Origin of the sequence: Nocardia niwae NBRC 108934 = DSM 45340, from assembly GCF_001613465.1 — a bacterium.
GTDB classification, from domain to species: Bacteria; Actinomycetota; Actinomycetes; order Mycobacteriales; family Mycobacteriaceae; genus Nocardia; species Nocardia niwae.
In genome coordinates, this window is the sequence record NZ_BDCK01000026.1 from 1 (window position 1) to 57,003 (window position 57,003).

Below are 57,003 nucleotides of genomic sequence, written 5' to 3' on the forward strand. Positions count from 1 at the left end.
AACTGGTTGGTGTTCCGGCTGTGTAAGGGCCGGTGGTCGGCATTGCCGGGTCGCTGCCGGGTGGGGTGAATTGTGCGCCTATCGGCGCGGGTCCGTTTTGCCATGCCGCGTGGGCCGGACCGGATGGGGGAGTCGCGGGGTAAACGGACGCGTCGGCGCCGGTCGGACCTGCCGGGCGGTCGCCGGTGGACCAGGTTTGATTCGGGCCGGTGGGCGGCAGTCCCCGAGGCGCGCTACCCGGCTGACCTGTTTGGTCTGCGGCCGGGCCGGGAGCGGGCGGTGCAGCGGCCCGATTGGGCGCGGGCGAGGCCGGCCACTGGTTCGGGAGCACCGCGGACAGGGCGGCGTCGAGCCGAGGGTTACCGGTGGACGGCCAGCCGCCGTGCATCGGTCCGGCCGCGGGACGGCCGCCTGCGGCCGGGCCGGCAGCGTTCTCGCCGTGCGGTGGCCGCGCGCGCTCGTCGCTCGGCGCCGCAGCGGGCCGCTCGTCGGCCTGCTGCTGGGGCGGCGGTGGCGGGAGATCCGGCCTGTCGGCCTGTCCGTCGTTCGCCGCGGCCGAATTCGCGGCCCTACTGCCCAGCGGCTGGAAACCTGGGGAAGGCTGCGAGGGGTTGCGGGTGGGCAGGCCGTGCTGCGGAGTGCTGTTGCGCTGGGGCGGCGCTTGCCACGAGCTGTCCTGCGCCGGAGCGGTGCGGTCGTAGCCCGCTTGCTGCTGCCAGGACTCGCCGCCTGCGAACCCACCCGGTGCGGGCTCGCCCGGACCCGGCGCGGGCGCGTGGTCGGCCGCGCTGTGCCGCTGTTCCTCGTCGGAGGGCTTGTCGCGGCGCCAGCCCTTGCGGCGCTTCTCCGGGCGCGCGGCCTCCGGCCGGTCCGCCTCGGGCGCGCGGTTCTTGAAACGGCCGCGTCTGCGACCGGGTGTTTCCTCGATGAGTTCGTCGTGCGGAAGGTTCTGTACCGGCGCCTCGTAGCCGCTTTGATTGACGTCGCTCTCCGACAACCACGGCGGCAGCATGGGCAGGCCGTCATCGCTACGGCTCACGACTGCGCCTCGCTACCGCTCGGCGTACCCGCGATCCGCTCGCCGCGCTCAGTCACGACTGCCCTCGCTGCTGCTCGGCTCGGTCGTGACCAGGAGTGCTCTGCCGGTGACTCGCTCGCTACGCTTACTCACGGCCTCGCCTCCCTGCCGCTCGCTTCGACCCTGACCGAGAAGCGCCTCGGCCGGCGCCTCGCTCGCTGCGCCGGCTCACGCGTCCCCCTCGATCCGTTCGACCCAAATACCTGGACAGCGGCCAGTTTACGCGACAACCCGCCGCCTTCGTGGCACAGCGTCCGACGCCCGCCACGCGTGGGAAGTCGGCTGCGAAACCCCTGGCGACACGGGTATACAGGGAGGCATTTTTGCCCGATCCGGAACGGATCGGTAAGCTGGAGCGGCGGTGCACCTACGCGCCGCCTGTTTGTGTGCGAGCGGTCCGCTCCGGCGGCCGATCCATCCGAGCAGAACCAGGCAAACAAACCAGGTTGAGCGTAACCGGGATCGCGGAGGACATGGCGAAGAAAGACGGGGCCATCGAGGTCGAGGGTCGAGTTGTCGAACCGCTGCCCAATGCGATGTTCCGGATCGAGCTCGAGAACGGTCACAAGGTTCTCGCGCACATCAGCGGGAAGATGCGGCAGCACTACATTCGCATCCTCCCCGAGGACCGTGTGGTCGTCGAGCTCTCGCCCTACGACCTGTCGCGTGGCCGGATCGTATACCGCTACAAGTGATCGCGCCCGGCGCGATCGGGTCGGTGCGAACCGGCAGTCCCGGCGCGAGCCGGGGCCGAGTCGAAAGACTCATCTCAGAGCTTCCCCAGTCGCCGACTGGGGAAAAACTGTGTTCACACCCCTGTGAACCACAACAGATTGGACGGACGTGAAGGTTCAGCCGAGCGTCAAGAAGATCTGCGAGAAGTGCAAGGTGATCCGCCGTCACGGCCGGGTCATGGTGATCTGCGACAACCTGCGCCACAAGCAGCGCCAGGGCTGAGCGGAGGCGAGGGCGACCTCGTCCCACCCGCCCGAGGCTTGCCGAAGGCGCCGCTCGACGCGACACCAGCCAAGCACCGAACCGCAGTTCGGATTGGCATGAAGAACTCCCAGCACCAGCCGCACGCTGCGGAAAATCAGGGTTCGCCCTGGGGCGTGTGCGCCTACCACCGGTTCGGAGGCCGGTGCCCCACCAAGACGAGGGGACGGACAGGGAGCAGACCTCCGCAACGATTAAGGAAGCTGCCAGATGGCACGTCTCATGGGCGTCGACCTCCCGCGCGAGAAGCGCATGGAGATCGCACTGACCTACATTTTCGGCATTGGCCGTACCCGCTCCAAGGAGATCCTCGAGGCCACCGGCGTCAGCCCGGACCTGCGTTCGAAGGATCTCAGCGACGACGATCTGACGAAGCTGCGTGACTACATCGAGGCTTCGGAGTTCAAGGTCGAGGGTGACCTGCGCCGCGAGGTGCAGGCCGATATTCGCCGCAAGATCGAGATCGGCTGCTACCAGGGTCTGCGCCACCGTCGTGGCCTGCCCGTGCGTGGCCAGCGCACCAAGACCAACGCGCGCACCCGCAAGGGCCCGAAGCGCACCGTCGCCGGCAAGAAGAAGTAGGGATAACCGATGCCTCCGAAGAGTCGGGCCGCGGGCCCGAAGAAGACCCAGAAGTCGCGTCGCAGGGACAAGAAGAACGTCCCGCACGGCAACGCGCACATCAAGAGCACGTTCAACAACACGATCGTGTCGATCACCGACCCGAACGGCAACGTCATCTCCTGGGCGTCGTCGGGTCACGTCGGCTTCAAGGGCTCGCGCAAGTCGACCCCGTTCGCCGCGCAGCTCGCCGCCGAGAACGCCGCCCGCAAGGCGCAGGAGCACGGCGTCAAGAAGGTCGACGTGTTCGTGAAGGGCCCCGGTTCGGGCCGCGAGACCGCGATCCGCTCGCTGCAGGCCGCAGGCCTCGAGGTGGGCACGATCTCCGATGTCACCCCGCAGCCGCACAACGGCTGCCGTCCGCCCAAGCGGCGTCGCGTCTAGCGGGAAAGGAATAGCGAACAATGGCTCGTTACACAGGCCCTATCACCCGCAAGTCGCGTCGTCTGCGTGTCGACCTCGTCGGAGGCGACCAGGCGTTCGAGCGTCGCCCCTACCCGCCCGGCCAGCACGGCCGCGCGCGGATCAAGGAGAGCGAGTACCTGCTCCAGCTGCAGGAGAAGCAGAAGGCCCGCTTCTCCTACGGCGTCATGGAGAAGCAGTTCCGCCGGTACTACGAAGAGGCCAACCGCCTCAAGGGCAAGACCGGTGACAACCTGCTCCGTCTGCTCGAGACCCGCTTGGACAACGTCGTGTACCGCGCCGGTCTGGCGCGTACCCGCCGGCAGGCTCGCCAGCTGGTCAGCCACGGCCACTTCCTGGTGAACAACAAGAAGGTGGACGTTCCCAGCTTCCAGGTCACCCAGTACGACATCATCGATGTCAAGGAGAAGTCGCTGGGCACCCTGCCGTTCCAGGTGGCCCGCGAGACCCTCGGCGACCGCCCGGTCCCGGGCTGGCTGCAGGTGATCCCGGGCCGGCTGCGGATCCTGGTCCACCAGTTGCCGGAGCGCGCCCAGATCGATGTGCCGCTGCAGGAACAGCTGATCGTCGAGTACTACTCGAAGTAGGCACTCGGCGAGCCGTCCTTGGCACATCTCGGACGGCACGCGCGCACGGTTCGTGCCGCTGGTGCGTGGCCGCTTCGGATAAGCGGCCACGCACAACCCCTGAGACGAGGCGTCAAATAGCGGGCGCCCTAAAAGGAGGATGATCCAAATGCTGATTTCACAGCGTCCGACGTTGACCGAAGAGGTCGTCGCGGAGAACCGCTCGAAGTTCACCATCGAACCGCTCGAGCCGGGCTTCGGTTACACCCTCGGCAACTCGCTGCGGCGTACCCTGCTGTCCTCGATTCCGGGGGCGGCGGTCACCAGCATCCGCATCGACGGCGTTCTGCACGAGTTCACCACCGTCCCGGGCGTGAAGGAGGATGTCACCGACATCATCCTGAACCTCAAGGGCCTGGTCGTGTCCTCGGAGGAGGACGAGCCGGTCACGATGTACGTGCGCAAGCAGGGTCCGGGCACCGTCACCGCCGGTGACATCGTCCCGCCCAGCGGCGTCGTGGTGCACAACCCGGACATGCACATCGCGACCCTGAACGACAAGGGCAAGCTGGAGATCGAGCTCGTCGTCGAGCGCGGTCGCGGCTACGTCCCCGCCGTCCAGAACAAGGCGTCCGGCGCGGAAATCGGCCGGATCCCGGTGGATTCGATCTACTCGCCGGTGCTCAAGGTGACCTACAAGGTCGAGGCCACCCGTGTCGAGCAGCGCACCGACTTCGACCGGCTCATCCTGGACGTGGAGACCAAGAACTCCATCAGCGCGCGGGACGCGCTCGCCTCGGCGGGCAAGACCCTGGTCGAGCTCTTCGGCCTGGCCCGTGAGCTGAACGTCGAAGCCGAGGGCATCGAGATCGGCCCCTCGCCGGCCGAGGCGGATCACATCGCCTCGTTCGGCCTGCCGATCGAGGACCTGGACCTCACCGTCCGGTCCTACAACTGCCTCAAGCGCGAGGGTGTGCACACCGTCGGCGAGCTGGTCGCCCGCACCGAGTCGGATCTGCTGGACATTCGCAACTTCGGCCAGAAGTCCATCGACGAGGTCAAGGTCAAGCTGCACGCGCTGGGCCTCTCGCTGAAGGACAGCCCGGCGTCGTTCGATCCGTCCAGCGTGGTCGGCTACGACGCGAGCACCGGCACATGGAGTGACAGCGGCACGTTCAGCGACACCGATGGCGGCGAGCAGGACTACGCCGAGACCGAACAGCTCTAGGCCGCCGGGGTAGGCGCCCCGGCCCGGCCTCATACAAGGAGAACACCACAATGCCCAAGCCCAAGAAGGGTGCCCGCTTCGGCGGGTCGGCGTCGCACCAGAAGGCGATCTTCGCCAATCTGGCCACGGCGCTCTTCGAGCACGGCCGGATCACCACCACCGAGGCCAAGGCCAAGGCCGTGCGTCCCTACGCGGAGAAGCTGATCACCAAGGCGAAGGGCGGCACCCTGGCCGACCGTCGCGAGGTGCTGAAGGTGATCCGCAACAAGAACGTCGTGCACGAGCTGTTCGCTCAGATCGGCCCGTCGTTCGAGGGGCGCGAGGGTGGCTACACCCGTATCACCAAGACGCTGCCGCGTAAGGGTGACAACGCGCCGATGGCGATCATCGAGCTGGTCCGGGAGAAGACCGTGACCAACGAGGCCGATCGCGCCCGTCGCGTCGCCGCGTCGAAGAAGGCGGAGGAGGCTCCGGCCGCCGAGGCCGTCGAGGAGGAGGAGGCCACCGAGGCCACCGCCGAGACCGCCGAGGCCGAGGCTCCGGCTGCCGACGAGGCGGCCGAGGACAAGAAGGACGCCTGACGCTGAGCGTTGGAGTTCGCGCACGAGCCCGCCACCCGCACTGGGTCGGCGGGCTCGTTCGTTTCGATCAGAGGATCATGTGACCGTGGAGGAATCGATGCCCGACCGGCCGAGCGCGGACGTGCCGGGCGTACCCGAGGCGTCGCGGGTTCGGGTCCGGCTGGACATCGCCTACGACGGCACGGATTTCATCGGCTGGGCTCGTCAGCCCGGCCTGCGCACCGTGCAGGGTGTGCTGGAGGACGCGCTGAGCAAAGTGTTCCGCGAGCCGATCCAGCTGACCGTCGCGGGCCGGACGGACGCGGGCGTGCACGCCGAGGGCCAGGTCGCGCATTTCGACACGTCCGGTGAACTCGACTCGGGAAAACTGGTGCACCGGATGGCGCGCTTCCTGCCGAAGGACGTGCGGATCAAGCAGGCGACCCCGGCCGCACCGGAATTCGACGCGCGGTTCTCCGCCGTCCGTCGCCACTACGCCTATCGGTTGACCACCGCGCCGTACGGCGCCGAACCCCTGTACGCCCGCAGCGTGGTCGCCTGCCGCTCCGACGTCGATGTCCCAGCCATGCGGGTGGCTTCGCGCACGTTGCTGGGGCTGCACAATTTCGCCGCGTTCTGCCGGCGCAGGGAAGGCGCGACGACGGTCCGGGAGTTGCAGCGCTTCGATTGGGTGCGCGACGGCGATCTGCTGGTCGCCTACGTCAGTGCCGACGCGTTCTGCTGGTCGATGGTCCGCAGCCTGGTCGGCGCGGTGCTGGCCGTCGGCGAGGGACGGCGCACGCCGGAATGGGTCGGCGATTTGTTGCGGGAGACGGAGCGTTCCAGTTCGGTCACCGTCGCGCCCGCGCACGGTCTGAGCCTGATCGGCGTCGACTACCCCGCCGACGACGAACTCGCCGCCCGCAACGCGCAGACGCGGGAGATGCGGTCGGTTCCGGTGCCGGGTGGAGGTTGCTGCGGTTGAGAACACCGGGGGACTACCCGCACCCGTGCACGGGTGCGGGTAGTGGCACGGTCACTTCGATGAGCGCGGATACTCCTGCTGAGACTGACCCGGCTGTTGACTCTGTTCCTGCTGCGTCGGTGACATCGGTGCGGACCGGTTCGTTTGCGCTTCGATGGTCCTCGGTTCCTGGGATGCCCCGGAGATCCGGATGCGGCGCGGCTTCGCGCGCTCCGCGATGGGGATCGTCACCGACAGCACGCCGTTGTTGTAGGTCGCGCTGATGTTCTCGACGTCGACGTTCTCCCCGAGCGACATCTGACGCATGAAGGTGCCCGCGAAGCGTTCCGAGGCGATCCACTGGACGCCTTCCTCGCTCGGCACGGTGCGTTGCGCCCGCAGGGTGAGCGTGCCGTTGTCGACGCTGACGTCGATCGAGCCGGGGTCGACGCCGGGCAGGTCCGCGTTCAAGACGTAGTGATCTCCCGCTTTGAACAGATCCATCGGCATGAATCGCGGTGCGCGGCCGGTTCCGGCGCTCTCACCGAGCAATTGGCGGGCGACGGTATCGATGTCATGGAATGGATCGAATCGAAGCACAGCAATCACCTCCATCTCCTAGTGGTGACGCCTGCCACGGCGGCGGGCGCCGATAGCTGTGCAATAGCCACAGTAGCCCTCGGTAATCGGGCGAGCATCGATCCGACGGGGCGGGCAAGCGGAAGATCCGCGGAGCCGGAATAGCCGCCTGCGGGCACGTGTTGGCTCGGGACATGGCATTCGACAGTCTCGGACGGTTCGGCGTGTGGCGGGCGTTCAACGGGTTCAGCCCGGCGGACGCACGGGAATTGGAACAGCTGGGCTACGGCGCGCTGTGGTTGGGAGCCTCGCCCCCGGCGGACTTGGCAGTGGTGGAACCGCTGCTCGAGGCGACCGAAACGATCACCGTGGCGACCAGCATCGTCAACATCTGGGCGGCGCCCGCGAAGGAAGTGGCCGATTCGTTCCATCGGATCGAAGCGCGTTTCCCCGGCCGATTCCTGCTCGGCATCGGCGCGGGCCACCCGGAGCACACCGGCGAGTACCGCAAGCCCTACGACGCGCTGGTCGAGTACCTCGACGACCTCGACGCCGCGGGAGTACCCGCCGACCGTCGCGCGGTGGCCGCGCTCGGCCCACGCGTGCTGAAGCTGGCCGCCGAGCGGTCGCTGGGCGCGCTGCCCTACCTCGTGCCCGCGGCGCACACCGTGCAGGCTCGCGAGATCGTGGGCCCGGACGCGCTGGTGGCGACCGAGCACAAGGTGGTGCTGACCGACGACGCCCGCGCGGCGCACACCGTCGCCGATGAGACCGTCGCGTTCTACCTGGACTTGACCAACTACGTGTCGAACCTGCGCAGGTTCGGCTTCACCGACGCCGATCTCACCGTTCCGCCCGGTGATCGACTTTTCGACGCCGTCGTCGCGCACGGCACGCCGGAGCGGATCGCCGACCGGCTGACCGAACACCTGGACGCGGGCGCCGATCACGTCGCGGTGCAGATTCTCGGCGACAACTACCTCCCGGCGCTGCGCACCCTCGCCCCATTGCTGACCGAACGGTCCTGACCCATCCGGCGGAATCTTCTCCGGCCCCCGGCCAAGCGCCGGGGGCCGGACCTGTTTTCCGATCGTCCTAAGGGACTGTTAGGAAGCCTCCAGAGCCATTCCGCGCGCATGTGACTGCCGACACACTGATCTGCGACGACGTGATGAGGCGTCGGAGAAGGAGATCTTGTGACTACGACACAGCCACAGCCCGTGGCGGAGCGCCGGGTGGTCGCGAACGTTTTGCGCGGCTCCATCGGCAATCTGGTCGAGTGGTACGACTGGTATGTCTACACGGCGTTCGGCCTGTATTTCGCCCAAGTATTTTTTCCCAAGGGCGATCCGGTCGCGCAACTGCTGTCTACTGCGGCGGTGTTCTCGGTCGGCTTTCTCATGCGCCCACTCGGGGGTTGGGCGCTCGGATGGTATGCGGACCGATTCGGGCGGCGCTCGGCGCTGACGCTGTCGGTGACGGTGATGGCGGCTGGGTCGCTGCTGATCGCCGTGACACCCGGCTATCAGACCATCGGTCTCGCGGCGCCGCTGATCCTGTTGATCGCTCGGTTGCTACAGGGGCTTTCGGTGGGCGGCGAGTACGCGACGAGTGCCACCTACCTGTCCGAAGTGGCCTCGGCGGGACGGCGCGGGTTCTATTCCAGTTTCCAGTACGTGACATTGGTAGCCGGGCAGCTGACCGCTCTCGGCGTACAGATCATCTTGCAGCAGGCGCTGACATCGGATCAGATGCACGCGTGGGGATGGCGGATTCCGTTCTTGATCGGTGCGGGCGGCGCGATCGTGGTCATGGTGCTGCGGCGCGGAATGGACGAGTCGGAATCGTTCCGTGCGCAAGCAGCGCATGGCGAGAAGACCGGTGAGGCACGCGGCTCGTTCCGCGTGCTGCTGCAATATCCGCGCGAGTGCCTGTTGGTCGTCGGTTTGACGCTCGGGGGCACCGTCGCGTTCTACACCTTCACTACTTACATCCAGAAGTTCATGGTCTACACGAGTGGCATCGCCAAGCCGACGGTGGCCTGGATCAACTTCCTCGCGCTGCTGGTCTTCGTGGTGCTGCAGCCGCTGGCAGGCGCCTTGTCCGACCGCATCGGCCGCCGCAAGTTGTTGATCTTCTTCGGAGTGACAGGGACTTTGCTCACCGTTCCCATCATGGGGTTGCTCGCGCACACCACCAATCCGATCGCCGCGTGGGGCCTGATGATGGCGGCGTTGGTGATCGTGACCGGTTACACGTCGATCAACGCGATCGTGAAAGCCGAGTTGTTTCCGACGAAGATCCGTGCCCTGGGCGTCGGGCTCCCCTATGCGCTGACCGTCGCCGTTTTCGGCGGTACCGCCGAGTTGATCGCGCTGGCACTGAAGAAGGCGGACCTCGAGGCGGTGTTCTTCTTCTACGTCGCCGCGTGCATCGCCGTCTCGCTGGTCACCTACTACTTCATGCGGGAGACCTCGGCCTCGTCGGCGATCGACGCGGCCGAACCGGCCGCGAGCGCCGATACCGGGCCAGGCGGCGCGGCCGCCGAGCCGGGACGGCCGATGGTCACCGTGCGTGACTGACCGACCGGCACACGCGCCGATCCGCCCGCTGTGGGAGGATCGGCGCGTGCGGCTTGCGGTGGTCGAGGACGACGACGGCGTGGGAGACGCGCTGGTCGAAGCGCTCAACGCCCGTGGGTATCGCGCCGAACGCAAGCGCCGCGGCGCGGATCTGCTGATCGCCCATCGCGACTACGACGCGGTGATCCTCGACCTCGGACTGCCCGACGGCGACGGTCTGCACGTGCTGCGCCGGCTGCGTGAGGTGAGTTCGGTTCCGGTGCTGATCCTGACCGCCCGCAGCGACGAGCGCTCGATCGTGCGGGGCCTGCGCGGGGGCGCCGACGACTATCTGGTGAAGCCGCCGCGGATCGCCGAACTGGTCGCGCGGCTGGAGACGGTCGCCAGGCGAGCGGCCGCGGCGGCGCGGCAGGCGCAGTCGGTGATCGTCACCGGTGACGTGCGGGTCGATCTGGGCGCTCGCGTGGTGGAGGTGGCCGGGGAGCCGGTGTCGCTGACCCAGAAGGAGTTCGAGTTGGTCGAGGCGCTGGTGGAACGGCCGGGTGCGGCGGTGAGCCGCCAGCAGTTGATGGACCGCATCTGGGGTGACGCCTTCGTCGCGGTCTCGCGTTCGCTGGACGTGCACATGACCGGCTTGCGGGCGAAGCTCAACCGGCCCGGCCTGATCACCACCATCCGCGGATACGGATACCGGTGGGGTCAGTGAGCGCGGTCCGGCGGGCCGGAGGTAGGCCATGCGGCGTCGCCTGCTCGTCGCGCTGACGCTGTTCGCGGCCATCGCGGTGCTCGGCTTCGCGGTGCCGCTGTCGCTGACCGTCGCCACCAGCCGCACCCAGCAGCTGGTGCTGGCGCGCTCCGGGGACGCCGATCGCTTCGCCACCCTGGCGGACGACGCCGTCACCGCCGGGGACAGCCGAGCGCTGGCCGACGAGGTGCTTCGCTATCACGAGTTGTACGGCGACAACGTGCTCGTGGTCGACGCGACGGGCGCGACGACCGTGAACGCGGGGGCGGACGTGGACGATGCCGGCATCATCGCGGCGGTGGCGGCCGCGCGGCGCAACCAGCGCCCGCACGCGGCGGACCAACTGACGCCGTGGGGCGCGCGGAGCATGCTGGTGGCGCGGCCGGTCGGGACCGGCGTGCAGGTGAACGGAGCTGTGGTGATCGAGGCGTCCACCGCCGGCGCCCGCGGCGACATCGCGCGGACCTGGGCGGCGATCGTGCTCGGCGGCGTCGTCGCGATGGGTTTGTTCGTGCTGCTGGCGGTGACCATCGGCCGCTGGGTGCTGCGGCCGTTGGCAGCGCTGTCGCACGGTGTGGCCGAGTTGACCGCGACACTGCCCAAGCCGCGCGCCGACACTGTCGCACCCGTATCGATCGCGGGACGCTACGGAGGGCCGCCGGAGATGCGCGCGTTGGCGGAATCCTTCGACGCCATGGTCTTGGCCGTCGCCGATTCGGCGGACGCGCAACGCCAGCTGGTCGCCGACACCGCGCACGCGATGCGCAACCCGCTGGCGGCGCTGACCATCCGCCTGGATTCCCTGGAGCCTGCGATCCCGGCGAGCGCGGCGGGCACCTTCCGCGGCGCGGGCGCCGAGGTCGACCGGCTCACCGCACTGCTCGACGGCCTGCTCACTCTGGCCGTCGCCGAGACGCCCGCGGCATTCGACGTCGCTCGCACCACCGAGGGCGACGACCAGTGCGACGCCGTGCAGGTGGCGGCCGACCGCTTCGACGCCTGGTGCTCGGCTTTCGAGGCGGCCGGACAGGAACTGCGGGTGGCGCCCCCGACGGCTCGCGCGGCGACGCCGGGCGATGCGGTCGACACCGGTAGTGCCGCGGGCGCGGCCGAGCACGCCGAGGTCGCGGTTCCGGCTGACGTGCTCGCGCAGATGCTCGACGTACCGCTGAGCAACGCGACGCGCTACGCGGGCGCGGGTTCGCGCGTCGAGTTGAATGTCACGACCGAGCCGGACTGGGTCACGGTGACAGTCCACGACGACGGCGTCGGTGTTCTCCCCACCGAGATCGACAAGCTGACCACGCGTTTTTTCCGCGGATCGTCCGCCGGGACCGGTGGCTCCGGGCTGGGCCTGCCGATCGCCGCGGCGTTGGCGCAGGCACACGGCGGCGTGCTCACCGTGGCGGCGGTGCGTCCGCACGGTCTCGCGGTGACCGTGCGATTGCCCGCGGCGGAGGCACGATGACCGGCCGGGAACAGCTCGTCCGGCGCGGGATCGGTCGGCGCGGCCTTCTCGCGCTGGCCGTCGCGGCGGGTGTCGCCGGATGCGTGCCGGGCAACCGAGGCGCCCCGGTGCGATTGGCTTCCGGAGAGGTAGGCGGCTTCTATCACGCCTTCGCGGGATTACTGGGTCTGGCTGCCGCGCACATCGGAGACGTACGGATCGAGCGGGTCACCACCTCGGGCTCGCAAGCCAATCTGGCGTTGCTGGCGCGGGGTGAGGTCGATGCCGCGCTCACGCTCGCGGATTCGGTCCGCGACAGTGCCGGTCAGGTGTTCGCGCTGGGGCGGGTCTACGAAAACTACCTGCAGTTGGTCGTGCGCTCGGACAGCCCGATCGGTTCGGTGGCGGATCTGCGCGGGACGCGAGTGAGCCTGGGTGCGGAGGGATCGGGCGCCGCCCTGACCGGCGAACGGATCCTGCGCGTCGCTGGACTCGATCCGGGTACCGACGTGGCGATCGCCCATCGGCCCTTGGCAGCAGCGGTAGCCGCCCTCGACGCAGGCGAAGTCGATGCGCTGTTGTGGGCTGGTGGCGTGCCGACCGCCCTGCTCGCGGTGCCGAGCCGGATGCGGCTGGTAGACATGGGTGAATTGGCCACGCCGATGCGAGAGCTGTTCGGGCCGGTGTACGACCGGGTCGCGATCCCCGCGGACGCCTATCCCCGCGGTGTCGCGGTGCACACCATCGGGGTGGCGAATCTACTGCTCGCCGCGGTTGGCATGGCCGACGAGGTGGCCGCTTCGATAGTCGAACTACTGGTGTGGCACGCCGACGCACTCGTGCCCACCGAAGCGGCGGGCACCCAGTTCCTCGACGGCCGGTCCCTGATCAGCACCGGTCCCATTCCGCTGCACCCCGGCGCGGCGGCGGTCTACCGCCGCTGGCACGGGTGACCAAGGCCGGACACTCCGCCAGGAATGAGGCCAGTGCCATCTGTGCCGCGGCCGGATCGATGATTCGGCCGCGGCGAAGATGAACGCGTCAGCAGCCCTTCCGAATGAGGGTCAGCTTGGTGGCGCTGCCGAGCGGATTCTCATAGTCGAAACTGGCGACCCACTCGTCCTTGTGCGCGGGCACGCAATATGTTCCGTCCGGGGACGATGGGCGATGAATCTTTATCAGCTCGCCCTGGTCGCTGCAATTCTTCCACCAGAGTTCGGTTGGCAGGCCGGCTTCTTCTCGGAAGCCACACGGTGAAGACGTCGCCTGATAGCTCGTGGCAGGCGTGGCGTCAGCCGCTGCGATCGGAACAACCATTGCGCCCAGCGCGGTGCCGATGGCTACAACCAGTCGGTGATGTTTCATCATGATGAGCCCTCCCTAATGACGAACAATGTGCGAGCGCAGCTTGATGACGTGACAACCTCGACGGCTCACTGTGATGCCCCCCTGTTGCCGCATCTTGCGGCTCGACCCAACCTCCTCCACTGATTCGTGGAAGCTGTTGAGCGAGCTGATTATTGCAATCGATCGGGCGCGGGTCAACGCGGTTGCCCCCAGACCGGCCGCCGCCGCACGCGTACCGGGCGGGCCAGTGGCCGGACCTCGTCAGGGCCTCAGGACCGGACCAGGCGGGCGATGGCGTCGGTGGCCTCCTTGATCTTGGCTTCCGCCTCCGGGCCGCCCGCGACGGCCGCGTCCACCACGCAGTGGCTGATGTGGTCCTCCAGCAGGCCCATCGCCACCGCTTGCAGGGCTTTGGTCATGGCGGAGACCTGGGTGAGGATGTCGATGCAGTATTTCTCCTCCTCGACCATCCGCTGCAGACCGCGGGCCTGGCCCTCGATGCGCCGCAGCCGCTTGAGGTAGTCGTCCTTGGCGGTGATGTAGCCGTGCGCGGCGTGGTCGCCCGCTGTGTGGTCGTGGGGGGAATCTGCCACCGATGTCTCCTCGCTGCCTGCCGGTCGCCGGAACCGAATCATACCCCCCTAGGGTACACTATCGGGTCGGCTTGTCAGGTCCGGCGGCCTGACGACGGCAACAACCCGGTCCGTGAGCGGCCTCTGCGCGCCCGGAAGCAGGGTAACGCGGATCCCGCCGCGCGACCGACGTCGCGGGACGAGACAATTGGACCTATGAGTTCGCACCCCCGGCCCGCGCTCGCCGTCATCGGCGGCAGCGGCTTCTACGATTTCTTCGACAACGAGGCGACCATCGTCGAGGTCGAGACACCCTATGGCGCCCCGAGCGCCGGTATCGCCGTCGGAGAGGTCGAAGGCAGGCCGGTGGCGTTCTTGCCACGCCACGGCAAGAACCACGAGTTCGCCCCGCACACCCTGCCCTACCGGGCCAACCTGTGGGCTCTGCGCTCGCTGGGCGTGCGCCGGATCTTCGCGCCCTGCGCGGTGGGCAGTCTGCGGGCGGACTGGGGCCCGGGCACGGTCGCGGTGCCGGATCAGCTGGTCGATCGGACTTCCGGGCGCCCGCAGACCTACTTCGACGGCGGCGGCATCCACGTGTCCTTCGCCGACCCGTACTGCGAGGAGCTGCGCGCGTCCGCCATCAAGGCCCAATCCGACGCGCTGCACATGATGCACGCGGCGACGATGGTCGTGGTCGAGGGGCCGCGCTTCTCCACCCGCGCCGAGAGCCGGTGGTTCGCCGCGCAGGGCTGGGAACTGGTGAACATGACCGGACATCCGGAGGCGGTGCTCGCCCGCGAACTCGAAATGTGCTACGCCGCCGTCGCTCTCGTGACCGATCTGGACGCCGGTCTGGAAGAGGGCGAGGGAGTGCACGCCGTGGATGTGTTCGCCGAGTTCAAGCGCAACCTCACGCCGTTCAAGGACCTCATCCGCCGCGCGGTGGCCGCGGTGGACGGCACCGACACGTGCGACCGGTGCCGCGTCCACGCGGGCGTGTCGCTGCCGTTCGAGCTGCCCTGAGCCCGCGGCGGGTGCGGAGAAGCGGCTGAGCGCGCCGGTGCGCGAGAACGGAGGAACCCCGCGTTAGGCTCGCGCGGTGGATTCCCCGTTGCGGCTCGAGGTCATCGTCGCGAGTGTGCGTCCGGAGCGGTTCGCGCCGGTGGTCGCGGACTGGTTTCTGCGTACCCTGCGGGAACATCCCGAATTCGACACGGGCGTCATCGATCTCGCGCACACGCCGTTGCCGGTGGAACTCACCGAGACCGAGGAGACGGCGGCTTATCGGGCGCGTCTTCGAGATGCCGACGCGTTCGTCGTCGTCACATCGGAGTACAACCATGGCTATCCCGCGTCGCTGAAGACGGCGTTCGACACCGCGAAACACGAGTGGCGCGCAAAACCCATCGCCTTCGTCTCCTACGGGGGCCTTTCCGGTGGTCTGCGTGCGGTGGAGCAGCTGCGTCAGGTCGTCGCCGAGATTCACATGGTCTCCGTCCGCGAGACGGTCAGCTTCCATCAGGCCAAGAAGCGGTTCGACGAGACCGGACAGACCCGCGACGGCGCCGCGATCGATGCGGCGGAACGAATGCTGCGCCAATTGGCCTGGTGGGGACGCACATTACGAGCCGCGAGGACGGACGACCCGTACCCGGGATAGTCCCGTCGCGACAGCTTTGCGATCTCGAAACCGTCAAGCCGATGCTGGCGCGGTCTTTTCGCCCGGCTGCGTGCTATTGCGGCTGCATCGCCCGACGGCCACGCGGCTGACCGATGTAGGTGGCCTCACTGGGGATCGACACCAGCGTCAGGTCGACCTGCGCTGTCCCCGTACGCAGCACGACATGATTGCCGATCGCGCCCGGCTGGTGGATGGCAAGATCGGGACGGCTGGCGGGCCAGCCCATCGGGTCGCCCGTCACGTAGATGGTGGTGACGCCCGCGTGCGGAGCGGGTGCGAGCACGCCGTCCACCACCGTGGCGGTGAAACCCGCGTCGGACTGGTGGGTTTCGACCGCGATGGTCAGCCGCTCGGGATTGCCGATCGTGGTGACCAGGTTCTCCCATGCCCGCGCCCGATCGGTGCGGATGAGGATCCGTTCACCGACCGCGAGTGCGCGAAAGACCAACTGCTGCGCCAGATACAGCTCGCCCGCGACATACACCGTCGAAATGCCCGCGCCGACGATGCGGACCGCCACGCCGTTGCCTTCGTCGTCCGATCCGATCAGCTGGCCGCAGCCGGAAGAGGGCAGATGCAGATCGTCCACGATGTCGATGAGGTGCTCGATCATCGGGATCGTGTCGTCCACGCCGGGAACCGCGATGGGCAGGTGGGCCAGCAGACTGTCGCGGTGGCGTCCGTTCATCGAGATCATGCCTGGCAGTTCGGAGCGTTCCGGCAGCTCGCGTGCGGTCAGGCGCCAGGCGGCGCCGATGCTCACCGAGTCGGCCGAACTTCCGGGACGCAGCCGCACCGCCACCGTCGTGCCGCGCGAAGGCGCCACCCACAGCTGCGCGAGCAGGTCGGATTCGAGCCGCTTGGGATCCAGCGCGCTGCCGACGTTCACGCTGTTGCCGATTTCGGCGTAGCGCCAGCTGTGCTCGAGCGTGCGCGGGTCGTAGCCGCTGGTGATCTGCAGAACCGCCTGGCGGATCTCGGGCGCGGTCAGGATGCGGGCGTTGCAGTCCGCGTCCTCGAGCGTGCGCATGATCCGCTGGGTCGCGATGGTGACCGCGCGCGAGGCGCCTTCCGCTCCGCCGCCGCGCCGGGCCGCGGCCTCCGGGCAGGCCACCGCATCGAAGCTGATCGCCAGCCACACCGTGCGGTGGGCGGTGGCGGGCAGCGGGCCGAGCAACGATTCGTAGATCTTGCCCGCGGGTGTACCGGAGCGGCTGCGGTGCCCGTGGCTGATGATGTCGATGCCGCTGAGCAGGATGTCGTGCTGGTTCAGGCATTTCGCCAGCTCGGCCAGTGGAAGCAGGTGCGAGGCGTGCACCGTGGTGCGAGCGATCCTGGTGAGTCCACCGGGCGGGGGCAGCACCTCGACCACCGTCACCACGCGGCTGCCATCCCAGAACAGGCCGAGCGAACGTCCGTCCGTGCCGCGGAAATCGACGGTGTCACCGATCTCGTAGTCACGGTGGGTCAGGTAGCGCCACCACGTGGCGACCCAGTCCAGCAGGGTGCGTTTGGCGACGGGGATCAGCGGGATCAGTCCGACGACCACCGCGACGCCGAACGCGGCAGGACCCGGCAGGCCGGCGAACAGCGCGACAACTCCGGCTAGCAGCCCGATGACTTGCGCGATCAGCAGGTTCTGCATCGAGACGCGCCCGAAAAGCGGTCGTGGTGCCGCGCCTGCCGGTTCCGCCATCGTCGTCCCCCAAGTACCAATGTCGGCCGGTGCGCTGTGGCCGAGCTGAACAAACGTCCCCGGGAACTGTACTGTGTTCGGCGAACGTGAGCACTGTTCGGGGGAGGAATAATGCCTTCAAAACCCACCACACGCTGGCAGGTGAGCGGCTACCGCTTTCTGGTCCGGCGGATGGAGCACGCCTTGGTGCGTCGGGACGTGCGAATGCTGCACGATCCCATGCGTTCCCAGTCCCGCGCGTACGCGGCCGGCCTGATCCTGGCGTGCGTCGTGCTGGCCGGATGCGGCGTGCTCGCGTTGCTGCGTCCGCAGGGCAAGATCGGCGACGACAACAAGATCCTGATCGGCAAGGACTCCGGCGCCGTCTACGTGGTGATCGACGACGTGGTGCACCCGGCCCTCAACCTAGCCTCCGCCCGCCTGGCCGCGGGCGAGGCGGCCAAGCCCGCGACTGTGAAGGAGTCCGAGCTCGGAAAGAAGCCGCGCGGCCAATTGATCGGCATTCCAGGGGCTCCCGGCTCGCTGTCCTTCGACAAGGAGGGGAAGGGGCGGGCGTGGACGGTGTGTGACTCCCTACAGCTGGACGGCACCAACAAGGCAACCACCTCGGTGCTCATCGGCGACCTCGAACTCGGAGCCAAGGCTTCGGCGATGGAGTCGGGTAACGCCTTGCTCGTCAAGGGCAAGGACGCCACCTACCTCGTCTACGACAACAAGCGCGCCCGCGTCGACATGAACAACAACGCCGTGACCGAGGCGCTGGGCATTCGCAACGTGGCCCCGCGGCCGATCAGCGAAGGCTTGCTCAACGCGATCCCCGAGGTACAGCGAATCGAGGTGCCGCACATCGACGATCGGGGCGCGCAGCCGAGATACGACATCGGTGATCATCGGATCGGCGAGGTGGTGCAAGATCCCGCGACGAAGCAGTACTTCGTGGTGCTGCAGGATGGCAGGCAGGAAATCTCGCAGCTGACCGCCAATATCATTCTCAACTCCGACCCGGCGGCGGGCCGCAATCCCACGATTATTCCGTTCGAGAAGAGCCAATCGCCTATATCGACGACACTGCCGGTGAAGGACTATCCGGGCACCGCGCCCTCGCTCGTGCAGATCAAGGATCGGCCGGTCAGCTGTCTGTCGTGGAAGCCGATCGCCGCCGCCGAGGGCGGCGGTGGCAATCATGCCGAACTTTCGATGATCACCGGCGTGGGTCTGCCGATGCGGGAAGACGCTCGGCTGGTGCCGCTGGCCCAAGCCGACGGTGACGGCCCCAACGTGGACTCGGTGTACTTCAAGCCCGGTTCCGGCGCATTCGTCCAGGGCACGGGAATCGAGCCGGACAGCCAGCGCAAGGACAGCATGTTCTACGTCGCCGATACCGGCGTCCGCTACGGCGTCAGAGACAACGAGGCCGCGAAGGCACTCGGCATGGACAAGGAATCGGGCGTGACGCCGGAACCCGCGCCGTGGCCGATCGTCGGCCTGCTCGCAAGCGGTCCCACCCTGAGTCGCGAGGCTGCCATGGTCGCCCACGACGGTGTCGCTCCGGACCCCGCCCCCGCCAAGCAACCGGTGGCCTCGGCGAAATAACCGGAGCACGGCTGAATTCCACGGCGCTTGGATGGACGCCTGTCGTCGCGAACAGCGCTGCTTGCCGTTCATCATGTGTCGCCGCGCGGCGGCGCTGACCTGGGGAAGCCGGTTACCCAAAATATTTCGGAGATCGAGGGAACCGATCTTCGATGGGGCGCGTCTATAGACAGTGACAGGCAAAGTCTGCATCAAAGGCATCTGAGGTTGAGGGTCGTCATCCCTACCTCGGAGCCACATAACGTCCGGATTTTGCATCGCGCACCGAGCGCGATGTCGTTGTTGTACACAACCAGGAGGGGAAGTCACGTGTCGTACAGTCGCCACGCCATCGCTGCAGCCGCGATTTTGCTTGCCGCCTTTGGTGCCGGTGCGGTCGGTACCGCGCCGGTAGCGGCGGCAGCATCCCCGGTTTCTGGCGTCGTCAAGGAAGCGCCGTCTCCGGCTCAGCTGTCTCCTGAAGAACAGGAGGCGGTCGATAACAAGAATGCGGGTCGTCCCTACGACCAGGCCGCGTACAACCGTGCTATGCAGAAGATCAAGCAGGCGGAGAAATACAACGGGGATAGGAACAAGCAGAAGCGCAACCGCCGATAGGGTCTGAGATCTGAAGGAGAAAGCCATGGCAGGCGATCAGTATCAAATAAATCACTTCTCGCAGTCGAACCCGGCCGGTCAAGGGCAGGGAGACGTGGTGAAACTGCTTCGAACGGTTGCGGATTCCATCGCGCAACTCGGAGACGTCTCTATCCAGGACCTTGTCTTGCACAACGAGATCACGTCCGAGGGTGCGTGGCCGTCGATCACCGTCTATTACAGCGGCAAGTAGAAACCGGTGCGGCAGTGAATCGAGATCACAACAATCGTGAAAGCGTCGCTCCCGCAGCTTCTTTGATGGGGTGACGGAGCATCATCGGTGCTTTTCCGAATTCTGGTAGTTCGACTCGGATCGTCGAGCTCAGCGGTTTCATTGCCGGGCTGAGCAGAAGGTGAAGGAATACATGAAGTCTAGGCGTGTAGCCGTGTCGGCAATCTGTACGTTGGCGGTGATAAGTGCTGGCTGGACCGGAATGGCGGGTGTTGCCAAGGCGGAGCCTGTCACGGGCGACGGTATGAGCAAGTCGCACTGCGAACAGGTCAAGGATGAGCTGAGCTACAAGGATCCCGAGAATGAGGCCGAACGTCGGCGTAAGCGTGACGAGCCGACATCGACATCACCCTCGTGGGCGCCGTTCTATAGCTGCAAAAAAGGGCGGAACGGATATTATGTCGACAAAATCTATGTCGGCTGAGACGAGCTCGAGACACATTGTCTGCAACCGAGATCCTAAGTAGAGAGATCCGCGACTGCGCTCCGTCGTTGGATGGTTCGTCTTGTGTTCGTTGTTCTTCGCTGAACTGAATAAACTGTGGCCCGTCGAACGACGGGCCACAGTTGTTTCGACGGTGTGATGGGGCAAACTATCTCAGTCGTCGCGGACACCGAGTCGGCGGCGGATCGGGAACGAGGCGAGCATGCCGAGGACTAGGAGTGCCGCGACGGTGCCGCTGCCGATCAGGGCCACGTTGCGGGCACGGTTATCGGGTGGCGGAGCTGGTGACGGCACCTGCAATTGGACGCTTCGGGCTGCCGCGGGTCGTTTCGGCGGAAGTGTTTTCGGCACTTCGGCGGTCAGCGCGGCGATCGGATCGATCGCACCGTAACCGACATGAGGGTTCCAGCCTTCGCCCGGCGCATGGGCGGTCGCCTGGATACGTCTGATCACGTCCAGGGCTCTGAGTTCAGGAAAACGAGCGCGCACCAATGCGACCACTCCGGATACATACGGTGCTGCGAAACTCGTTCCCTTGAGCGGTACGAGACTTTGGTTGACGTACTTGCCCGAGATGGTTCCGGTTCCGCGCGGATCCAGCGAGACGACGTCCTCGCCCGGTGCCGCTACGCCGACCCAAGGTCCCGGCACGGTGAAACTTGATGGCGCTCCGTTCTGGTCGATGGAACCGACGGAGAGGACATAGTCGTCGTAACGCGCGGGCGTGACGTTGGTGGTCACGTTGTTCCACGGATCACCGGTCGGATTCAGCGGATCGATCCCTGGATTGCTCGCCTTGCAGTTGTCGTCGGTATTGCCCGCCGCGGCCACCACAACTGCGTCCATTTCGAGGGTGGCGTAGCGCACGGCGGCGCCGACCGCTCCGTCGCCGAAGTTGACGCCATTGGGCAAGCAGGAGACGAGCGAAATGTTGATGACCGACGCACGCCGGTCGGCGGCACGCCGGATCGCGGCGGCGAGTGCCTCGACCCTACCGTACCCTTTGGGAGGGTCTTCCGGCTTTCGATCCTGCCGGTTCGCGTAGTCGTACAGCGCGCTGGTCTGGCGAATCGATAGAATTCGCGCTTCGGGCGCCACACCCGAGAATCCCTGTCCCGCCTGTGGCTTGGCGGCGATGATTCCGGCGACGACGGTGCCGTGCGCATCGCAGTCCTCGCTGACCCCGTCGCCGCCGTCGACCACGTAGTCGCCACCCGCCTCCAAGTCGGGAAGGCGAGGATGACGGGCAACGCCGGTATCGATCACCGCGACAAGTTGGCCCTCGCCACGGGAGAACTCCCATGCGTGTGGCAGGTCGAGGGAGCGCTGCGGAGCGGGAGGGGCGGGACCATCGCCGCCTTGCTGGGTCGAATAACAGGCCGTGTTGCCCGGGCGTTCGGTCTTGTCCGGTGGTCGAGCCGGATCACCCGGTGGCAATAGTCCGGGATCGACCGGCGGTGGCCGATCGGCGTAGGCGACGCCTTGGCTCGCACCCAGGCCGAACGACACGCTCAGGGAAAGCACCGCTGCGGCCGCACCGGTGCGCAGTGCCCGGTTCACAGCCCGCGAACGAGGGCGTAGAGGTCCGCCACCCAGAAGACCAGCGGCAGTACCGCGGCGACGAACGTGTACTCGAGCAGTTCGACGCCGCGGCGCATCGGTGGGGTGGCCGACTGGTTCGGGATGATGATGCCGAGGATCAGCGCCGCGACCAGGCACACCATCGCCGCGCCGAAGACTGTCAGCGGCTGGTGCATCGCGAAACCGGCGCCCACCAGCATGATCAGTACGATGCCCGCGCCGCCCGCGATGAGCACGACGGCCTGCTCCGCGCCCGCGTAGGTGCGGCTGCGGAACATCAGCACCGCCGCGCAGACGAGGGCGAGCGCGATGCCGGGCCAGTACGGGTCGTCGGCGGCCGGATCGGTGGCGGCGAGCGCGCCCGCGGCGGTGACCAGCGTGGTCGCCGCGACCAGACCGGCGAGGTACATGCGGGCGCGTTCCGACTTCACCCGCAGCACTTCCATGGTCGGCAGCGCGCGGTGATCGTCCGGGTCGTCCTCGGTGGGATCGATGGGGGTTCCCGGCGAAGGGACCGGCGGCAGCGGCAGTTTCGCCAGCAGCATGGACACCCGCGGTGCCAGGGACAGCCCGGCGAGGCCGAGCGCCGCCGCGCCCGCGCCGATGGCCCGTTCCGGTTGGTCGGTGAGCAGGCCGACCAGCGACGCGGGCACCGCGTACGTGGCGAGCGTGGCCACGCCGATGAACAACGCCAGGCCCACGCCGGTGACCCGCCAGGCCAGGATCGCCGTCGCGCCCGCGAGGACCGAGCCGAGCAGCACGTGCGCCCAGCCGTAATCGTCCGGCACGTAGAGCATGCCGGCGCTGAACGCCGCGGGCAGCGCGCAGCCGCCGAGTACCAGTGCGGTGCCGGTGTCGCCGTACATCCTGCTCAGCACCATCGCGGATACGACCAGCAGGACCGCGACCACCAGCGCGATCGAACCGCCCACCGCGACCGGCAGCGAGCCGGGCGACAGCAGCAGACCGAGGCAGCCGACGATCATGGTCAGCGCCGCGAGCACCGAGCCGGTGATCCGCGCGACCCGCGGGGTCCAGCTGCGGTAGTGGTCGGTGTCGGCGATCGCGACGTTGTACATGATGTCGTCGAACAGCGGTGTCGGCGCGGTGTGCGAGGCGCTTTCCAGCATCAGCAGTTCACCGTCGCGGACGCCGTGCTCGCCGAGGCTGAGCGAATTGGAGAAGGGGGGATGACCGATCCGGGCCAGCACCCACTCCGCGGGTTCGTAACGCTCGCCCTCGTTGTCGAAGTCGTTGGTGCGGCTGTGCTGGGCGACCATGTCGACCACGCTCGGAATCACCAGCGCGACCGGCACGTCGACCGGGATGGCCATGTCGACCTGAGTGTGCTTGGCCAGAATCGTCACCCGCGCGAGGTCGGGTGCGCGGACGATTCCGCGCGAGGATTCTTCGTCGATGTGGTCAAGTCGCGCGTGCGTCAAGCTTCCCCCAACTCGGTCTTCTACCTCGTGATTCCACGGCGCAGCAGGCCGGGGGCGAGCTTGCGAACCCACGGTCCGGGCAGCAGAATGCTGGTCGAACTGTACGACATGTCGGTTGTGACCTCTACACTGAGGCCGGATCACAGCTGGCTGAAGGGGGAATCTCGTCGATGAGCACTGTCCGCTTCCAGCGCCGTGCGCGCCGCGAGATGCCTCGAACGCCCGGCGGCGAGGTGACGCTGCAGCCCCCGCCCGAAATCCCCCGGGTCACACCGGGAAACCTGGTGCTCAAGCTCATGCCGGTCGTGATGGTGATCGGCATGGTCGGCATGATGGCCTTGTTGTTCACCCAGGGTGGCGGCATCGCCTCCAATCCCATGAGCATGATGTTCCCGCTCATGATGCTGTTCTCCATGGTCGGCATGTTCGCAGGCCAGGGCGGGGGCAAGGGGCAGAAGGCCGCCGAGGCCAACGAGGACCGTAAGGACTACCTGCGGTACCTCGACCAGGTTCGCAAGGACGTCAACGAGACCGCGGCGCAGCAGCGGGCTTCCGTCGAATGGAGCCATCCGGAGCCCGAACTGGTCTGGATGCTCGCGGGCACCAGCCGTATGTGGGAACGCCGCGCGGGGGACAAGGACTTCTGCCACGCCCGTATCGGTCTCGGCGGGCAGCGCCTGGCCACCCGGCTGGTCGCTCCGGAAACCGGCCCGGTCGAGGAGCTCGAGCCGATCGCCGCCGTCTCGCTGCGCCGCTTCGTGCGCGCCCATTCGACCGTGCCCGACCTGCCGACGGCCATCGCGGTCAAAGGCTTCGCCACCATCGCGCTGGACGGCGACCGCGGCCAGGCGCGCGACATGACCCGCGCGATGCTGGTGCAGCTGTCCATGTTCCAGGCGCCGGACCAGGTGCTCGTCGCGGTCGTCTGCGGACCCGACACCGCGCCGGAGTGGGAGTGGACCAAGTGGCTCCCGCACACCCAGCACCCCGACACGCAGGACGGCATCGGCACCCAGCGCATGTTCTACGGCTCGATCCGGGAGGCCATGGCGGGGTTGCATCCGTTGCTCGGCAACCGGGTCCGGTACTCGCGCAACCAGCCCGCGAACGCGAACATGGTGCACATCGTCATCGTGGTCGACGGTGGTCTGCTCGAGGCCGAGGACGATCAGCTGCGCGAGTCCGGTTACGAGGGCGTCACCATCATCGACCTGTGCGGTTACGCGCCGCGCCTGGCGGTCTCGCGCGGGATCAAGATGATCGTGGAGAACGGCGAATGCGTCGGCCGCGGCGCCACCGGCAATCAGGAGCGGTTCGCACTGATCGACCGGATCAGCCCGGAGCAGGCGCAGCAGGTGGCGCGCAGGCTCGCGCCCTACCGCGCGGCCACGCAGCGCAGCAGCGACGTGGAAACCGATGACTCCGAGGTGATCTCGACCTGGGCGCAGCTGATGGGCCTCGGCGATATCGGCTCGTTCAACCCTGAGCACGCCTGGCGGCCGCGCTACGGACGGGAACGCCTGCGCGTCCCGTTCGGAGTTGGCGCCGACGGCCTCCCCGTGGAACTGGATATCAAGGAAGCGGCCGAGAACGGTATGGGCCCGCACGGTCTGTGCATCGGCGCCACAGGTTCCGGCAAGTCGGAGTTCCTGCGCACCCTCGTGCTGAGCCTGCTCGCCACGCACTCGCCCGACCAGCTGAACCTGGTGCTGGTCGACTTCAAGGGCGGTGCGACTTTCCTTGGCCTGGAAGGGGTTCCGCACGTCGCCGCCGTCATCACCAACCTGGAGGAAGAAGCCGATCTCGTCGACCGCATGAAGGACGCCCTGGCCGGTGAGATGAACCGCCGCCAGGAAGTACTGCGCGCGGCGGGCAACTTCGCCAACGTCTCCGAGTACGAGAAGGCCAGGGCCGCGGGCGCCGACCTGGATCCGCTGCCCGCCCTGTTCGTGGTGCTCGACGAGTTCTCCGAACTACTCACCCAGCACCCGGATTTCGCGGAGCTGTTCGTCATGATCGGCCGGCTCGGCCGCTCGCTGCACGTGCACCTGCTGCTCGCCTCACAGCGCCTGGAAGAAGGCAAACTCAAGGGCCTGGAGGCCCACCTGTCCTACCGCATCGGCCTGAAGACGTTCTCCGCCAACGAATCCCGCCAGGTGCTCGGCGTTCCCGACGCCTACAACCTGCCGAACAATCCCGGCGGCGGCTACCTGAAGGCGGACTCCGGCGAGATCCAGCGCTTCCAGGCTTCCTATGTCTCCGGCGCGTACGTCGGCGGCGGCTCGCAGCGCGACATGACCGTGGCCACGCAGTCCGGCGAGATCGACGTCAAGGCACGGCCGTTCACCGCGACCCATGTCGACTTCCGCGCAGCGGATCGCGTTCCGCTGCCACCGGAGCCGAGCCTGGAGCCGGAGCAGGACGAGGACGGCGAGCAGCTGTCCAACCTCAACATGCTGGTCTCCCGCATCCGCGGTCACGGCCGTCCGGCGCACGAGATCTGGCTGCCGCCGCTGGAGGAGGCTCCGACGCTCGACCAGCTTCTGCCGCGCTCCATCCTCACCGGCGAGTACTCCGCGGTGTCCTCGCTGCGTGCCCCGATCGGCATCGTCGACCGGCCCTACGACCAGCGCCGCGACCCGATGGTCATCGACCTTTCCGGCGCCCGTGGCAATGTCGCGATCGTCGGCGGCCCGCAGTCCGGGAAGTCGACCGCGCTGCGCACGCTCATCATGGCGATGTCGTTGACGCACACCGCCGAACAGGTGCAGTTCTACTGCCTCGACTTCGGTGGCGGCACCCTGGCGAGCCTGCAGGGACTGCCGCACGTCGGCTCGGTCGCCAGCCGGTTGGACGAGGACCAGGTCCGGCGCACCATCGCCGAGATGACCACCATCGTCCGGCAGCGTGAGGCGCGTTTCCGGCAGCTCGGCATCGAATCGATGACCGACTTCCGCAGACTGCGCGCGACCGACCCGGCGAGCAGCCCGGGCGCCGCGGGGGCGCACGAGGATCCGTTCGGCGACGTGTTCCTGGTGATCGACGGCTTCAGTTCGATTCGCCAGGATTTCGAGATGCTCGAGCAGACCATCATGAATCTCGCCGTGCAGGGTCTGTCCTACGGCGTGCACGTGGTCATCGCACTGAATCGCTGGGCGGAGGCGCGGCCCGCGCTCAAGGATCAGATCGGCACCAGGATCGAACTGCGCCTCGGCGATCCGATGGACTCCGATCTGGGGCGCAAGTTCGCCTCGTTGGTTCCGCAGGGCCGGCCGGGTCGCGGTATGACTCCCGAGTGCCTGCACATGCTGACCGGATTGCCCCGCATCGACGGCAACTCCGATCCGGCCACCCTCACCCAGTCCGTCGCGGACGCGGTCGCCACCATCGCCGGGCTGACGCCGGGCCGGCATGCCCCGCAGGTCCGTATGCTGCCCGAACAGCTTCCGCGCGAGCAACTGCTGTACCTGGCCGGTGATTGGCCGTCGCAGGTCGACCCGAGCACGAAATGCCTGCGCATCCCGATCGGCATCAACGAATCCGAGCTGGCGCCGGTCTACATCGATTTCGTGGAGAGCCCGCACTTCATCGTCATCGGCGACACCGAATCGGGAAAGACGACGCTGCTGCGCTCGCTGATCGAGGGCATCGCCTCGTCGAACACCCCCGATCAAGCCCGCTTCATCATCGGCGACTACCGGCGCAGCATGCTCGGCCTCGTTCCGGAGGGGTACCTCGCGGGCTATGGCTCCACGGCGCCGCAGTTCACCCAGAACATGAACGACCTGGCTGCCTACGTTGGCAAGCGCACCCCGGGCCCGGACGTCACGCCCCAGCAGTTGCGGGATCGCTCGTGGTGGAGCGGCCCGGAACTGTACGTCATCATCGATGATTACGATCTGGTCGCCACGTCTGCGGGCAACCCGGTGCAGGCGCTGCTCGAACACCTGCCCCATGCGCGCGATCTCGGCTTCCATGTGATTATCGCGCGGCGGTCGGGCGGTGCCAGCAGAGCGATGTTCGAGGCGACGCTGGCCAGGATGCGCGACCTGGGCTCGGCGGGCCTGATCCTGAGTTGCAGCAAGGACGAGGGCGTCCTGATGGGCACCAAGCGGCCGAGCCCGATGCCACCGGGCCGAGGCACCTACGTCACCCGGAATATGGAGGGCTTGGTGCAGACGGCGTGGATGCCGTCGCCCTGATGGCCGAGGTCGAGCTCGTCGTCACCGAGGCGCGCGTCTGGGCCCGCGGCGCCGACACACACTGGGACGCGCCGCCCACGATCGTGTTGGGAAGCAATGGTTTCGACCTCGTCGTGGGGCAGCCGCCCAAAGCGCTGACCCAAGTCGGCTCGGCGGTCCAGTTCGTGCCGGCCGACGCCATAGCCCTGCCACCGCGTACCCCTTCGGTGGTGGAGGCGATGGGCGCGGTGTTCGCGAGTGTGCTCGAAAATCTCCGCGTCGCGTCGCCGTGTGCCCGGATGACGCTGATCTGCCCCACCGAATGGGGCGCCCGCCGTCGCGGTGCGCTCGAACAGGCGGCGCGCCGCCACACCGCGGAGGTTGTGTTCGAAACCATCGCGGTGCGCTCGGTCGCGTCGGACGAGGGCACCAGTCACAGCCGGCGAACGCTGGTACTGGAGTTCGGCACGCTGGCCGCCACCGCGTCCGCGGTCATCCGAAGTCATCGCGGCGTGCATATCGAGTCCTGCGAGCACGAGCCAACGCTCGCACTGGCGGAGATAACCGCGGACTCGACAGGATTCGCCGGTTTGTGTCAGCTCATCGCCCGGATATCGGACAGCGGGCCGATCGACCTCGTGCAGGTGGTGGGTATCACCGACCCCGCGAAACTGGACTTGCTCCGCGCGGCGATCGACCAGACCGTAAGCCCCGGCGTCGAGTTACGTGCAGTCGCCGGTGCCGATCTCGTCCGTGGACCTCGGCTCGAGCCGAGCGATCGACGGGAGGTGCAGGCCGCCGCCACCGCGTGGTTGCAACCGCTTCGGGATCGGGCTGCGGCACAGCAGCCCCGACGCGACACCGCGCGTTTCGCGGTCGCGGCGATCGCTGCCGTGGTGGTCGTAACTCTGCTGGGCGTCGGGGTGGTCGCGTTGTCCGGTCGCCGCGACGACGTCTCCACCGCGGCACCCGGCACGGACGTCGCATCGACGAGCGCTGCGCCGCCGGCGATCCCGCCGTCTACGGCGGCTGAACCGGAAGCATTCGGACGCGTGCGGTTCCGGATTCCTCCTGGCTGGCGCGTTGCCGCATCGCCGGACAGCGGACGCGCGCGCGTCGATCTCGTGCCCGAAGCCGGCGCCCGGCAGCGCATCACCGTGATGCAGTCACCGCTGACGGCGTCGTCGAGTTACGAACAAGTGGCCACGAAGTTGGAGGCGCAGATCGCGCAGCGACCACCCGGGGTGCTGACCGATTTGAGACGCGACGTCATGTTCGGTGGCCGTTCCGGTTTGGCCTACGTGGAACATCCGGGGGACGGGACAACCGTGCGATGGCATGTCCTGTTGGAGTTCGGAATTCAGGTCAGCATCGGTTGTCAGTATGCCGGGGACGAGTGGGCGCAGCTGGAGGCCCCTTGTTCACACTTCGGGGACACGGTTCGAGTCGTCCCGTGACGGATGGTGCCACGGTCTAACATCCAGCGGCACAGACGATTCGAGCCCCCGGCACCGAAGTACCGGGGGCTCGAATCAGCCGAGACGGGATCTCAAAAGAGGCCCGCCAGCGCGGTGTCGGTGCCCTGCAGGTCGGAGTTGCCGCTGCTGACCAGCTTGCCCGCGCTTTCCAGCGTGGTGTTCAGCTGGGTGACCTGGGTGTTCCACTGGGCCTGCAGCGAGGCGAACGCGTCGTTCGCGTCACCCTTCCAGTAGTTGGTCACGAAGTCGGTGACCTGCTTGTGGAAATCTTCGAGCATGGTCATGACGCTGCGCGCCTCGGCCACGATGGCCTGGGCGCCCGCCTCGACCTCGCCGAAGTTGGAGGCAATCCGACCGGGATCATTGGCTACCATGAGGAGCTCCTTGTTGTCTGTGGTGCGGCTATCGGATCAGGGAAGGTCCAGGCTGGAGGCCTGCGCGGCCACCTGCTGGGCGAACTGCTGGTCCTGATCGGCGAACTTCCGTCCGGCGTGGGCGAGCTTGTCCGACGTCTGATCCAACTGGTCGTTCAGCTTCCGCGCCTGAGCGAAGTAGCTGTCCATGAAGGTGTCGAACGCCTGACGCGCCGCACCGCTCCAGGTGGCGGTCGTCTGATCCGACTTGCTGTTCAGTGCGGTGATCGCGGTCTGCAGATCCTGGTGCCGCTGCCGGCAGTTGTCCACAAACTTCGAAATCGCCTCTTCGCTCGCTTCGAGCTGTCCTGCCATTTCGGCTCCTTTCGGTTCCCGTCTCGGCCAACGGCGGAAGCCTCAGTTGGCCTGTACATCTGATTGGACGCGGTGCGGGTCTGATCGGTTCCATCCGACTCGAGAAAAGTTCGGCATCGCCCCACGGGATCAGGGCCCTGCGCCCCTCGGCCCGGCTCGTCCGTGATTTCGGCGGCCGCAGTGCGGGCCTGCTCGGAAGACCACGATGCGATCCGGGTCCGCATGACTAGTAACGCCAGCGCTCGGCTCCCCTCCTTCCCCCTGCTCGCTGCTGTAATGATCGGCGAGTGGGCTGGCTGCGGTACACCTTACCGAACGCATAAGTCCGCCGCTACCAGCAGATTGACCGAAGCCGGTGGCCCCGGAACTCGAAAAGGCCTACGAAGCTTTCGATTCGGCGAAGTGGCTCTATTACTTCACGCGATTGCGCAGCACCGGCACAAGACGATCGAGCAATGTCTGCTCGGACGACTCGCTCCAATTTCGCACCGCGGCAACGGCTGCGGGATCATCCAGCGGAATCACCGTGGCCCGGGTGCCCGCCACCTGGTACGGAAGACCGAGCAGTCCACCTCCACCGGCTTTTTCGTCGCTGCGCACCGCCAGCACATAGCCGTCCGCCGCGGCCTCCAGCCGGGTGCTTCCGGTCAGTTCCCGAGGCGAGGCCTCGTCACCCTGACGGGCGTAGTTGAAGTTGTAGACGAACCCGAGATCCTCCAGAAACTTGGTCTGGGAGGTGCCGCTCAGGAAGATCGAGACCTGCGAGCTCCGCGGGACGTCCACCATGGTGATGGTCTTGCCGCGGAACACGGGGTTGTCCGCACGGGCCCGCTCGAGCGGCGACAGGGCGGCCGTGCTGCTCGGCGTGGCGACCGCGGGGCCCGGTGCGGACTCGTCCCGGTTCAGCGCCCAGATGCCGATGCCGGCGGCGAGCGCCACGGTCACGATGCCTGCGGCGGCGGCCAGCAGCCAGTTCTTGCGCGCGCTCGGCGCGGGGGCGCTGCCCGGACCGGAAATGGCGACGCGCGGATCGGTGCTCGGCCGCGGGTCGAAGACCTGGATCGGATAGGTGGGGGAGGTGTGCGTCGCGACAGGGTTGTAGCCGGGGATGAGCGCGCTCGCGGCCGCGTCGGTGAATTCGCGGCAGCTGTGGAAACGGTCGGCCGGGTTCTTCGCCAGGGCCCGGGCGAAGACGTGATCGAGGGCAGGCGGCAGGCCGGGGTTGACCGCGGTGGCCAGCGGTGGCGGCTCGTGCAGATGCCCCATCATCACCAGCGCGGGTTGTGTTCCCGGGTAAGGGTTACGTCCGGTGAGCAGTTTGAAGAACGAGCAGGCGAGGCTGTAGACGTCGGCGCGGTGATCCAGCGGGCTGCCGGTGAGCTGCTCGGGCGGTGCGTAGGCGATGGTGGCGACGAAACTGCCGGTCTGTGTGAGTTCGGTGGTGTCGTCATTGGCTTTGGCGACGCCGAAATCCGTGAGTAGGACGCGTTCTTCTTCACCGTCGGCAGGCGAGGACAACAGGAAATTCGCCGGTTTGACGTCGCGATGCAGCAGGCCCTTGCGATGCGCGTAATCGAGGCCCTTGCCGACCTCGGTGGTGATACGCAGGGCGCGCAGCGGATTCATGGCGTGCGGGTCGCGGGCCAGTTCGGCGGAGGCATCGGTGCCGTCCACGTATTGCATGGCGATCCACAACTGGCCTTGTTCTTCACCGCGGTTGTAGACCGAGACGATGTTCGGGTGGTCGAGCCCGGCGGCGAGATTGGCTTCGCGCTCGAATCGGGTACGGAACTCGTAGTCGCGGCTGAGTTCGCCGCCGAGCACCTTCAACGCGTCGGTTCTCGGCAGGCTGGGATGCTTCGCCAGATACACCGTGCCCATGCCGCCCGCGCCGAGCACGCGGATGATGCGGTACCCGCCGACGATGGTCCCGGGGCTCATCGCCATCTTCACGATCTCCTGACTCCACGCGGGCCGCTGGCGTTCGCCACGCAGCATACTCGACCCGATTCGCGACGAAACGGCGGCATTATCGGCTGTTCGCGAAAACGGAATACTGTGCGGCAGCGCGTTGCTGAGCGTCCAGCAGTTGATTCGCCGCGACGAATCCGACGTATTGTTTGTACGCGACGACGCAGGTGAATCGTCGGTCGGCGAAAAGTCCGGACCGATTCTCCACACAGGCCGAATCGGGCACATGCTGCGGCGGCTCGGCCGGGCCCGCCACCACCGTGGGGGTGATGCGTTCCGCGGCCACCCGCCGCGCCGTCTCCGGATTCGCGGTGCGGATCACCAGCGTGTCGCCGGATACCGCGAATTGCTCGGCTCCCATCGCGGTGAAACGCTGTTTCGCGTAATCGCGGTCTTCGGCGTATTGCATGATTCCGCGCAGACCGAACAGCGCGTTCGAATCGTCGTAACTGGGGGACTGGACCTTGGCCGGGTTCAGCGTACGGCTCAGCAGATGGTCCGGGTCCCAGGGCAAACGCAGCATCTCCTCTTCGGTCAGCGGAGGCAGCTGGTCGAGCAACGGCAATTGGACGTCGTACGCCTTCTCCGCGAGGGCGACGAGGGCGTCGCGGTCGGGAGCGTTGGCCGAGACGAGGAATGCCACCACGTACGAGCCGTGCGGGAGTATGGCCCGCAGGAAAGGTGAGCCGGGACGCCAGTGCGCTCGCGCCTGCGGCTGCCGCGGCAGCGTGACCGGCTCGTTCTGGTCGCGGTAGTCGCCGAAGTCGGCGTCGAAGAACTCGGTCGCGGCTTGCCGGGCGCGGTCGGGGTCGGGGAACTGCATGACGACCGTGCCGACCGTAGTGGAATTGGGCCGGGGCTTGGTCGGCCAGCCCGAGGCGAAGAGGCTGACATCCTGATCCGAGCCGTTGGTGTGGAACCCGAACATCATCCGGTGGCGTTCCGCGATCGGTTTCAGGGCGTCCGGGCGCCCGAGTTCACCGGGCAGTGTCCCCCTGCTGATGCTGGAAGGCGTCCAGCCGTACTTCATCCTGGGATCGATGTCGTAGGCCGACGCGACGTGATCGGCCAGCCGCATCGCGGCGACTTTTCCCATGTCGATGAACAGCGGCTGATAGTCGTCGTCGTGCGCGTTCGGCGGCTCGGTGGGGTAGTTGCCGACGTCGAGCCGGCGGATGTCGATCTCTCCCGGCTGCGCGGTGCCCGCCAGCGTCGAACCACAGCCGGTGAGGATGGCGGCGGCCACCGTGCAGGCGAATGCGGCTGCGGCGGTGCGGAATATCGTCATGCGGCGTTCACCAACAATGCGTACTGGGCGGAAATGCGCTGCTGTGCGTCGAGCAGCTGATGCGACCAGGCGAATGCCGCGTAGCGGTCGTAGGTCACCGAGCAGTAGAACCGGACGACCACCGTCTTGTTGCCGATGTACTCCTTACAGCGCGCGACCGGCAGGCCCTTCGGCGACTCGGCGCCGCGGAACTTCTTGGTCAGCCCGCCGCGCTGCTCCCGCAGTCCGACCGCGGCGGCGGCATCGCGCGTGCGGAACAGATCGGTCCCATCGGTGGCGTACCGATCGACGCCCGCCGCTTCGATGATTCTGCGGTCCTCGGCCGAATCGGTGGTGAAGTGCAGCGCGCCGCTACCGGTGTACGCCCCCGGCGGATCGATCCACGAGTCTTCCCGTGGCCGGGGCAGGGCGCGGTTGAGCATGCCGTCCATATCGATCGGCGCCGTCATCACCTGGTCGACAGGAGTCGGGGTGAACCGCCCGATCGCCGGGACCACGGCGTCGAGGCTCTTCTCGACCAGGCTGAGCAACTCGGGCAGGTCGACCTTCTCCAGGTAGTTCTTCACGTAGTCGTAGACCCAGGTGTAGACGACGAACTTCCCCGTGGCGAACCACGACCCGATCGATTGGTCCTGCGGCTGCCAATGGGCGTGCGCGGCGGGATACTTCGGGATCTGCACCGGCGTGTTCCGATTGTTGGCCTCGAAGTCCACCCGTTCCAGGGCCGCCGCGGCCGCGGCCGCCTTCTGCTCGTCCGGAAAGATCATCACGGCGTTGATCAGGTCGGAGCCGCGATTGTCCGGCGCGTTCCCGGCACTGCTGAGGAACCCGGCGACGAAATCCGGCGCCGCCTCGGCGAATCGGGAGACGTCCATGATCCGCCCGAGCGAACCCTTCGGATCGATGAACACCTTGGCGATGGACGGATTCGCGGAGACGAACGCGGGATCGATGTCCGCGGGCAGCGGGACGAAGTTCGCCAGCCGCTCCGCCTCGATCATGCGCGCCTGCTCCGGATTCTTCGCCGTGCCCAGCGAGCGCGGCGTCGTCGCGTAATTGCCCACGTCGAGCTGCGTCAGATCGATGGGCTGCGCGGTCTCGTCCTTCCCGGCCTCCGGGCCGCCGCACGCGCCGCCACCCAAGGCGACGGCGCCGGCCAGCACCAGGGCACAGGCGGTCCGAATCGGTTTCGACATCGCGCCGTGCTGCACTCTTCCCTCCCCTGACTGCGGTAGTTGCGCCGGATCCTACTTCGGCGCACCCGTGACCCGGACTCGCGCAAGCGCGGAGGGCCTACCGCCGCTGATCTCAGAAACTGTTCGCCAACAGCGCATACTCCGCGGCGACCTTCTGTCGCACGTCCGGTTCCTTATCACTGGTGACGACTCCGACGTACCTCTTGTACGCGATGTAGCACCGGTACTTGTACTCCCGATCCGGGTCGCCTTTGCTGTTGAGCTGCAGGCACTTGGCGCCGGGGACGTCTCTGGGCGCGCCCAGCGAATCGTAGTGCGCGCCTTCGCTCTCCAACAGGCCGGTGACCAGCTTCTGGGCGGCCGCCGCGTCGCGGGTGCGAGCGACGTAGCTGTCGTCCAGCAGGCCGATGTGGTCTACGCCGGTGTCCTCGATCAGGCGCAGGTGAACGGACTCGTCGTCGGCGCGGTGCACGGTGTGGTAGCCGCCGTAGACCGCGAAGGTCGCCGGGTCGGGTGCGCGGTTCTTGCGGTCGGCGACCGCGACGCGGGCGAGCAGGTCGTCCGGGTCGGTCTTCAGGGTGTCGAGTTTCTCCACCGGTGTCGGGGTGAACTTGTCCAGCTGCGCGACCTCGGCGGCGAGGGTTTTGTCGACCCACTCGACCAGGTCGGTTTCATCCGCCCTGGGACGCTGGACGAACAAGGAGATGACGAATTCCTTGTGCGCCATGAATGTGCCGACGGTGGGAACGCCCGGCCGCCAGTGGATGTAGGCGTCGGGGTACTTCGTCGAGGACAGTTTGCGGTTGTCCGGCGAGACGGCGATGTCGACGTCCTCGAGTTCGCGCGCGGCGAGCTTCGCGGTGGCCTCGTCGGGGAAGCGGAACACGGCGTTGGTGACCGCGGTGGCTTCGGGCGCCGGATTGGACTGTCCCGCCGGGTCGGGGCGGTCGGCGCCGCTGGCGGCGTACCCCACGACCAGCTTGCGGTTGTCGAAGACCGGGCGGGACACTTTGGCCACGAAGTCGAGCGCCTGGTCGGCGTCGGCGACGACGGTGCTGCCGCGACCGACCTTCAGCGCCGGGTCGATGCGTACGGTGGGGACCACCGCGTCCGACATCCGCATGCCTTCCAGCAGCGCGCCTTTGCCGCTGGAATCCTGGTTGTACTCGTGTTTGTCGACGGGATAGGTGCCGACTTCCAGCGTGCGCACATCGATCTCGCCCGCCGTCGGCATTCCCTGCACGCCGGCGCAACCGGCCAGCATCCCTGCCAGTGCCAGGCAAGACGCGGTGAGCGCGATGCGTTGCGTCCGAACCATCTCAGGCCCCTCGTTCCTCCCGTTGCTGACACTGAAGTTACCCGACGGACGCCGGGGAGGGGGACCGATGGCATTCGTATTGCAATACCCTTGTCGATGTGGCGACGACCTTGCACTGCACCTCCGGTGGAGGCCGATACCGGTGAAGGATCGGCAGGTCGAGGTCGTCGTAGGCAGCCACGCCGTGGCCAGGGTCGCGGGTGCGGTCGTCGTCGTGGCGCACCGCAAGCCGGGCAGGCCGACGCCGGACTCGCCCGCCGTCGCCGCCCTCGAATCGCTGGCCGAACTGGTGCGCGACGCGACCGACCGGGAGCCGGACGGCCCCGGCGCCCTGGTGGCGCGGCAGGCGACGCGCTGGCTGATGAAACATGCCGAGCAGATCAGCCCGGGCGAACCGATCGACTTCGGCATCCTCTCCGCCGCTGAGAACGGGGGCGTGGCGATCTTCCTGCACGGTGCGGTCACCGCCGTGCTGGCCGGTGACGGCCCGCTCGAGCGATACCGAGGCAGCGACGCGGCTTTCACCGTGGATCGGGTTGCGGCGGTGCCCGCGCGTGCGGCGGCTTTGCTGGTCGACGACGCGAAGGGCCGCATTCCCGATCTGCCGCCCGAGCGCGGCATCGGCCGGCTGGTCGAGGGCATCGCCCAGGCGGGTGGCGCGATCGTATGGTCGGAAGGCTCCCGCGCGGGTGTGCCGATGAGCGGTGGGGAGCCCGGGGCCGCGGGCGCACATCGCCGCCCGGAGACGTCGCCGGTGCCGACGGCGCGCGTCGAACCCGATCCGCCCACCGAGTCCGTACGTCAGGAGCGGCCCGCGCCGGAACCGCAGCCCACGGGCGGGCGGCCGCGATACCCGACCGCGCCATCGACCGCCATGCTCGACGCGGAAGCCCAGCAGACGCCGATCGATCCGCACCACGCGCCCACCCAGTTGGGTGGCACCAATCCCGCGCCGCGACCCGACCCGGCACTGCAGCGGAGGCTGGAGGCGACCGCAAAGGCGACCGCGCTGACCGTCAAGGTGATGGGATTCAAATGCGCGCGAGCGCATCCCAGCGATCCACGGGCGGCGTTCTGCACGGTCTGCGGGATGCCGGTGGACCAGACCCAGGCATTGATCGAAGTGGTCCGCCCGCCGCTGGGCATGCTGATCCTGGACGACGGCATGACCTACATGCTCGCCGCGGACGCGGTGATCGGGCGCGATCCGGAGCGTTCCCCCGCCGCGGAGAGCGGACTCGTCCCGCTGCGCGTCGACGACGCCTCCGGCGGCATGTCCCGGGCCCACGCCGAGATCCGGCTGGTGAACTGGGATGTGACGGTGGTGGACTGCGGTTCGACCAACGGCACCAGGACCCGTCTGCCGGGTTATCGAGACTGGGTGCGTTTGGCGCCGCACCAGTCCATGGTGCTCATGCCCGGCACCGAGATCATGCTCGGCAATCGCGTCCTGCGTTTCGAGCCGGCCGCCCCGCCGCCGTTCGGCCGCTGAGCATCCGGGTCAGGAATAGCGGGCATCGCACACACTCTCGCCGTTCAGGACTCCGGCGCGGAAGGCCTCGACGCGGGAGAAACCACTGGGAACGGTTTTGCCTTGGGCGTCGCTCGCCGCCAAGCCGTCGGTGAGCAGGCCCGAGACCGCCTCGTCGAGATCGCCCGCGGCCAGTTTGATATCGCCCTGGCTGACCGGCCGCCCGGATTCGGCCAGCTTGCCCGTCACCACTCCGGACAGACAGGCCGCGCGCAGCCCCGTCTTCGCGCCGACCAGGCTCTCGCCGCGATTCTGCTGGACGGCCAGGGTGTAGCGGGAGATGAATACGACGTAGCCGTTGTAGTCGCCGGTCACCTTGAGCGGCAACGGGTCGTCCGCGCCTGAGCTGGACATACCCCGCTCGGCGAGTGCGGGAATGTCCGTGGCGATCGTGTTCTTCGCCGGGCAGTACGACACCGGCTCGGTGACCACGCCGTCGAGGCATTCGATCTTCGCCCGGGAGTAGTCGTAGGTCGGCTCGTCGTCGATCGGCAGGATGGCTTCGAGGGCCTTGGTGAGTTCGATCAGGGTGTCCTTCGTGATCGGGTACTCGCCGCGTCCGGTGTCGTCGCTGAAACTCTGCGGCAGATTCGCACGGCGCTGGTCGATCTCGTCCTGATCGATGCCCTTGCATCCCTTGGGGCCGTCGGTGAAACCGATCTGCACCGCGGTGACCCGTTCGAAGGCGGAGCCGTGCACGCTCTCCGGGTCGTCGGGGTCGGAGTCGCGGATGGCGACGGTGGCCGCGAGCACCGTGTTGAGGCCGTCGGAGGTGTTGATCGTGAAGTGCCGGGCCTTGCCCTCGGCAACGTGGCGCATGAACGCGCCCGCGAAGCAATCCGCCTGCTGCTCCTTGACGATCACCGGGTCCTTGGCGCCGACGATCTTGGCCATGGTCTGCACCGCGTGCCCGTACTCGTGCGCGAGCACCATCACCACGGACATCTTCCCGAAGGTCTCCTCCATGGTGGGAAGCAGCACCGACCGATCCCAGCCGATGGAATTGTCCAGCCTGCAGTAGGCGGCGTTCACCAAGTGGTAGGTGGTCTCCTTGCAGAATTCGACCGATTCGGTGCGTCCCGCTTTCGCGCTCCAGGACAGCAGCTTCTCGACCGGCTTGAACTCGCCCTGGAACTCCTTGCCGAACTCACCGCGCCAGTAGGTCTGGATGTCGTCGACGGCGTTGAGGGCCAGCGTGTCCACGGCGCCGCCGTCGCCGTTGGTCGCGGTCAGCGTGCTGTCCGGGACGCCGGCGCGCGGGCCGCTCGGGCCGCTGGTGGTGGGCAGTCCGGCGACCTTGAACGGATCGTCGTAGATGGAGACGGCCCGGCCGTCGACCACTCGGATGCAGCCCCCGACCAGCACCAGAATGCTGAGCAGCGCCGCAACCAGCGCGCTCGCTCGGACTCTCGGCAAGGCTCCCCCTCGTCGGCCGGTACAGCGTTCACATCGGTGGCCGGATCGGGGCTTATGGCGCATCGGGGGCACCGCCGATGTCCGGGTGATGGAATAGTATCCGCTGCATGTCTTCACCGGGGGCGCAGACCATCACCGTGCGCCATGATGGAAACGAACGAGTATTCGATTCGAGCCAGCAGGTCACGATGGGCCGCGCGCCGGAGGTGACGCTGTTCGTCGACAGCCCCCTCGTTTCGCGTGTGCACGCGACGTTGGCCTGGCAGGGCAGCGCCTGGGTGTTGACCGACAACAAGAGCACCAACGGGGTTTTCGTCGACGCGCGCAGGCTGACCCAGCCGGTGTCGATCGACCGTCCCACGCAGGTCCGGCTGGGTGACGCGATCAGCGGCCCGCTGTTGCACCTGTTGCCCGCGAACCCGCAACCACCGCAACGGCCTTCCGTGCGCCTGCCGCAACCGGCGCCGCAACACGCCCCGCAGCCGGGGCCGCCGCCGCACGCGGTCCGGCGGCCCGCGCAGCAGTTCCAGCGGCCGCCCTACCCGCCGCCGCAGGACACACCGGCGCCCGCGCTGAACGTCAACATGACGACCAGGGCGGACACGTCGAACATGCCGCCGGTCCGGGCAAGGGCGAGCACGGCTCCCATCGCCCGCGGCGACCGGATCCCGCAGACCGGCCTGAGCATCGGCCGCACCACCGACAACCAGATCGTCGTCAACGATCCGCTGGCCTCCCGTAAGCACGCCCGCCTGCTCTCCTCCGCCGAGGGCCTGACCATCGAGGACCTCGGCTCGGCGAACGGCACGTTCGTCAACGGGCACCGTCAGCAACGGGCGGTGCTGCGGGAGCGGGACATCATCACCGTCGGCAACGTCGACTTCGTCGTGCAGCAGGGCGCGCTGGTGCACCGGCAGAAGCCGGTCGCCGAGCAGGGTCTGGCGGTGCACGGGGTGGGCTTCACCGTCGAGGGCAACAAGCAGCTGCTCGTCGACGTGAACATGTCGGCCAGCCGCGGGACGCTCACCGCGTTGATCGGCCCCTCCGGCGCGGGCAAGTCGACGCTCTCGCGCCTGATCGCGGGCACCACCCGGCCTTCGGGCGGCGTGGTCACCTTCGAGGGGCGCAATCTGCATGCCGAGTACGAGGCGCTGCGGTCCCGCATCGGCATGGTGCCGCAGGACGACGTGCTGCACCGCCAGCTCACCGTGCGTCAGGCGCTCGGTTTCGCGGCCGAGCTGCGGCTGCCGCGGGACAACAGCAAGGAGGACCGGCAGAAGGTCATCGACGGTGTGCTGCAGGAGCTTTCGCTCACCGAGCACGCCGACACCAGGGTCGACCGGCTGTCCGGCGGTCAGCGCAAGCGCGCCTCGGTGGCGCTGGAACTGCTGACCGGTCCCTCGCTGCTCATCCTGGACGAACCGACCTCTGGCCTGGACCCGGCGCTGGACCGCCAGGTCATGGTGATGCTGCGCGAACTGGCCGACGCGGGCCGCGTGGTGATCGTGGTGACCCACTCGGTGGCGCACTTGGACATGTGCGATCAGGTGCTGCTGCTCGCCCCCGGTGGCAAGACCGCCTACTGCGGCAATCCGGCCGGGGTCGGCGCGGCGCTGGGTACCAGCGACTGGGCGGAGATCTTCGCCGACGTCGCGGCCAACCCGGATCAGGCGTTCGCCGCCTATCGCTCCCGGCAGGCGTTCGCGCCGCCACCCCCGCCGCCCGCCCAGCCGTACGGGCCCGCGGGCAGTCCGCCGCAATCCAGTCGCGGCAAGCAGTTCTCGACCCTGGCGCGCAGGCAGGTCCGGCTGATCCTGGCCGACCGCGGCTATCTGACGTTCCTGGTGCTCCTGCCGTTCATCCTCGGCGGGCTCTCGCTCGTGGTGCCGGGGAAGAACGGTTTCCAGCGCGGCGCGCTGAAAGCGCTACCGGATGGCTCATTCGTGCCCGAAGGCGGTAGTGAGACACAGCAGTTGCTGGTGGTTCTGATTCTGGGCGCCTGCTTCATGGGCTCCACGCTCACGGTGCGCGATCTGGTCGGTGAACGGACGATCTTCCACCGGGAACGCGCGGTGGGGCTGCTGCCCTCGGCGTACCTGATGGCGAAAATCGCCGTCTTCAGTTTCACCGCGCTACTGCAGTCGGCGGTGCTGGTCGGCATCGTGCTCGCGGGCAAGAAGCGCCCGGGCGAAGGCGCGGTGCTGGCGTCCGGCAGCGCGGAGCTGTACATCGATATCGCGCTGACCGCGATCTGCTGCGTGGTCGTCGGTCTGTTGCTGTCGTCGCTGGCGAAGTCGAACGAGCAGGTGATGCCGCTGCTGGTGGTGGCCATCATGTGCCAACTGGTGATGGCGGGCGGCCTGATCCCGGTCACCGGCCGCGTCGCGCTCGAGCAGGTGTCCTGGCTGTTCCCGGCCCGCTGGGGGTACGCGGCCGGCGCGTCGACGGTGAACATCCGCGAACTGTTCCTCAACGCGCAACCCGACACGCTCTGGCAGCAGAAGCCGGAGATCTGGGCGCTGGACATCGGCGCGCTGCTGCTGATCACCTTGGTGCTGGCGGTTCTCACCTGGCGCCGGTTGCGTCTGAAGAAGTCGGCCGCGTGACGCGGTTCGAACGATTCACCGGTCCCCCGAAGCGCGCGAGCGGCGCCGACCGGGTGACGACGAGCATCTCGGCCGCGAACCGGGCACACTTATGCCTGTGACGGTGCGAGTAGGGGCAGTGCATCTGGGCTGGGATGTGGTGTCCGTGGCAGCCGGTGGCGGTGGCATTCCCATCCGGCCGGTTCAGGTGGAGGGGATGTGGACGCCGCCGGCCTATCTGCTGGCGGATTCGTCGGGACGGCTACATACGGCGGGCGTGGAACGCAACAGGCCGGATCTCGGGATGGCGATCGCCGACGTGCGCGACATCCTGGGACATCCGCAGATCGTGGTCGCGGGCGCGACATGGCCCGCCGAGCTGGTCTTCCGTGCGCGCATGTACAACCCGCTCGCCGAGATCGGCAAGCACTTGCGCGGCAAGCCGGACCTGGTGGCGTTGCCTTTCCCGGACAGCTGGCCGGAGGAGAAGGTCGAGATCTACGCGTCGATGGTGGAACAGCTCGACGTCGTCGTGGAGCCGCTCCCGGAGAGCGTGGCGCTGTCCGGCTATGTCCGCGCGCTCGGGCTCGTGCACCCGCCGGACCGGGCCAGGCCGAACGGCATCGGCGCGACGGGGGTGTACTCCGACGGCCGCAGCATGCTGGTGGTCGCGGTGCACGGCGACGACGAGCAGCCCACCGAGTCGGTGGACGTCCCGGTGGACGCGGAGGCCATGCGGGATGCCCGGTCGGCGGACGACGTCGTGATCGAAGTGATGGCCGCGGCCCGTTCGATCGGCGCCGACACCTCGACGGTCCTGTTGTCGGGCAATGTGCGCTTCAACGACGCGTTGCGCCTGGCCTTCCAGAACCATCTCGGACACCGCCTCCAGGTGGCCGACCATCCGATGCACGCGCTCGTCCTGGGCGCGGCGCACCTGCTGGTGAGCGACACGGAGGAGAGCGAGCCGGAGCCCGCGGGCAGGCACGCCGAACCCGCACCCGCCCCGCAGCGCCCGGACGCCCGGTCACAGGCCGAGTACGCGCCGCCGCAACCGGCGGACACCGGGCCGCGCCACCCGGAGCATCCGTCGGCGCGGCCGGTGCCCGGCGTCCAGTACGGGCCGGGCTATCCCACCCAGCCCGACGAGGCGACGACCAGGATCGGGCGCGACGAAGTGCCGCGCGGTCTCCCGCCGAACCTCGCCGAGCTGGGCAGCCGCTTCACCCGGCCGCCGAGCGCCCCCGAGGATCAGGCGGGTCCGCCGCCCGGGCCGCCAGGCGGGCCGGTGCCGCCGCTCGGGCCGCGGCCGCCCTACCCGGGAGCGGCGGAACAGCAGTCTTACCCTGGCCGACAGCACCAAGGCGCGTGGCAGGACCAAGGCGCGGAGTCCGAGGACGAGGAGCGGCACCGCAAAGGCAAGCTCTGGAACAAGATGAAAGGGAACTTGTTCGGAGCGAGTACCGTCGCCGGGGCGATGGCGCTGGCCGTGGTCGCGCTGCCGTCCGGGAATCACCAGGCGCAACCGGCCGCCCTCGACGCGGGATCGGTCTCCGAGCGGGCGGCCGAGGCCGAGCCGGTCGCGTGTCCGACGGTTCCCTACGCGATCACGCGCCCAAGGCCAGGGGTTACCACCGCGCGGGGCGACCAGCGGGAAGCGCAGAAAAGCTCCGCGGAATGCGGACGGCCGGACGCCGACACCCTGCGCTACCTGATTCCGGGACCGCCCGGCGCGATCGACCTCGGCCCGCCGATCGAGATCTGACGCGATTTCTCCCCGCGATACCCCACTGGTATCGTGGCTCGTCGGCGTGTGGAACGCCCGGTCGACCCGTGTGGATCGCCCGGACGTCCACCGAGGCCCGGGTCTCCACCGGCCGCCGGGAACACCTCGACCGCACGCCTGGCCGGCAACACCGACGACAGACAGGGAAGCACTGTGCCTACGTACAGCCCCAAGGCGGGTGACGTGACCCGTAAGTGGTACGTCATCGACGCCACTGACGTAGTGCTCGGCCGTCTCGCCGTCCAGGCAGCGAATCTGCTGCGTGGCAAGACGAAGCCGACCTACGCCCCGCACGTCGATGGTGGCGATTTCGTCATCATCATCAATGCCGACAAGGTCGCCATCAGCGGCAACAAGCGGCAGGACAAGCTGATCCACCACCACTCCGGGCACCCGGGCGGCCTCAAGTCGCGGACCGTCGGTCAGGTGTTGGAGACCCGTCCCGACCGCCTGGTGGAGAAGGCCGTCAAGGGCATGATCCCGAAGAACAAGCTCGGCAACGCGATCGCGGGCAAGCTGAAGGTGTACGCGGGCCCGACGCACCCGCACGCCGCCCAGCAGCCCATTCCGTTCGAGATCAAGCAGGTGGCCCAGTGACCGCTCCCGAGGAATTCAACGAGGAATACGTCGAGGAATTCGACGCTGCCGAGGCCGTAGAGGACGGTGCGGGCTACGAGGACTCCGAGGCCTCGGCGTCCTACGCCCCGGTCGTGATCGACCGCCCGGTGCAGACCGTCGGCCGCCGCAAGGAGGCCGTCGTGCGCGTGCGCCTGCTGCCCGGCTCCGGCAACTTCGTGCTCAACGGCCGCACCATCGAGGACTACTTCCCGAACAAGGTGCACCAGCAGCTGGTCAAGTCGCCGCTGGTGACCGTCGAGCGCACCGAGTCCTTCGACGTGCACGCCCGCCTCGTCGGCGGCGGCCCGTCCGGCCAGGCAGGCGCTCTGCGGCTGGCCATCGCCCGCGCGCTGATCGAGGTCACCCCGGAGGATCGTCCCGCCCTCAAGCGGGCCGGCTTCCTGACCCGTGACCCGCGCGCCACCGAGCGCAAGAAGTACGGTCTGAAGAAGGCGCGTAAGGCGCCGCAGTACTCGAAGCGCTGATTTCGGCAACGTCGACCTTCGGCGTCCGGCATCCTCGCGGTGCCGGACGCGGTACGGTCGACGCGGCAGCTGTACGAGAGCAGGCTCCCAGCGAACAGCTGGTCGCCTGCTCTCGCGCTGTATGAAGACGCGGCGTTCGCGGGGCCTTCGTGGTGCACGGGCCGGTGCCTCCCGGGCCGACGCCCACGCCACAGATCACCAATGAGGGGCGAGGTATGGGACGGTTGTTCGGCACCGACGGAGTCCGCGGGCTTGCCAACGAGTCATTGAGTCCGGAGCTTGCGCTGCGCGTGTCCGGTGCGGCCGCGCAGATCCTGAGCCGGGGCAAGAGACGTGCGCTCGCGGTGGTCGGCCGCGACCCGCGAGCCAGCGGCGAGATGCTCGAGGCCGCCGTGACCGCGGGCCTGACCGCGGCGGGCGTGGATGTGCTGTCGGTGGGGGTGCTGCCCACGCCCGCGGTCGCCTATCTCACCGGTTTGTACGACGCGTGTCTCGGCGTGATGATCTCCGCCTCGCACAACCCGATGCCGGACAACGGGATCAAGATCTTCGCCGCGGGCGGGCACAAACTCGACGACGCGATCGAGGACCGAATCGAGGCGCTGATGGCCGCCCAGACGCCGTTCCGCCCGACCGGCGCGGGCATCGGACGGGTGCGTAACGCGGCGGGCGCGCGCGATCAAGGGCTGACCGTCCCGGATCAGTACAGCCTGGCGGGCACCCACGAACGCTATGTGGAGCACCTGGTCGAGGCGACCGGGCAGGACCTGTCCGGGCTGACCGTCGTGGTCGACTGCGCGCACGGCGCCGCCGCCGAGGTGGGGCCCGCCGCCTACCGCGAGGCGGGGGCGACGGTGATCGCCATCAACGCCGAGCCCGACGGGCTGAACATCAACGAGGGTTGCGGTTCGACCCATCTCGACCAGGTGCGGGCCGCGGTGGTGGAGCACGGCGCCGACCTCGGTCTCGCGCACGACGGCGACGCCGACCGCTGCCTGGCCGTGGACGCCTACGGCAATGTCGTCGACGGCGACGCGATCCTCGCGATCCTCGCCCTGGCCATGCACGAAGCGGGCGAGCTGGCGCAAGACACCCTGGTCGCCACCGTGATGAGCAACCTCGGTCTGCACATCGCCATGCGCGCGGCCGGAATCACCGTGCGCACCACCGCCGTCGGCGACCGCTACGTGCTCGAGGAGTTGCGGCGCGGCGGCTTCACACTCGGCGGAGAACAGTCGGGGCACGTGGTGTTCCCGCGATACGGCACCACCGGTGACGGCATCCTCACCGGCATGCGCCTGATGGCGCGGATGGCGCAGTCCCAGCGCACTCTGGCCGACCTGGCCGCCGTGCTGCAGACGGTGCCGCAGATCCTGGTGAACGTGCCGGTCAGCGACAAATCCGTGGTCGCGCGCGCCCCCGAGATCCGGGACGCGGTGCTGGAGGCGGAACGAGTGCTCGGTGACTCCGGTCGAGTGCTGCTGCGGCCCAGCGGCACCGAAGAACTGGTGCGGGTGATGGTGGAAGCCACCGACCCGGCTCAGGCGCGCCAGCTGGCGGACGACTTGGCCAAGCGGGTCGCGGCGGTCTGATTCGGCCGCGACGTCGTCGCGGCGGGTTCACGGCCCTGTATGGCTCGCGTTCGAGCGACCGCCCACGGTGCCGCATCCGGTTCGAATCCTGGGTCCGCATGAACCCGCTGGTCGGCAACGGGTTTCGGGTGGGCGCCGTGCGTCAGTGGGTTTCGGTGAGTACGCCCGCGTTCATGTGCCAGCGGCGGGTTGCGCGAACGGTGTCGAGCATGCGGCGGTCGTGGGTCACGAGCAGCAATGTGCCGGTGAAGGATTCGACGGCCTGCTCCAATTGTTCGATGGCGGGGAGATCCAGGTGGTTGGTCGGTTCGTCCAGCACGAGCAGGTTCACCCCACGGGCTTGGAGCAGGGCCAGGGCGGCGCGGGTGCGTTCACCGGGCGAGAGGGTGTCGCACGGGCGCAGCACATGCGGGCCACGCAGACCGAATTTCGCCAGCAGCGTGCGCGTCTCGGCCTCCGGCCAATCCGGCAGTTCGGCGCCGAACGTGTCGGCCAGCGCGGCGGGTCCGCGGAACAGCCCGCGCGCCTGGTCCACCTCGCCGATCCGGACGCCGGAACCCAGGCTCGCGGTTCCGCTGTCGGGCCGGAGCTTCCCCAGTAGCAGCGCCAGCAGCGTCGACTTCCCGGATCCGTTCGCCCCGGTGAGCACGATGCGGTCCGCCCAGTCGACCTGAGTGGTGACCGGGCCCAGCGCGAAGTCGCCACGAGTGACCCTCGCCTGCGACAGGGTCGCCACCACCGAGCCGCTGCGCGGGGCCGCGGCGATGCTCATGCGCAGCTCCCATTCCTTGCGCGGTTCCTCCACCACCTCGAGTCGTTCGATGCGGCGCTGGGTCTGCCTGGCCTTGGCCGCCTGCTTCTCGGTGGATTCGGCCCGCATCTTGCGGCCCGCCTTGTCCGAGTCCAGCTTCCTGGGATCGCGCGCTTTGCGGCGTGCGTTGCGCACGCCGTGTTCGAGCCAGTTGCGCTGCATCTGGGCGCGGGCCTCCAAGCCCGCCTTGGTGTCGGCGTACTCGTCGTAGGCCTCGCGCGCGTGCTGCCGGGCGATCTCACGCTCCATCAGATACGACTCGTAGCCGCCGTCGTACGACCCGACCTGCTGCTGGGCCAGATCCAGTTCCACGATGCGATTCACGGTGCGCGCCAAAAACTCCCGGTCGTGACTGATCACCATCAGCGGGACCCGCACGCCGGCGACGAACTGCTCGAGCCGGGCCAACCCGTCCAGATCCAGGTCGTTGGTCGGCTCATCGAGCAGCAGGATGTCGAAGCGCGACAACAGGACCGAGGCCAGCCCGGCGCGGGCGGCCTGGCCACCGGACAAACCGGTCATGGGCGTGTCCAGGCCGTTGGGCAGGCTGTCCGCGAGGCCCAGATCGGCGGCGACCTCGTGGGCGCGCTGGTCCAGGTCCGCACCGCCGAGGGCGAGCCAGCGTTCCAGCGCGGGGGAGTACTCGTCCGGCCCGCCTTCGGCGAGGCGCTCCGCCGCGGCGTCCATCGCCCGCTGGGCCTCGGTGACACCGGTCCGGCGCCCGAGGAACTCGAAGACGGTCTCGCCGCGGACCCGCTGCGCCTCCTGGGCCAGATAGCCGACCGTCGCGTCCGGAGGACTGAGCGTGATGCTGCCGGTCGGCGAGTGCCGGTCGGCGAGCATGCGCAGCAGCGTCGACTTGCCCGCGCCGTTCACGCCGACCAGCCCGATCACGTCACCCGGCGCGAGGGTCAGGTCGAGGTCGGCGAACAGCGTGCGCTCCCCGTGAGCGGCCGACAGGCCGCGGGCATGCAGAGTGGTGCTCACCAGCACGAGTCTGCCGTGCTCGGGGTAGCACCCTGAGGTCGGCCCCGGGAGAAATCAGGGTCGGAATCGGCCGCCGGGCCGATGGCGGGGCCCGCGACGGCGGGCAGAGTGGAACTCGTAGCGATCACCGCACGAGAGGGAAGACCAATGACCGCCCCCACCCGCCGTTTCACCCGCTCCACCCACGACAAGTGGATCGCAGGCGTCTGCGGTGGCATCGCCGAGTACCTCGGCTGGAACGCCAACGTCGTCCGGCTGCTGTTCGTGGTGTCGTGCCTGCTGCCAGGTCCGCAGTTCGTCATCTACCTGGTGCTGTGGCTGCTGATGCCGAAGAAGTGAACGCGGGGGCTGCGTCGAGCCCGCGCGGGTGTCAGGATGGAACGATGCCGCTGCTGCGGCACCGCGCCACCGCACGAGTCCTGCTGAGGAGGAGTCATGATCACCTCGAGCGAATTCCCCGGTCTGGATATACCCGGCATCGACGCGTCCTCGTCCCTCGGCGGGCTGGGCGCGGTCGAACTGCAGCACCCGACCCAGGACATCGACGGCAACGGCACCCTGGACACCATCACCACCACGGGTGACGAGGCGATGCAGGTCTGGACCGACTACGACCACGACGGCTTCGCCGACCACGTCACCGTGGTGGAGAAGGACGGCGACTACGCCGCATGGGAATTCCACCGTTACCCCGACGGCACCTCGGAATGGGTCCGCACCGACCGAGGCAGGATCGGCGGCTGATCGTCGCCGCGAGAGCGGAATTCGGGGGAACCGAGTGTCGGCGTGTTGCGTCGAAGGAAGTACGGCGGCAATCGGTGCGAACGAGTGTCGCGCCGCGCGATGACACTACGAAGACGGAGGGGAAACGTGGGCGGGTCGGAAATGGTCGGCGTCCGCACCGGAGAACTGGGTGCGCTGGGCAGCGACTATCGGAGATCGGCGGACGCTGTCCGCGACCAGGCGAAGCGAGTCGCCGATCACCTCTTCGGCAGCACCGGCGAGGCGGGCCGGAACTACGCGCCGCAGGGCATCGCGGTATATCAAGGGTTGGAACGGATCGGCGCCTGGCTGCGGAACTGGAGTGACGCCACCACCGCCACCGCCGACGCGCTGGGGGCCGCCGTGGTGGTCTACGCCGAGACAGACCAGCAGCGCGCGTCCGAGACGAACAAGTCATGAGACCGCCGAGCGACTCGGGCCGGCGCGGTCGTAGCGTCGAGGAGCCGGTGTCATGACGGTTTCCTGGCACGGCAAGGCGATCGACGCCCTCTTGGACGAGGGCAGCGCGGGGCTGCGGTACTGGATCGAGTTCATGCCGCTGTACGAGGCGGCGTTCGGCGGCAACGGGGGCCGCGGTGACCTCGGCAAGCTGCTGGCGATGTACGACGAGCAGCGCGGCACCCGGCTGGAGAAGTTGGAGCAGGCGGGAGAGGCGCTGAAAGTCGCTCTGGCCGAGGTCGATCGGCAATGGGACGCGCAGCAGGGCTACACCCGTCGGCTCCCGGAGTTGTGGCAGGGCACGGCGGCCGCTGCCGCGCTCGACATGCTCGGCAAACAGGCGGTCCTGGCCGACGAGGACCGGCAGCATGCCAGGGCGGCCATGACCGTGATCGCCGATATGGCGAGTTCGCTGCGCTCGGCGGTGGCCGCGAAGGCGTTCGCCACCCGGGAGTTGCTGGAGGGCCCGGTGGGCGGCGGCAAAGCGGTGACGATCGATGGCAAGACACCGGGCGACGTGAAAGTCGTTGTCGACGTGCACAGTGCGCGGGAATGGATCAGCGCCGAACAGGTGCGCGAACTCGGCCGCATCTTCCCCGCGCTCGCGGTGCCGGAGGACAAGATCAACAAGAGTGTTCTCGGCCTCATCAACTCCGACAGCAAGAATCTGCTCACCGGCGCGTACGGCGATCGGGTGCGCAGCGTCACCGACGAGTGGCTGACCAAGACATTCAAGCCGGACTTCGACCGCAAGCTGGCGTCCTACGCCGACGTCTGCGCCGAGGTCGATCGACTGTTCAAGGACCAGTACAAGAACCTCACCGACGCCTTGGCGCAGCTGTCCGAACAGGCTTACCCGCGCCCGGAAGGGTCGTCCCTGACACAGCCGGGCACGCCGTCCAGCCAGGCTGAGCCCCAGCAAACGAGTGCCCCCGGGCCGCCCGGCACGCCCGCCGCCACGGTCCCGGCGAGCGCCACACCGAGCAGCGTCCCGGCATCGACCGCGCCGGAGACAACGAGCACGGCCGGCACTCCGGTCACGCCCAGCACTCCGGCCACGCCCAGCAGTCCGGCTGGCCCCGCGCCCAGGATGCCCGCGTTGGACGGACTGGCCGCGCTCAGCCAGGTGGCGCGCGAATTCGCGCCGCTGGCAACGAGCCTCGGCCAGGCGGTGGAACAGGGGGTGTCCGCGCTCAGCGGCATCATCGAAAGCGGTATCGACGACACGATCGAAAAGCTCATGCAGAGCGTCGACCCGCAGAACGTCCCAGCAGACGACCGAGACCACGAAGAGACAGACGGAAAGCCCCGGGCGGAGGCGGAATTCGATCTCGGCGGAAAGCATGTCGAGTTCGAGATGGGCCCGGACGGCCGGTTGCGGCTCCTGCTCTCCGATGCCACGGGTGCGGGGCAGGAGTTCACCGTCGAGCTGAACGAGCAGGGGCTGCCGATCATCTCGATGGAGCCGAAAGCCGGTGACGAACCAGCCCCTGCGCCCGAGGCTCCGGCACCGGAGGTGCAGCGAAACGAGGGATCGCCGGCGCCGGAATCGCAGGAGGACTCGATTTCGCCCGCGCCGGGCCCGGAACCCGGCACCAGCACCGGCCCGCCGGGCGGGATCCTTCCCGGTGCCCGGCGCGAGGAAGACGGCGAGCACTACCCGAAGGCGATGCCCGGCCAGGGCGAGCGGGATCCCGGCGCGCCGGTGGACAGCGGCGCGGAACTCGCCGAGGCGGGACCGTTGGACGCGGATTTCGCCGAGGCGGGCCCGCTGTGAGCCCGGCGGCTGGTCCGCACCCGGAATGAACAAGGAGGCGCAGCATGGTCGACTACGCCGAGGAAGCGAGGCAGCTCGCCGCCGAGAATCAGCGGCGCATGTCGCTGTTACTCGACGAGATCCAGGCGATCAACGAGCAGACCGCGGTGACCGGCCGGGAGTTCGCCGACCGCCTCGCCGCCGACATGGACCAGTTCTGGGCGATGCACGGCGAGGACCTCGACAAGGCCGCCGCCGAGGCGGAGGAGCAGCAACGGCTGCAAGAGGAGGCACAGCAGCGGCGTGCCGCCATCGCGCGGTCGATGGCCGCACGTCGGGCGAATCACACCGTGGCGCCGGTCGACGAGGAGGACGAGGAGGCCCGGTTCTATCGACGCAAGAGCTGGCTGATCTGAACGGCGCTGCGGACGCCACCGGCCGGCCTACCGCCGCAGCAGTGCGGCGAGCTGGCCGACCTTGAGTTTCGGTGGCTCCTTCTCCTGCGGCGCTTCCGGGTCGACCACCGCGGTGTGCGGGATGACCTCGTCGGGGTCGGCGAAGGCGCGGTAGGTCTTGTCGCCCACCAGCGTGGCGAGCAGGTAACCGGCCAGCAGGGCGCGGGTGGCGCGGGCGGTCTTCGCTTCGTGCCCGCCCGCGCCCACGGCCGCGAGCACGCGCCGGCCCTCGATGATGCCGTTGTGCGAGGCCTTGTCGATGGCGCGCAGGATCACGGGGCCGCCCCAGGCGGTGGCCAGCGGGACGGCGTTGGAGCTGACCGAGGTGAGGTCGGTCGCGCCGGCCAGGATCAACGCCGGAACGTCCAGCTCGGGCGCGATGCCCTCGGCGGCGGGCGCCGTCGGCGCGGGGAACAACGCCGCGACGGTGGCGACGTCGCGGCGGCTCGCGGCGATGACGGCGGCGCCGGCGCCCATGCCGTGCCCGGCGAGGGCGAGGCGCTCCGGGTGCACGCTGATCGCGCCGTCGCCCAGCCGCACGCCGGTGCAGATGTCGAGCGTGGTGAGCAAGTCGGCGGCCAGGCCCAGATGTGACGGGATCGGCCCGCGCTCGGTGTCGGGGGCGGCCGCCACAATGCCCCACGAGGCGAGGTGTTCGAGCAGGGTGCGGTAGTGGTCCGCGCCGGTCAGCCAGCCGTGGCCGAACGCGACGGCAGGCAGGTTCCGCCCCGTCTCCGGGGTGAACACCACCCCCGGCTGACCGGCAATGGCCAGATTGCCACGCAACACGCGGTGCGGGCCGCGGCTGGTCAGGGTGCTCAATAGCGATTTCACAGACGCCGACACGACGTGAACGTTATCCGATAAGTAGTGTGGTGAGCCATGTGCGGAATCGTGGGGTACGTCGGGTACCGAGACGCGCTCGGCGTCGTCGTTGACGCGTTGCGCCGCATGGAATATCGCGGCTACGACTCCGCGGGTGTGGCGATCCTGGACGGCGCGGGCACGCTGGCGGTGGAACGTAAGGCGGGTCGCCTGGCCAATCTGGAGGCCCAGCTCGGCGAAACCGGGATCGACCGCTTCGTGGGCACCACGGGCATCGGCCACACCCGCTGGGCCACGCACGGCGCGCCGACCGACCGCAACGCGCACCCGCATCGGGACGACAGCGGCAAGGTCGCGGTGGTGCACAACGGCATCATCGAGAACTTCGCTCCGCTGCGGCGCGAGCTGGAGGACGCCGGGGTCGAGCTGCGTAGCGACACCGATACCGAGGTCGCCGTGCACCTGGTGGCCCGCGCGTACGCCGGGGGCCCGACCGCCGGTGACTTCGCGGCCAGCGCCTTGTCCGTGCTGCGCCGCCTGGAAGGCGCGTTCACCCTGGTCTTCACGCACGCCGACCATCCGGACATGATCGTGGCCGCCCGCCGTTCCACACCGCTGGTGGTGGGCGTCGGCAAGGGCGAGATGTTCATCGCCTCGGATGTCACGGCGTTCATCGAGCACACCCGGGAGGCGGTCGAACTCGGCCAGGACCAGGCCGTCGTGATCACGCTGGACAGCTACCGGGTCACCGACTTCGCGGGCGCGGAGGCGAGTTCCCGCCCGTTCACGATCGACTGGGACCTGGCCGCCGCCGAGAAGGGCGGCCACGACTACTTCATGCTCAAGGAGATCGAGGAACAGCCCGCGGCGGTCGCGGACACCTTGATGGGGCATTTCAGCACCGACCGCGACGGCGCGGGCCGGATCGTGCTGGACGAGCAACGTCTCGCCGACCAGGAGCTGCGCGATTTCGACAAGGTGTTCGTCGTCGCGTGCGGCAGCGCCTACCACTCCGGTTTGCTGGCAAAGTACGCCATCGAGCACTGGACGCGACTGCCCGTCGAGGTCGAGCTGGCCAGCGAGTTCCGCTACCGCGACCCGGTGCTGGACCGCTCGACGCTGGTGGTGGCGATCTCCCAGTCCGGCGAGACCGCCGACACGCTGGAGGCGGTGCGCCACGCCAAGGAGCAGAAGGCGCGCGTCCTCGCCATCTGCAACACGAACGGCGCGCAGATCCCGCGCGAGTCCGACGCGGTGCTCTACACCAGGGCCGGGCCGGAGATCGGCGTCGCCTCGACCAAGGCATTCCTGGCCCAGGTGACCGCTAATTACCTGGTCGGCCTCGCCTTGGCACAGGCTCGCGGCACCAAGTACCCGGACGAGGTGGCCCGCGAGTTCGCCGAGCTCGAGGCGATGCCGAAGCTGGTGGAACGCGTGCTGGAGACCGCTCCGCAGGTGCGGACCATCGCGCGGGAGCTGGCGCAGGTGCCGACCGTGCTGTTCCTGGGCAGGCACGTCGGCTACCCGGTGGCGCTGGAGGGCGCGCTCAAGCTCAAGGAACTGGCCTACATGCACGCGGAGGGATTCGCGGCGGGTGAGCTCAAGCACGGGCCGATCGCGTTGATCGAGGACGGCCTTCCGGTGATCGTGGTGATGCCGTCGCCGAAGGGGCGCGCGGTGCTGCACTCGAAGCTGCTGAGCAATATCCGGGAGATCCAGGCGCGCGGCGCGCGCACCATCGTGATCGCGGAGGAAGGCGACGACACGGTGCGTCCGTTCGCCGACGACCTCATCGAGATTCCCAGCGCACCGACGCTGTTCCAGCCGCTGTTGTCGACGATCCCGCTGCAGATCTTCGCCGCCGAGGTGGCGCAGGCACGCGGCTACGACGTCGACAAGCCGCGTAACCTCGCCAAGTCCGTCACCGTGGAATAGCACGGTGGCCGCGCACTCGTGCGCGGCCACCGCTCCATGCTGTGGATACCGGTCGTCTACGCGTGCGCCGCGGCCAAAGGCTCGTCCGCGACGGCGGGCGTCGCGCGGCGCTCGAGCTGTCCGGACAGCACCGCCAGCAGCAGCGCGACCAGGACCAAGCCGACGCCGACCCAGTTGGGTGCGGTGTAGCCGAAGCCCGCGGCGATCACCACGCCACCGAGCCAGGCCGACACGGCGTTGCCGAGATTGAACGCGCCGATGTTGACCGCGGAGGCCAGGGTGGGCGCGCCCGCCGCCTGGTCGAGGACGCGCTTCTGCAGCGGCGGAACGGTCGCGAACCCGAGCGCGCCGATCAGCACCACCGTGACAGCGGCGGCGACCTTGTCGTGCGCGGTGACGGTGAACAGCGCGAGGACGAGCGCGAGCCCGCCGAGGGTGAGATACAGCATCGGCATCAGGTGGCGGTCGGCGAACTTGCCGCCGATCAGGTTGCCCGCGAAGAACCCGAGGCCGAAGAGCACCAGCAGCCAGGTGACCGAACTCTCCGCGTAGCCGGTGACCTCGGTCATCATGGGCGCCAGGTAGGTGATCGCGGCGAACACGCCGCCGAAGCCGAGCACCGTCATCGCCATCGCCAGCAGCACCTGTGGGTTGCGGAAGACCGCCAGTTCGGGGCGTAGACCAGCGTTCGCCGCGGCGGGCTGCTGCGGCACGAGCGCGGCGACGCCCACCAAGCCGATCAAACCGATCAGCGCGACGAACAGGAAGGTCAGCCGCCAGCCGAAGTGCTGGCCGAGCAACGTCCCCAGCGGTACGCCCACCACGGTGGCGACGGTGAGCCCGGTGAACATGATCGCGATCGCGCCGGCGCGCCGGTCGGCGGCGACCAGGGCGCCGGCGACCACCGCGCCGATGCCGAAGAACGCGCCGTGGGCCAACGACGCCACGATGCGCCCGGTGAGCATCAGGCCGAAGGTCGGCGCGACGGCGGACAGGACGTTGCCGAGCACGAGCAGTGTCAGCATGCCGAGGAGCATGCGTTTGCGCGAGACCCGGGTACCCAGGCCGGTCATCAGCGGCGCACCCGCCACGACGCCGAGCGCGTAGCCGGTGACCAGCAGGCCCGCGGTGGGGATGGTCACCGCGAAGGTGCCCGCGATGTCGGGCAGCAAGCCGACGACGACGAACTCCGTCGTGCCGATGGCGAATGCCCCGAGGGTCAGGGCGAGGAGTGCGAGGGGCATAGGGGGAGCCTCCACATGATGTTGCGTCAGATCCTTACAGGCGGAAACAATAATTGCATACGCACTTTAAATGCAAGCGCGGGCTATTGTTCGCTCTGGCTATCCTGGAGGCACGATCCCCGACGCCGAAGGAACGCCGATGACCGCGGATGCCGCCCTGACCGGCCTCGCCGATGGCTGGTACGCACTCTCGCTGCTGCACGACCGGATCGAGGCGCACATCGAGCGGGCCTTGCAATCCGGCCACGACCTGAGCGTTCGCGAATACTCACTGCTGGTGGTCCTCAGCCGCCAGCACGACGGGCCGGGCGGGCATCTGCGGATGAATCAGGTCGCCGAAGCCGTGGTGCTGAGCCAGAGCGCTACCACCCGGCTGGTCTCCCGGCTCGAGGATCGCGGACTGCTCCAGCGTTACCTCTGCCCCGACGACCGCCGCGGCATCTACACCGACGTGACCCCGGCCGGCTTGGACCTGCTCGAGCAGGCCCGCCCCACGCATGACGCCGCACTCGCGGGCGCTCTCGGTCAAGCTGCCGCCCACCCCGAACTCGCTCCGCTCGTGGCGGCGGTCGAAGCGCTCAACGTCAGTTCCGCAGGCGGCGCCCGGCCCCGGGACTACCGCCCGGTGTGACGCTCACCGATTCAGGCAGGCGAAATGACGCCCCGCGCTCCCGCTCCGGTGCCCTCACTCGTCCGCTACCGGACGGTGATCGTCCCGCGCATCTCCGGGTGCAGTGAGCAGAGGTAGCGATAGGTGCCGGGCGTGGTGAAGGTGTAGCTCCACTCGCCTTTGTCGAAGATCGGGCTGTTGATGCCCATCGCCTTGTCGCCGATGCCCTGCACGGAGTGCGGCACCTTGTCGCCGAATTTCCAGACGACCGTGTCGCCGACCGCGACGGTGACCTCGGCGGGAGAGAATTTCATGTCGTCCACCGCGACGGTGGCGGCGGCGGGCTCGCGCTCGCCGGTCTGCTGAACGGTGGTGGTCGGCCGGGCCGGTTTCCGCGTGGTGGTGGCGGCCGGATCGGGTTCGCCGCCGCCGCAGCCGGACAGCAGCAGCGCGCCGGCCAGTGCGACTCCCGTGACGACGCGGACGGTCCTGGTGCGGCGGTCGCTTGGCATGATGGCCAAGCGTAGTAGGCCACACCGACGGAGGGAGCGGCGATGTCCACGCATCGGGGCTATTTCACCGTAGACGAGGTGCGCGCGGCGGAGGCCGAGCTGTTCACCCGGGTGCCGGATGGTGTGCCCATGCGTCGTGCGGCACACGGCCTGGCCACGGTGGTCGCGGGCGAACTGCGGGAGCGCACCGGGGGTGTCGCGGGACGGGCGGTGACCCTGCTGGTCGGATCCGGCGACAACGGCGGCGACGCGCTCTGGGCCGGAGCGCAGTTGCGCCGCCGCGGCGTCGCGGTCACCGCGGTCCTGCTCGATCCGCGGCGGGCGCACGCCGGAGGACTCGCGGCGCTGCGCAAGGCGGGTGGCCGAGTCGCCGACCACGTCGGCGATCCCGACCTGGTGATCGACGGTATCGTCGGCATCTCCGGTCGCGGGCCGCTGCGGCCGCGCGCCGCGGAAATCGTTGCGGCGCTGCGGGCCCCGATCGTCGCGGCCGACCTGCCCAGCGGCGTCGGCCCGGACACCGGCGCGATCGAGGGCCCGGCCGTCCGCGCCGACGTCACGGTCGCCTTCGGCGCCTACAAGCCGGTGCACGCCCTCGCCGCGGCGCAGTGCGGCCGAATCGAATTGATTCCCATCGGCTTACGTCTTCCGGAAGCGGGTCTCGTCGCACTGGAGCCGGCCTCGCTCGGCGCCGCGTGGCCCGTGCCCGGCCCGGCCGACGACAAATATACGCAGGGCGTGACGGGCGTATGCGCCGGTAGCGCAACGTATCCGGGTGCCGCGGTGCTGTGCGCGGGTGCCGCCGTGGCCGCCACATCCGGCATGGTGCGCTATGCCGGGACCGCGGCCGCCGAGGTGCTCGACCACTTCCCCGAAGTGATCGCCACCCAGGAGGTCGCCTCGACCGGTCGCGTCCAGGCGTGGGTCTTCGGTCCCGGCGCGGGCACCGGCTCCGACGCCGGGGAGCGCCTGCGCGAGATCCTGGCCACCGACCTCCCGGTGGTGATCGACGCCGACGGCCTGACCCTGCTGGCGACGCAGCCGGAACTGGTGCGCGAGCGCGCGGCCCCGACCGTCCTGACTCCGCACGCGGGCGAGTTCGCCCGCCTCGCCGGCCGGGAGGTCGGCCTGGACCGGGTGTCCGCGGTCCGCGATCTGGCCGAGGCATGGCAGGTCACGGTGCTGCTGAAGGGCCGCGCCACGCTGGTCGCCACTCCCGGTCGTCCCGTGCTGGTCAACGAGGCGGGCGGTTCGTGGGCGGCGACCGCGGGCGCGGGCGATGTGCTCTCGGGCATCATCGGGACGCTGCTGGCGGCGGGCCGCGATCCCGGCTGGTCGGCCGCCGCGGCCGCCCGCGTGCACGCGCTGGCCGCGAACCTCGCCGCCCACGACGACGCACCCGCGGGAGCCCCTATCTCGGCGAGTGTCCTGGCCGCGCACGTGCGCCCCGCGATCGG

At 68.5% G+C, this 57,003-nt stretch carries 51 protein-coding genes and 2 pseudogenes (1 of these 53 only partly in view); 35 read left to right on the forward strand and 18 right to left on the reverse strand.

Annotation, left to right across the window (positions count from 1 at the left end):
• A pseudogene (locus NNI01S_RS34595) lies at nt 1-1,039 on the reverse strand (hypothetical protein); the annotation flags it as partial.
• Between the two features lie 512 nt (nt 1,040-1,551).
• Here NNI01S_RS34595 and infA point away from each other — a divergent pair.
• The 8 genes from infA to truA all read left to right on the forward strand — a co-directional run bounded on the left by infA (nt 1,552) and on the right by truA (nt 6,457).
• Nucleotides 1,552-1,773 (forward strand): translation initiation factor IF-1, encoded by a 222-nt coding sequence (infA, locus tag NNI01S_RS18220; RefSeq protein ID WP_003418601.1) that lies wholly within the window; start codon nt 1,552-1,554, stop codon nt 1,771-1,773.
• A gap of 148 nt (nt 1,774-1,921) precedes the next feature.
• Nucleotides 1,922-2,035, forward strand: a complete 114-nt coding sequence (rpmJ, locus tag NNI01S_RS18225; RefSeq protein ID WP_011207363.1) for a 50S ribosomal protein L36 — start codon at nt 1,922-1,924, stop codon at nt 2,033-2,035.
• Nucleotides 2,036-2,284: 249 nt separating this feature from the next.
• Complete coding sequence (rpsM, locus tag NNI01S_RS18230) at nt 2,285-2,656, forward strand: 30S ribosomal protein S13 (RefSeq protein ID WP_039795645.1); 372 nt, start codon at nt 2,285-2,287, stop codon at nt 2,654-2,656.
• Between the two features lie 9 nt (nt 2,657-2,665).
• Entirely contained in the window at nt 2,666-3,079 is a 414-nt protein-coding gene (gene rpsK / locus NNI01S_RS18235) for a 30S ribosomal protein S11 (protein WP_039795647.1), read from the forward strand.
• 20 nt (nt 3,080-3,099) lie between these two features.
• Nucleotides 3,100-3,705: a 30S ribosomal protein S4 gene (gene rpsD, locus NNI01S_RS18240; protein WP_063021328.1), complete on the forward strand. Its 606-nt coding sequence runs from the start codon at nt 3,100-3,102 to the stop codon at nt 3,703-3,705.
• A 148-nt stretch (nt 3,706-3,853) separates the two neighbouring features.
• Nucleotides 3,854-4,912, forward strand: coding sequence for a DNA-directed RNA polymerase subunit alpha (locus tag NNI01S_RS18245; protein WP_039796155.1), 1,059 nt, complete (start codon nt 3,854-3,856; stop codon nt 4,910-4,912).
• A 50-nt stretch (nt 4,913-4,962) separates the two neighbouring features.
• Complete coding sequence (rplQ, locus tag NNI01S_RS18250; RefSeq protein WP_063021329.1) at nt 4,963-5,493, forward strand: 50S ribosomal protein L17; 531 nt, start codon at nt 4,963-4,965, stop codon at nt 5,491-5,493.
• Nucleotides 5,494-5,590: 97 nt separating this feature from the next.
• Nucleotides 5,591-6,457 carry a tRNA pseudouridine(38-40) synthase TruA gene (gene truA, locus NNI01S_RS18255; protein ID WP_063021418.1) on the forward strand — a complete coding sequence of 289 codons (867 nt, stop codon included), beginning with the start codon at nt 5,591-5,593 and terminating at the stop codon, nt 6,455-6,457.
• Between the two features lie 147 nt (nt 6,458-6,604).
• Here truA and NNI01S_RS18260 read toward each other — a convergent pair.
• Nucleotides 6,605-7,036, reverse strand: a pseudogene (locus NNI01S_RS18260) (Hsp20/alpha crystallin family protein); the annotation flags it as partial.
• Between the two features lie 173 nt (nt 7,037-7,209).
• Between NNI01S_RS18260 and NNI01S_RS18265 the strand changes: the two are divergent.
• From NNI01S_RS18265 to NNI01S_RS18285, 5 genes are all read left to right on the forward strand, one after another.
• Nucleotides 7,210-8,043, forward strand: a complete 834-nt coding sequence (locus tag NNI01S_RS18265) for an LLM class F420-dependent oxidoreductase (protein ID WP_063021330.1) — start codon at nt 7,210-7,212, stop codon at nt 8,041-8,043.
• Nucleotides 8,044-8,211: 168 nt separating this feature from the next.
• Complete coding sequence (locus tag NNI01S_RS18270) at nt 8,212-9,597, forward strand: MFS transporter (RefSeq protein WP_063021331.1); 1,386 nt, start codon at nt 8,212-8,214, stop codon at nt 9,595-9,597.
• A gap of 46 nt (nt 9,598-9,643) precedes the next feature.
• Complete coding sequence (locus tag NNI01S_RS18275) at nt 9,644-10,303, forward strand: response regulator transcription factor (RefSeq protein WP_063021419.1); 660 nt, start codon at nt 9,644-9,646, stop codon at nt 10,301-10,303.
• A 28-nt stretch (nt 10,304-10,331) separates the two neighbouring features.
• Nucleotides 10,332-11,810, forward strand: coding sequence for a sensor histidine kinase (locus NNI01S_RS18280; protein ID WP_063021332.1), 1,479 nt, complete (start codon nt 10,332-10,334; stop codon nt 11,808-11,810).
• Entirely contained in the window at nt 11,807-12,742 is a 936-nt protein-coding gene (locus NNI01S_RS18285; protein WP_063021333.1) for a TAXI family TRAP transporter solute-binding subunit, read from the forward strand. Before NNI01S_RS18280 ends, NNI01S_RS18285 begins: the two co-directional genes overlap by 4 nt.
• An 88-nt stretch (nt 12,743-12,830) precedes the next feature.
• On the opposite strand, the gene NNI01S_RS34600 is transcribed toward NNI01S_RS18285, so the two are convergent.
• Nucleotides 12,831-13,157: a hypothetical protein gene (locus tag NNI01S_RS34600; RefSeq protein WP_157114852.1), complete on the reverse strand. Its 327-nt coding sequence runs from the start codon at nt 13,155-13,157 to the stop codon at nt 12,831-12,833.
• A gap of 248 nt (nt 13,158-13,405) precedes the next feature.
• Entirely contained in the window at nt 13,406-13,729 is a 324-nt protein-coding gene (locus tag NNI01S_RS18290; RefSeq protein ID WP_195084603.1) for a metal-sensitive transcriptional regulator, read from the reverse strand.
• 195 nt (nt 13,730-13,924) lie between these two features.
• Here NNI01S_RS18290 and NNI01S_RS18295 point away from each other — a divergent pair, with 195 nt between their 5' ends.
• Together NNI01S_RS18295 and NNI01S_RS18300 are read left to right on the forward strand one after the other, a co-directional pair.
• On the forward strand, nt 13,925-14,734 hold the full coding sequence (locus tag NNI01S_RS18295) for an S-methyl-5'-thioadenosine phosphorylase (protein ID WP_063021335.1): 810 nt from the start codon (nt 13,925-13,927) through the stop codon (nt 14,732-14,734).
• A 76-nt stretch (nt 14,735-14,810) separates the two neighbouring features.
• Nucleotides 14,811-15,371, forward strand: a complete 561-nt coding sequence (locus tag NNI01S_RS18300; RefSeq protein WP_063021336.1) for an NADPH-dependent FMN reductase — start codon at nt 14,811-14,813, stop codon at nt 15,369-15,371.
• Nucleotides 15,372-15,444: 73 nt separating this feature from the next.
• On the opposite strand, the gene eccE is transcribed toward NNI01S_RS18300, so the two are convergent.
• Entirely contained in the window at nt 15,445-17,088 is a 1,644-nt protein-coding gene (gene eccE, locus NNI01S_RS18305; RefSeq protein ID WP_063021337.1) for a type VII secretion protein EccE, read from the reverse strand.
• Nucleotides 17,089-17,199: 111 nt separating this feature from the next.
• On the opposite strand from eccE, the gene eccB reads away from it, so the two are divergent.
• From eccB to NNI01S_RS34610, 4 genes are all read left to right on the forward strand, one after another.
• Complete coding sequence (gene eccB / locus NNI01S_RS18310; RefSeq protein WP_084488958.1) at nt 17,200-18,681, forward strand: type VII secretion protein EccB; 1,482 nt, start codon at nt 17,200-17,202, stop codon at nt 18,679-18,681.
• 309 nt (nt 18,682-18,990) lie between these two features.
• Nucleotides 18,991-19,278 (forward strand): hypothetical protein, encoded by a 288-nt coding sequence (locus NNI01S_RS34605; RefSeq protein ID WP_157114853.1) that lies wholly within the window; start codon nt 18,991-18,993, stop codon nt 19,276-19,278.
• 25 nt (nt 19,279-19,303) lie between these two features.
• Complete coding sequence (locus NNI01S_RS18315) at nt 19,304-19,510, forward strand: hypothetical protein (protein WP_063021339.1); 207 nt, start codon at nt 19,304-19,306, stop codon at nt 19,508-19,510.
• 172 nt (nt 19,511-19,682) lie between these two features.
• Entirely contained in the window at nt 19,683-19,973 is a 291-nt protein-coding gene (locus NNI01S_RS34610; protein ID WP_157114854.1) for a hypothetical protein, read from the forward strand.
• Nucleotides 19,974-20,147: 174 nt separating this feature from the next.
• Here the strand turns inward: NNI01S_RS34610 and mycP are convergent, their stop codons facing one another.
• Nucleotides 20,148-21,554: a type VII secretion-associated serine protease mycosin gene (mycP, locus tag NNI01S_RS18320; RefSeq protein WP_245676266.1), complete on the reverse strand. Its 1,407-nt coding sequence runs from the start codon at nt 21,552-21,554 to the stop codon at nt 20,148-20,150.
• Nucleotides 21,551-23,017: a type VII secretion integral membrane protein EccD gene (gene eccD, locus NNI01S_RS18325; RefSeq protein ID WP_063021340.1), complete on the reverse strand. Its 1,467-nt coding sequence runs from the start codon at nt 23,015-23,017 to the stop codon at nt 21,551-21,553. The genes mycP and eccD overlap by 4 nt, the downstream gene beginning before the upstream one ends.
• 170 nt (nt 23,018-23,187) lie before the next feature.
• Between eccD and eccCa the strand changes: the two genes are divergently transcribed.
• Together eccCa and NNI01S_RS18335 are read left to right on the forward strand one after the other, a co-directional pair.
• On the forward strand, nt 23,188-27,219 hold the full coding sequence (gene eccCa, locus NNI01S_RS18330) for a type VII secretion protein EccCa (protein ID WP_063021341.1): 4,032 nt from the start codon (nt 23,188-23,190) through the stop codon (nt 27,217-27,219).
• The gene (locus NNI01S_RS18335; RefSeq protein WP_063021342.1) at nt 27,201-28,655 is read left to right on the forward strand and encodes a type VII secretion-associated protein; all 1,455 of its coding nucleotides are present in this window, start codon (nt 27,201-27,203) and stop codon (nt 28,653-28,655) included. Before eccCa ends, NNI01S_RS18335 begins: the two co-directional genes overlap by 19 nt.
• 92 nt (nt 28,656-28,747) lie before the next feature.
• Here the strand turns inward: NNI01S_RS18335 and NNI01S_RS18340 are convergent, their stop codons facing one another.
• From NNI01S_RS18340 to NNI01S_RS18365, 6 genes are all read right to left on the reverse strand, one after another.
• Nucleotides 28,748-29,050 (reverse strand): WXG100 family type VII secretion target, encoded by a 303-nt coding sequence (locus NNI01S_RS18340; RefSeq protein WP_039795677.1) that lies wholly within the window; start codon nt 29,048-29,050, stop codon nt 28,748-28,750.
• Between the two features lie 36 nt (nt 29,051-29,086).
• Nucleotides 29,087-29,404: a WXG100 family type VII secretion target gene (locus tag NNI01S_RS18345; RefSeq protein ID WP_039795679.1), complete on the reverse strand. Its 318-nt coding sequence runs from the start codon at nt 29,402-29,404 to the stop codon at nt 29,087-29,089.
• Between the two features lie 411 nt (nt 29,405-29,815).
• Nucleotides 29,816-31,351: a serine/threonine-protein kinase gene (locus NNI01S_RS18350; RefSeq protein ID WP_063021421.1), complete on the reverse strand. Its 1,536-nt coding sequence runs from the start codon at nt 31,349-31,351 to the stop codon at nt 29,816-29,818.
• Nucleotides 31,352-31,433: 82 nt separating this feature from the next.
• A complete protein-coding gene (locus NNI01S_RS18355) occupies nt 31,434-32,663 on the reverse strand; it encodes a DUF7373 family lipoprotein (RefSeq protein ID WP_063021343.1) in 1,230 nt (409 codons plus the stop codon).
• Nucleotides 32,660-33,859 (reverse strand): DUF7373 family lipoprotein, encoded by a 1,200-nt coding sequence (locus NNI01S_RS18360; RefSeq protein ID WP_245676267.1) that lies wholly within the window; start codon nt 33,857-33,859, stop codon nt 32,660-32,662. The genes NNI01S_RS18355 and NNI01S_RS18360 overlap by 4 nt, the downstream gene beginning before the upstream one ends.
• A gap of 112 nt (nt 33,860-33,971) precedes the next feature.
• Nucleotides 33,972-35,177 (reverse strand): DUF7373 family lipoprotein, encoded by a 1,206-nt coding sequence (locus NNI01S_RS18365; RefSeq protein WP_063021345.1) that lies wholly within the window; start codon nt 35,175-35,177, stop codon nt 33,972-33,974.
• Between the two features lie 142 nt (nt 35,178-35,319).
• On the opposite strand from NNI01S_RS18365, the gene NNI01S_RS18370 reads away from it, so the two are divergent.
• Nucleotides 35,320-36,669, forward strand: a complete 1,350-nt coding sequence (locus tag NNI01S_RS18370) for an FHA domain-containing protein (RefSeq protein WP_063021346.1) — start codon at nt 35,320-35,322, stop codon at nt 36,667-36,669.
• 9 nt (nt 36,670-36,678) lie between these two features.
• Here the strand turns inward: NNI01S_RS18370 and NNI01S_RS18375 are convergent, their stop codons facing one another.
• The gene (locus tag NNI01S_RS18375) at nt 36,679-38,124 is read right to left on the reverse strand and encodes a neutral zinc metallopeptidase (RefSeq protein ID WP_063021347.1); all 1,446 of its coding nucleotides are present in this window, start codon (nt 38,122-38,124) and stop codon (nt 36,679-36,681) included.
• A gap of 107 nt (nt 38,125-38,231) precedes the next feature.
• Between NNI01S_RS18375 and NNI01S_RS18380 the strand changes: the two genes are divergently transcribed.
• From NNI01S_RS18380 to glmM, 5 genes are all read left to right on the forward strand, one after another.
• Nucleotides 38,232-40,730 carry an FHA domain-containing protein gene (locus NNI01S_RS18380; RefSeq protein ID WP_063021348.1) on the forward strand — a complete coding sequence of 833 codons (2,499 nt, stop codon included), beginning with the start codon at nt 38,232-38,234 and terminating at the stop codon, nt 40,728-40,730.
• 91 nt (nt 40,731-40,821) lie between these two features.
• Nucleotides 40,822-42,474, forward strand: a complete 1,653-nt coding sequence (locus NNI01S_RS18385) for a hypothetical protein (protein ID WP_063021349.1) — start codon at nt 40,822-40,824, stop codon at nt 42,472-42,474.
• A 174-nt stretch (nt 42,475-42,648) separates the two neighbouring features.
• Entirely contained in the window at nt 42,649-43,092 is a 444-nt protein-coding gene (gene rplM, locus NNI01S_RS18390; RefSeq protein WP_040864934.1) for a 50S ribosomal protein L13, read from the forward strand.
• Nucleotides 43,089-43,598 carry a 30S ribosomal protein S9 gene (gene rpsI, locus NNI01S_RS18395; protein WP_063021350.1) on the forward strand — a complete coding sequence of 170 codons (510 nt, stop codon included), beginning with the start codon at nt 43,089-43,091 and terminating at the stop codon, nt 43,596-43,598. The genes rplM and rpsI overlap by 4 nt, the downstream gene beginning before the upstream one ends.
• 215 nt (nt 43,599-43,813) lie before the next feature.
• Nucleotides 43,814-45,190, forward strand: a complete 1,377-nt coding sequence (gene glmM / locus NNI01S_RS18400) for a phosphoglucosamine mutase (RefSeq protein ID WP_063021351.1) — start codon at nt 43,814-43,816, stop codon at nt 45,188-45,190.
• A gap of 142 nt (nt 45,191-45,332) precedes the next feature.
• On the opposite strand, the gene NNI01S_RS18405 is transcribed toward glmM, so the two are convergent.
• On the reverse strand, nt 45,333-46,988 hold the full coding sequence (locus NNI01S_RS18405) for an ABC-F family ATP-binding cassette domain-containing protein (protein WP_063021422.1): 1,656 nt from the start codon (nt 46,986-46,988) through the stop codon (nt 45,333-45,335).
• A gap of 147 nt (nt 46,989-47,135) precedes the next feature.
• Between NNI01S_RS18405 and NNI01S_RS18410 the strand changes: the two genes are divergently transcribed.
• The 5 genes from NNI01S_RS18410 (at nt 47,136) to NNI01S_RS18430 (ending at nt 50,381) form a co-directional block, all read left to right on the forward strand.
• The gene (locus tag NNI01S_RS18410) at nt 47,136-47,327 is read left to right on the forward strand and encodes a PspC domain-containing protein (RefSeq protein ID WP_039795694.1); all 192 of its coding nucleotides are present in this window, start codon (nt 47,136-47,138) and stop codon (nt 47,325-47,327) included.
• Nucleotides 47,328-47,423: 96 nt separating this feature from the next.
• On the forward strand, nt 47,424-47,732 hold the full coding sequence (locus tag NNI01S_RS18415; RefSeq protein WP_063021352.1) for a DUF6802 family protein: 309 nt from the start codon (nt 47,424-47,426) through the stop codon (nt 47,730-47,732).
• A 126-nt stretch (nt 47,733-47,858) separates the two neighbouring features.
• Entirely contained in the window at nt 47,859-48,170 is a 312-nt protein-coding gene (locus NNI01S_RS18420) for a hypothetical protein (RefSeq protein WP_157114855.1), read from the forward strand.
• A 52-nt stretch (nt 48,171-48,222) separates the two neighbouring features.
• Nucleotides 48,223-49,986 carry a hypothetical protein gene (locus tag NNI01S_RS18425; protein WP_063021354.1) on the forward strand — a complete coding sequence of 588 codons (1,764 nt, stop codon included), beginning with the start codon at nt 48,223-48,225 and terminating at the stop codon, nt 49,984-49,986.
• A gap of 44 nt (nt 49,987-50,030) precedes the next feature.
• Nucleotides 50,031-50,381 (forward strand): hypothetical protein, encoded by a 351-nt coding sequence (locus NNI01S_RS18430; RefSeq protein ID WP_063021355.1) that lies wholly within the window; start codon nt 50,031-50,033, stop codon nt 50,379-50,381.
• Between the two features lie 27 nt (nt 50,382-50,408).
• On the opposite strand, the gene NNI01S_RS18435 is transcribed toward NNI01S_RS18430, so the two are convergent.
• Nucleotides 50,409-51,266 (reverse strand): dienelactone hydrolase family protein, encoded by an 858-nt coding sequence (locus NNI01S_RS18435; RefSeq protein WP_063021356.1) that lies wholly within the window; start codon nt 51,264-51,266, stop codon nt 50,409-50,411.
• A 36-nt stretch (nt 51,267-51,302) separates the two neighbouring features.
• Here NNI01S_RS18435 and glmS point away from each other — a divergent pair, with 36 nt between their 5' ends.
• On the forward strand, nt 51,303-53,180 hold the full coding sequence (glmS, locus tag NNI01S_RS18440; RefSeq protein ID WP_063021357.1) for a glutamine--fructose-6-phosphate transaminase (isomerizing): 1,878 nt from the start codon (nt 51,303-51,305) through the stop codon (nt 53,178-53,180).
• Nucleotides 53,181-53,236: 56 nt separating this feature from the next.
• Here glmS and NNI01S_RS18445 read toward each other — a convergent pair whose 3' ends face one another.
• On the reverse strand, nt 53,237-54,424 hold the full coding sequence (locus NNI01S_RS18445; protein WP_063021358.1) for an MFS transporter: 1,188 nt from the start codon (nt 54,422-54,424) through the stop codon (nt 53,237-53,239).
• A 139-nt stretch (nt 54,425-54,563) separates the two neighbouring features.
• Here NNI01S_RS18445 and NNI01S_RS18450 point away from each other — a divergent pair, with 139 nt between their 5' ends.
• Nucleotides 54,564-55,055, forward strand: coding sequence for a MarR family winged helix-turn-helix transcriptional regulator (locus NNI01S_RS18450; protein ID WP_063021359.1), 492 nt, complete (start codon nt 54,564-54,566; stop codon nt 55,053-55,055).
• A 65-nt stretch (nt 55,056-55,120) separates the two neighbouring features.
• On the opposite strand, the gene NNI01S_RS18455 is transcribed toward NNI01S_RS18450, so the two are convergent.
• Entirely contained in the window at nt 55,121-55,546 is a 426-nt protein-coding gene (locus NNI01S_RS18455; protein WP_063021360.1) for a cupredoxin domain-containing protein, read from the reverse strand.
• A 42-nt stretch (nt 55,547-55,588) separates the two neighbouring features.
• On the opposite strand from NNI01S_RS18455, the gene NNI01S_RS18460 reads away from it, so the two are divergent.
• Nucleotides 55,589-57,003, forward strand: the 5' portion of a protein-coding gene (locus NNI01S_RS18460; RefSeq protein ID WP_063021361.1) for an NAD(P)H-hydrate dehydratase. 31 nt of this gene lie beyond the right edge of the window; the window shows 1,415 of its 1,446 coding nt (coding positions 1-1,415); its start codon is at nt 55,589-55,591; the stop codon falls past the right edge of the window.

Bases quoted from the DNA above. Each gene is read 5' to 3' on its own strand.
- infA (WP_003418601.1), top strand. From the start codon at position 1,552: ATGGCGAAGAAAGACGGGGCCATCGAGGTCGAGGGTCGAGTTGTCGAA.
- rpsM (WP_039795645.1), top strand. From the start codon at position 2,285: ATGGCACGTCTCATGGGCGTCGACCTCCCGCGCGAGAAGCGCATGGAG.
- rpsK (WP_039795647.1), top strand. From the start codon at position 2,666: ATGCCTCCGAAGAGTCGGGCCGCGGGCCCGAAGAAGACCCAGAAGTCG.
- rpsD (WP_063021328.1), top strand. From the start codon at position 3,100: ATGGCTCGTTACACAGGCCCTATCACCCGCAAGTCGCGTCGTCTGCGT.
- NNI01S_RS18245 (WP_039796155.1), top strand. From the start codon at position 3,854: ATGCTGATTTCACAGCGTCCGACGTTGACCGAAGAGGTCGTCGCGGAG.
- rplQ (WP_063021329.1), top strand. From the start codon at position 4,963: ATGCCCAAGCCCAAGAAGGGTGCCCGCTTCGGCGGGTCGGCGTCGCAC.
- truA (WP_063021418.1), top strand. From the start codon at position 5,591: ATGCCCGACCGGCCGAGCGCGGACGTGCCGGGCGTACCCGAGGCGTCG.
- NNI01S_RS18265 (WP_063021330.1), top strand. From the start codon at position 7,210: ATGGCATTCGACAGTCTCGGACGGTTCGGCGTGTGGCGGGCGTTCAAC.
- NNI01S_RS18280 (WP_063021332.1), top strand. From the start codon at position 10,332: ATGCGGCGTCGCCTGCTCGTCGCGCTGACGCTGTTCGCGGCCATCGCG.
- NNI01S_RS18285 (WP_063021333.1), top strand. From the start codon at position 11,807: ATGACCGGCCGGGAACAGCTCGTCCGGCGCGGGATCGGTCGGCGCGGC.
- NNI01S_RS34600 (WP_157114852.1), bottom strand. From the start codon at position 13,157: ATGATGAAACATCACCGACTGGTTGTAGCCATCGGCACCGCGCTGGGC.
- NNI01S_RS18295 (WP_063021335.1), top strand. From the start codon at position 13,925: ATGAGTTCGCACCCCCGGCCCGCGCTCGCCGTCATCGGCGGCAGCGGC.
- eccE (WP_063021337.1), bottom strand. From the start codon at position 17,088: ATGGCGGAACCGGCAGGCGCGGCACCACGACCGCTTTTCGGGCGCGTC.
- eccB (WP_084488958.1), top strand. From the start codon at position 17,200: ATGCCTTCAAAACCCACCACACGCTGGCAGGTGAGCGGCTACCGCTTT.
- NNI01S_RS18315 (WP_063021339.1), top strand. From the start codon at position 19,304: ATGGCAGGCGATCAGTATCAAATAAATCACTTCTCGCAGTCGAACCCG.
- NNI01S_RS34610 (WP_157114854.1), top strand. From the start codon at position 19,683: ATGAAGTCTAGGCGTGTAGCCGTGTCGGCAATCTGTACGTTGGCGGTG.
- eccCa (WP_063021341.1), top strand. From the start codon at position 23,188: ATGAGCACTGTCCGCTTCCAGCGCCGTGCGCGCCGCGAGATGCCTCGA.
- NNI01S_RS18340 (WP_039795677.1), bottom strand. From the start codon at position 29,050: ATGGTAGCCAATGATCCCGGTCGGATTGCCTCCAACTTCGGCGAGGTC.
- NNI01S_RS18345 (WP_039795679.1), bottom strand. From the start codon at position 29,404: ATGGCAGGACAGCTCGAAGCGAGCGAAGAGGCGATTTCGAAGTTTGTG.
- NNI01S_RS18350 (WP_063021421.1), bottom strand. From the start codon at position 31,351: ATGGCGATGAGCCCCGGGACCATCGTCGGCGGGTACCGCATCATCCGC.
- NNI01S_RS18355 (WP_063021343.1), bottom strand. From the start codon at position 32,663: ATGACGATATTCCGCACCGCCGCAGCCGCATTCGCCTGCACGGTGGCC.
- NNI01S_RS18360 (WP_245676267.1), bottom strand. From the start codon at position 33,859: ATGTCGAAACCGATTCGGACCGCCTGTGCCCTGGTGCTGGCCGGCGCC.
- NNI01S_RS18365 (WP_063021345.1), bottom strand. From the start codon at position 35,177: ATGGTTCGGACGCAACGCATCGCGCTCACCGCGTCTTGCCTGGCACTG.
- NNI01S_RS18380 (WP_063021348.1), top strand. From the start codon at position 38,232: ATGTCTTCACCGGGGGCGCAGACCATCACCGTGCGCCATGATGGAAAC.
- NNI01S_RS18385 (WP_063021349.1), top strand. From the start codon at position 40,822: ATGCCTGTGACGGTGCGAGTAGGGGCAGTGCATCTGGGCTGGGATGTG.
- glmM (WP_063021351.1), top strand. From the start codon at position 43,814: ATGGGACGGTTGTTCGGCACCGACGGAGTCCGCGGGCTTGCCAACGAG.
- NNI01S_RS18410 (WP_039795694.1), top strand. From the start codon at position 47,136: ATGACCGCCCCCACCCGCCGTTTCACCCGCTCCACCCACGACAAGTGG.
- NNI01S_RS18415 (WP_063021352.1), top strand. From the start codon at position 47,424: ATGATCACCTCGAGCGAATTCCCCGGTCTGGATATACCCGGCATCGAC.
- NNI01S_RS18425 (WP_063021354.1), top strand. From the start codon at position 48,223: ATGACGGTTTCCTGGCACGGCAAGGCGATCGACGCCCTCTTGGACGAG.
- NNI01S_RS18430 (WP_063021355.1), top strand. From the start codon at position 50,031: ATGGTCGACTACGCCGAGGAAGCGAGGCAGCTCGCCGCCGAGAATCAG.
- glmS (WP_063021357.1), top strand. From the start codon at position 51,303: ATGTGCGGAATCGTGGGGTACGTCGGGTACCGAGACGCGCTCGGCGTC.
- NNI01S_RS18445 (WP_063021358.1), bottom strand. From the start codon at position 54,424: ATGCCCCTCGCACTCCTCGCCCTGACCCTCGGGGCATTCGCCATCGGC.
- NNI01S_RS18450 (WP_063021359.1), top strand. From the start codon at position 54,564: ATGACCGCGGATGCCGCCCTGACCGGCCTCGCCGATGGCTGGTACGCA.
- NNI01S_RS18455 (WP_063021360.1), bottom strand. From the start codon at position 55,546: ATGCCAAGCGACCGCCGCACCAGGACCGTCCGCGTCGTCACGGGAGTC.